Source organism: Actinocrispum sp. NPDC049592 (assembly GCF_040675465.1).
Taxonomy (GTDB): domain Bacteria; phylum Actinomycetota; class Actinomycetes; order Mycobacteriales; family Pseudonocardiaceae; genus Kibdelosporangium.
The window spans coordinates 171,988-229,051 of the sequence record NZ_JBFAPA010000020.1 but is presented as its reverse complement, the minus strand read 5'-3'; the positions used below and the strand labels follow the sequence as shown (position 1 = coordinate 229,051).

The 57,064-nt window shown below is 69.0% G+C and carries 53 protein-coding genes (2 of these 53 running past the window's edge); 23 read left to right on the top strand and 30 right to left on the bottom strand.

The features are described from left to right. Positions 1-274, top strand: partial view of a DUF1304 domain-containing protein gene (locus tag AB0J95_RS39985; protein ID WP_364770117.1) — the 3' portion only. It extends 122 nt beyond the left edge of the window; only the last 274 of its 396 coding nucleotides appear in the window; its start codon lies beyond the left edge, outside the window; it ends in the stop codon at positions 272-274. A gap of 1 nt (position 275) precedes the next feature. Here the strand turns inward: AB0J95_RS39985 and AB0J95_RS39980 are convergent, their stop codons facing one another. From AB0J95_RS39980 to ffh, 4 genes are all read right to left on the bottom strand, one after another. Beyond that, the gene (locus AB0J95_RS39980) at positions 276-1,025 is read right to left on the bottom strand and encodes a 5-oxoprolinase subunit PxpA (protein WP_364770115.1); all 750 of its coding nucleotides are present in this window, start codon (positions 1,023-1,025) and stop codon (positions 276-278) included. Next, complete coding sequence (locus AB0J95_RS39975; RefSeq protein WP_364770212.1) at positions 1,025-1,762, bottom strand: type II CAAX endopeptidase family protein; 738 nt, start codon at positions 1,760-1,762, stop codon at positions 1,025-1,027. Before AB0J95_RS39975 ends, AB0J95_RS39980 begins: the two co-directional genes overlap by 1 nt. 130 nt (positions 1,763-1,892) lie before the next feature. Continuing rightward, positions 1,893-2,966, bottom strand: a complete 1,074-nt coding sequence (locus AB0J95_RS39970) for an amidohydrolase family protein (protein WP_364770113.1) — start codon at positions 2,964-2,966, stop codon at positions 1,893-1,895. Further along, entirely contained in the window at positions 2,963-4,498 is a 1,536-nt protein-coding gene (gene ffh, locus AB0J95_RS39965; RefSeq protein ID WP_364770111.1) for a signal recognition particle protein, read from the bottom strand. Before ffh ends, AB0J95_RS39970 begins: the two co-directional genes overlap by 4 nt. A 134-nt stretch (positions 4,499-4,632) precedes the next feature. Here ffh and AB0J95_RS39960 point away from each other — a divergent pair, with 134 nt between their 5' ends. Continuing rightward, positions 4,633-5,160, top strand: coding sequence for a hypothetical protein (locus tag AB0J95_RS39960; RefSeq protein WP_364770109.1), 528 nt, complete (start codon positions 4,633-4,635; stop codon positions 5,158-5,160). Between the two features lie 419 nt (positions 5,161-5,579). On the opposite strand, the gene AB0J95_RS39955 is transcribed toward AB0J95_RS39960, so the two are convergent. Genes AB0J95_RS39955 through AB0J95_RS39945 form a run of 3 tightly spaced genes read right to left on the bottom strand, consistent with a single transcriptional unit; the run spans position 5,580 to position 9,672 of the window. Continuing rightward, positions 5,580-7,940, bottom strand: a complete 2,361-nt coding sequence (locus AB0J95_RS39955) for a [protein-PII] uridylyltransferase (protein ID WP_364770107.1) — start codon at positions 7,938-7,940, stop codon at positions 5,580-5,582. Then, entirely contained in the window at positions 7,937-8,275 is a 339-nt protein-coding gene (locus AB0J95_RS39950; RefSeq protein WP_364770105.1) for a P-II family nitrogen regulator, read from the bottom strand. The genes AB0J95_RS39955 and AB0J95_RS39950 overlap by 4 nt, the downstream gene beginning before the upstream one ends. Further along, a complete protein-coding gene (locus AB0J95_RS39945; protein WP_364770103.1) occupies positions 8,272-9,672 on the bottom strand; it encodes an ammonium transporter in 1,401 nt (466 codons plus the stop codon). Before AB0J95_RS39945 ends, AB0J95_RS39950 begins: the two co-directional genes overlap by 4 nt. A gap of 173 nt (positions 9,673-9,845) precedes the next feature. On the opposite strand from AB0J95_RS39945, the gene AB0J95_RS39940 reads away from it, so the two are divergent. From AB0J95_RS39940 to AB0J95_RS39925, 4 genes are read left to right on the top strand one after another with little or no spacing between them, the layout of a single operon-like run. Continuing rightward, the gene (locus AB0J95_RS39940; protein WP_364770101.1) at positions 9,846-10,688 is read left to right on the top strand and encodes a putative RNA methyltransferase; all 843 of its coding nucleotides are present in this window, start codon (positions 9,846-9,848) and stop codon (positions 10,686-10,688) included. Next, positions 10,685-11,254, top strand: coding sequence for a (2Fe-2S)-binding protein (locus AB0J95_RS39935; RefSeq protein WP_364770099.1), 570 nt, complete (start codon positions 10,685-10,687; stop codon positions 11,252-11,254). Before AB0J95_RS39940 ends, AB0J95_RS39935 begins: the two co-directional genes overlap by 4 nt. 27 nt (positions 11,255-11,281) lie before the next feature. Beyond that, positions 11,282-12,568 (top strand): O-acetylhomoserine aminocarboxypropyltransferase/cysteine synthase family protein, encoded by a 1,287-nt coding sequence (locus AB0J95_RS39930; RefSeq protein WP_364770097.1) that lies wholly within the window; start codon positions 11,282-11,284, stop codon positions 12,566-12,568. Then, positions 12,565-13,044 carry a CoA-binding protein gene (locus tag AB0J95_RS39925; protein WP_364770095.1) on the top strand — a complete coding sequence of 160 codons (480 nt, stop codon included), beginning with the start codon at positions 12,565-12,567 and terminating at the stop codon, positions 13,042-13,044. The genes AB0J95_RS39930 and AB0J95_RS39925 overlap by 4 nt, the downstream gene beginning before the upstream one ends. A gap of 3 nt (positions 13,045-13,047) precedes the next feature. Here AB0J95_RS39925 and AB0J95_RS39920 read toward each other — a convergent pair whose 3' ends face one another. Beyond that, the gene (locus AB0J95_RS39920) at positions 13,048-13,665 is read right to left on the bottom strand and encodes a hypothetical protein (protein WP_364770093.1); all 618 of its coding nucleotides are present in this window, start codon (positions 13,663-13,665) and stop codon (positions 13,048-13,050) included. Between the two features lie 81 nt (positions 13,666-13,746). On the opposite strand from AB0J95_RS39920, the gene AB0J95_RS39915 reads away from it, so the two are divergent. After that, positions 13,747-16,185: a hypothetical protein gene (locus AB0J95_RS39915; RefSeq protein ID WP_364770091.1), complete on the top strand. Its 2,439-nt coding sequence runs from the start codon at positions 13,747-13,749 to the stop codon at positions 16,183-16,185. Here the strand turns inward: AB0J95_RS39915 and AB0J95_RS39910 are convergent. Genes AB0J95_RS39910 through allB form a run of 3 tightly spaced genes read right to left on the bottom strand, consistent with a single transcriptional unit; the run spans position 16,173 to position 19,274 of the window. Continuing rightward, a complete protein-coding gene (locus AB0J95_RS39910) occupies positions 16,173-16,967 on the bottom strand; it encodes a DUF1206 domain-containing protein (protein WP_364770089.1) in 795 nt (264 codons plus the stop codon). The genes AB0J95_RS39915 and AB0J95_RS39910 overlap by 13 nt on opposite strands. Before the next feature lie 37 nt (positions 16,968-17,004). Next, positions 17,005-17,958 carry an allantoicase gene (gene alc / locus AB0J95_RS39905; protein WP_364770087.1) on the bottom strand — a complete coding sequence of 318 codons (954 nt, stop codon included), beginning with the start codon at positions 17,956-17,958 and terminating at the stop codon, positions 17,005-17,007. Continuing rightward, entirely contained in the window at positions 17,955-19,274 is a 1,320-nt protein-coding gene (gene allB, locus AB0J95_RS39900) for an allantoinase AllB (RefSeq protein ID WP_364770210.1), read from the bottom strand. The genes alc and allB overlap by 4 nt, the downstream gene beginning before the upstream one ends. An 80-nt stretch (positions 19,275-19,354) precedes the next feature. Here allB and uraD point away from each other — a divergent pair, with 80 nt between their 5' ends. The 4 genes from uraD (at position 19,355) to AB0J95_RS39880 (ending at position 22,247) form a co-directional block, all read left to right on the top strand. Beyond that, positions 19,355-19,825, top strand: a complete 471-nt coding sequence (gene uraD / locus AB0J95_RS39895) for a 2-oxo-4-hydroxy-4-carboxy-5-ureidoimidazoline decarboxylase (RefSeq protein WP_364770085.1) — start codon at positions 19,355-19,357, stop codon at positions 19,823-19,825. Continuing rightward, a complete protein-coding gene (gene uraH, locus AB0J95_RS39890; RefSeq protein WP_364770083.1) occupies positions 19,822-20,118 on the top strand; it encodes a hydroxyisourate hydrolase in 297 nt (98 codons plus the stop codon). Before uraD ends, uraH begins: the two co-directional genes overlap by 4 nt. 2 nt (positions 20,119-20,120) lie before the next feature. Beyond that, positions 20,121-21,017: a factor-independent urate hydroxylase gene (gene pucL, locus AB0J95_RS39885; RefSeq protein WP_364770081.1), complete on the top strand. Its 897-nt coding sequence runs from the start codon at positions 20,121-20,123 to the stop codon at positions 21,015-21,017. Positions 21,018-21,179: 162 nt separating this feature from the next. Then, on the top strand, positions 21,180-22,247 hold the full coding sequence (locus AB0J95_RS39880) for a lipase (protein WP_364770079.1): 1,068 nt from the start codon (positions 21,180-21,182) through the stop codon (positions 22,245-22,247). Here AB0J95_RS39880 and AB0J95_RS39875 read toward each other — a convergent pair. From AB0J95_RS39875 to aceB, 4 genes are read right to left on the bottom strand one after another with little or no spacing between them, the layout of a single operon-like run. Further along, positions 22,191-24,416: a molybdopterin cofactor-binding domain-containing protein gene (locus AB0J95_RS39875; RefSeq protein ID WP_364770077.1), complete on the bottom strand. Its 2,226-nt coding sequence runs from the start codon at positions 24,414-24,416 to the stop codon at positions 22,191-22,193. The genes AB0J95_RS39880 and AB0J95_RS39875 overlap by 57 nt on opposite strands. Beyond that, positions 24,413-25,267: an FAD binding domain-containing protein gene (locus tag AB0J95_RS39870; protein ID WP_364770076.1), complete on the bottom strand. Its 855-nt coding sequence runs from the start codon at positions 25,265-25,267 to the stop codon at positions 24,413-24,415. Before AB0J95_RS39870 ends, AB0J95_RS39875 begins: the two co-directional genes overlap by 4 nt. 27 nt (positions 25,268-25,294) lie before the next feature. Next, positions 25,295-26,497 (bottom strand): aldolase, encoded by a 1,203-nt coding sequence (locus AB0J95_RS39865; protein ID WP_364770074.1) that lies wholly within the window; start codon positions 26,495-26,497, stop codon positions 25,295-25,297. Further along, positions 26,497-28,026 carry a malate synthase A gene (gene aceB, locus AB0J95_RS39860; protein WP_364770072.1) on the bottom strand — a complete coding sequence of 510 codons (1,530 nt, stop codon included), beginning with the start codon at positions 28,024-28,026 and terminating at the stop codon, positions 26,497-26,499. The genes AB0J95_RS39865 and aceB overlap by 1 nt, the downstream gene beginning before the upstream one ends. 76 nt (positions 28,027-28,102) lie before the next feature. Here aceB and AB0J95_RS39855 point away from each other — a divergent pair, with 76 nt between their 5' ends. Both AB0J95_RS39855 and AB0J95_RS39850 read left to right on the top strand, forming a co-directional pair. Beyond that, entirely contained in the window at positions 28,103-28,861 is a 759-nt protein-coding gene (locus AB0J95_RS39855) for an IclR family transcriptional regulator (protein WP_364770070.1), read from the top strand. Positions 28,862-28,919: 58 nt separating this feature from the next. Further along, on the top strand, positions 28,920-29,198 hold the full coding sequence (locus tag AB0J95_RS39850; RefSeq protein ID WP_364770068.1) for a hypothetical protein: 279 nt from the start codon (positions 28,920-28,922) through the stop codon (positions 29,196-29,198). A 4-nt stretch (positions 29,199-29,202) separates the two neighbouring features. Here AB0J95_RS39850 and ftsY read toward each other — a convergent pair whose 3' ends face one another. After that, positions 29,203-30,516 carry a signal recognition particle-docking protein FtsY gene (ftsY, locus tag AB0J95_RS39845; RefSeq protein ID WP_364770066.1) on the bottom strand — a complete coding sequence of 438 codons (1,314 nt, stop codon included), beginning with the start codon at positions 30,514-30,516 and terminating at the stop codon, positions 29,203-29,205. Between the two features lie 115 nt (positions 30,517-30,631). Here ftsY and AB0J95_RS39840 point away from each other — a divergent pair, with 115 nt between their 5' ends. Beyond that, positions 30,632-31,783, top strand: a complete 1,152-nt coding sequence (locus AB0J95_RS39840) for an anhydro-N-acetylmuramic acid kinase (protein ID WP_364770064.1) — start codon at positions 30,632-30,634, stop codon at positions 31,781-31,783. Next, on the top strand, positions 31,770-33,323 hold the full coding sequence (locus AB0J95_RS39835) for a sodium:solute symporter (protein WP_364770062.1): 1,554 nt from the start codon (positions 31,770-31,772) through the stop codon (positions 33,321-33,323). The genes AB0J95_RS39840 and AB0J95_RS39835 overlap by 14 nt, the downstream gene beginning before the upstream one ends. A gap of 15 nt (positions 33,324-33,338) precedes the next feature. Here the strand turns inward: AB0J95_RS39835 and AB0J95_RS39830 are convergent, their stop codons facing one another. Next, on the bottom strand, positions 33,339-34,304 hold the full coding sequence (locus AB0J95_RS39830; protein ID WP_364770060.1) for a penicillin-insensitive murein endopeptidase: 966 nt from the start codon (positions 34,302-34,304) through the stop codon (positions 33,339-33,341). Positions 34,305-34,418: 114 nt separating this feature from the next. On the opposite strand from AB0J95_RS39830, the gene AB0J95_RS39825 reads away from it, so the two are divergent. Beyond that, complete coding sequence (locus tag AB0J95_RS39825) at positions 34,419-35,057, top strand: TetR/AcrR family transcriptional regulator (protein ID WP_364770058.1); 639 nt, start codon at positions 34,419-34,421, stop codon at positions 35,055-35,057. Here AB0J95_RS39825 and AB0J95_RS39820 read toward each other — a convergent pair. Further along, positions 35,041-35,730 (bottom strand): YceI family protein, encoded by a 690-nt coding sequence (locus AB0J95_RS39820; RefSeq protein WP_364770056.1) that lies wholly within the window; start codon positions 35,728-35,730, stop codon positions 35,041-35,043. The two genes, AB0J95_RS39825 and AB0J95_RS39820, sit on opposite strands and share 17 nt — an antisense overlap. Before the next feature lie 149 nt (positions 35,731-35,879). Here AB0J95_RS39820 and AB0J95_RS39815 point away from each other — a divergent pair, with 149 nt between their 5' ends. After that, on the top strand, positions 35,880-37,055 hold the full coding sequence (locus AB0J95_RS39815) for a serine/threonine protein kinase (protein WP_364770054.1): 1,176 nt from the start codon (positions 35,880-35,882) through the stop codon (positions 37,053-37,055). Positions 37,056-37,107: 52 nt separating this feature from the next. Beyond that, entirely contained in the window at positions 37,108-38,217 is a 1,110-nt protein-coding gene (locus AB0J95_RS39810; protein ID WP_364770052.1) for a helix-turn-helix domain-containing protein, read from the top strand. Here AB0J95_RS39810 and AB0J95_RS39805 read toward each other — a convergent pair. The 6 genes from AB0J95_RS39805 to AB0J95_RS39780 all read right to left on the bottom strand — a co-directional run bounded on the left by AB0J95_RS39805 (position 38,185) and on the right by AB0J95_RS39780 (position 45,108). Beyond that, positions 38,185-39,096 (bottom strand): GNAT family N-acetyltransferase, encoded by a 912-nt coding sequence (locus AB0J95_RS39805; protein ID WP_364770050.1) that lies wholly within the window; start codon positions 39,094-39,096, stop codon positions 38,185-38,187. The two genes, AB0J95_RS39810 and AB0J95_RS39805, sit on opposite strands and share 33 nt — an antisense overlap. A gap of 194 nt (positions 39,097-39,290) precedes the next feature. Beyond that, positions 39,291-39,584 (bottom strand): hypothetical protein, encoded by a 294-nt coding sequence (locus AB0J95_RS39800; RefSeq protein ID WP_364770048.1) that lies wholly within the window; start codon positions 39,582-39,584, stop codon positions 39,291-39,293. 270 nt (positions 39,585-39,854) lie between these two features. After that, positions 39,855-43,451 carry a chromosome segregation protein SMC gene (gene smc, locus AB0J95_RS39795; RefSeq protein ID WP_364770046.1) on the bottom strand — a complete coding sequence of 1,199 codons (3,597 nt, stop codon included), beginning with the start codon at positions 43,449-43,451 and terminating at the stop codon, positions 39,855-39,857. A gap of 103 nt (positions 43,452-43,554) precedes the next feature. Further along, entirely contained in the window at positions 43,555-44,262 is a 708-nt protein-coding gene (locus tag AB0J95_RS39790; protein WP_364770044.1) for a zf-HC2 domain-containing protein, read from the bottom strand. Further along, on the bottom strand, positions 44,259-44,777 hold the full coding sequence (locus tag AB0J95_RS39785) for a sigma-70 family RNA polymerase sigma factor (RefSeq protein WP_364770042.1): 519 nt from the start codon (positions 44,775-44,777) through the stop codon (positions 44,259-44,261). The genes AB0J95_RS39790 and AB0J95_RS39785 overlap by 4 nt, the downstream gene beginning before the upstream one ends. Before the next feature lie 55 nt (positions 44,778-44,832). Further along, positions 44,833-45,108 (bottom strand): acylphosphatase, encoded by a 276-nt coding sequence (locus AB0J95_RS39780; RefSeq protein WP_364770040.1) that lies wholly within the window; start codon positions 45,106-45,108, stop codon positions 44,833-44,835. A gap of 120 nt (positions 45,109-45,228) precedes the next feature. Between AB0J95_RS39780 and AB0J95_RS39775 the strand changes: the two genes are divergently transcribed. Together AB0J95_RS39775 and AB0J95_RS39770 are read left to right on the top strand one after the other, a co-directional pair. Further along, complete coding sequence (locus tag AB0J95_RS39775; RefSeq protein WP_364770038.1) at positions 45,229-45,789, top strand: hypothetical protein; 561 nt, start codon at positions 45,229-45,231, stop codon at positions 45,787-45,789. A gap of 140 nt (positions 45,790-45,929) precedes the next feature. Further along, a complete protein-coding gene (locus AB0J95_RS39770; RefSeq protein WP_364770036.1) occupies positions 45,930-46,673 on the top strand; it encodes a CAP domain-containing protein in 744 nt (247 codons plus the stop codon). A 5-nt stretch (positions 46,674-46,678) separates the two neighbouring features. Here the strand turns inward: AB0J95_RS39770 and AB0J95_RS39765 are convergent, their stop codons facing one another. Continuing rightward, complete coding sequence (locus AB0J95_RS39765) at positions 46,679-46,933, bottom strand: hypothetical protein (protein ID WP_364770034.1); 255 nt, start codon at positions 46,931-46,933, stop codon at positions 46,679-46,681. 442 nt (positions 46,934-47,375) lie between these two features. Here AB0J95_RS39765 and AB0J95_RS39760 point away from each other — a divergent pair, with 442 nt between their 5' ends. From AB0J95_RS39760 to AB0J95_RS39750, 3 genes are read left to right on the top strand one after another with little or no spacing between them, the layout of a single operon-like run. After that, positions 47,376-48,560, top strand: a complete 1,185-nt coding sequence (locus tag AB0J95_RS39760) for an MFS transporter (protein WP_364770032.1) — start codon at positions 47,376-47,378, stop codon at positions 48,558-48,560. After that, positions 48,557-49,321 (top strand): alpha/beta hydrolase, encoded by a 765-nt coding sequence (locus AB0J95_RS39755; protein WP_364770030.1) that lies wholly within the window; start codon positions 48,557-48,559, stop codon positions 49,319-49,321. The genes AB0J95_RS39760 and AB0J95_RS39755 overlap by 4 nt, the downstream gene beginning before the upstream one ends. A 9-nt stretch (positions 49,322-49,330) precedes the next feature. Continuing rightward, positions 49,331-49,975: a phosphotransferase gene (locus AB0J95_RS39750; RefSeq protein WP_364770028.1), complete on the top strand. Its 645-nt coding sequence runs from the start codon at positions 49,331-49,333 to the stop codon at positions 49,973-49,975. On the opposite strand, the gene AB0J95_RS39745 is transcribed toward AB0J95_RS39750, so the two are convergent. The 5 genes in view from AB0J95_RS39745 to kdpA are tightly spaced (at most 20 nt apart) and all read right to left on the bottom strand, a layout consistent with a single transcriptional unit that may run on beyond the window. Further along, positions 49,931-50,617 (bottom strand): response regulator, encoded by a 687-nt coding sequence (locus tag AB0J95_RS39745; RefSeq protein ID WP_364770026.1) that lies wholly within the window; start codon positions 50,615-50,617, stop codon positions 49,931-49,933. The genes AB0J95_RS39750 and AB0J95_RS39745 overlap by 45 nt on opposite strands. Continuing rightward, positions 50,614-53,238, bottom strand: a complete 2,625-nt coding sequence (locus AB0J95_RS39740) for a DUF4118 domain-containing protein (RefSeq protein WP_364770208.1) — start codon at positions 53,236-53,238, stop codon at positions 50,614-50,616. The genes AB0J95_RS39745 and AB0J95_RS39740 overlap by 4 nt, the downstream gene beginning before the upstream one ends. A 20-nt stretch (positions 53,239-53,258) precedes the next feature. Next, on the bottom strand, positions 53,259-53,837 hold the full coding sequence (locus AB0J95_RS39735; protein WP_364770024.1) for a potassium-transporting ATPase subunit C: 579 nt from the start codon (positions 53,835-53,837) through the stop codon (positions 53,259-53,261). Positions 53,838-53,843: 6 nt separating this feature from the next. Next, a complete protein-coding gene (gene kdpB / locus AB0J95_RS39730) occupies positions 53,844-55,964 on the bottom strand; it encodes a potassium-transporting ATPase subunit KdpB (protein ID WP_364770022.1) in 2,121 nt (706 codons plus the stop codon). Next, positions 55,961-57,064, bottom strand: the 3' portion of a protein-coding gene (gene kdpA, locus AB0J95_RS39725; protein WP_364770020.1) for a potassium-transporting ATPase subunit KdpA. Its footprint extends 555 nt past the window's final position; only the last 1,104 of its 1,659 coding nucleotides appear in the window; the start codon falls outside the window, past its right edge; the stop codon is at positions 55,961-55,963. The genes kdpB and kdpA overlap by 4 nt, the downstream gene beginning before the upstream one ends.

The window sequence follows — 57,064 nt, the reverse complement described above, 5'->3', positions numbered from 1 at the left end:
GAAGGATGTGCCCGGCGTTCTGCTGTGGTCGGTGAACCAGGGGTTCTACAACCTGATGCTGGCCGGGGGCATGGTGTTCGGCGTGATCGCCATGCGGAACGGCGACACCGCAGTCGGCGGCCCGTTCATCACGTACACGTGTGTGTTCATGGCGGTCTGCGGGGTTGTGCTCGGGGTTTCCGACTGGCTGGGTCTCGGGCGTCCCAAGGGATCCAGCTGGGGTGGGGCCATCGGACAGGCGCTGCCGCCCATCCTCGTGCTCCTCACCTTCTAACTCACCAGGGGCTCTCCAGGGTCACACCGGCCTCCTCCAGGGCGGTCCGCACGGCTTGGGCGTGCTGGACCGCACCGGGGGTGTCGCCGTGCAGACAAAGGGAGCCGACTTCGGTCGCGGGGATCACCGTGCCGTCGACAGCGACGATCTCCTGAGCATTGGCGAGGCGCATGGCGCGGTCGACCACATCGTCCGTCGAGGTCAACAACGCCCCAGGCTCACGGCGCGGGACCAACGTGCCCTGCGGCGTGTAGCCGCGGTCGGCGAACGCCTCCCCTACAGTTCGAAGGCCGACGGCCGCGGCGGCCTTGAGGAACTCCGAGCCGGGCAGGCCCAGCACGGGCACGTCGCCGAAGGCCTCGACCCCGGCGACCACCGCGGCGGCCTGCTCGGCGTGGTGGACGATCGCGTTGTAGAGGGCGCCGTGGGGTTTGACGTAGGCGACGCGGGTGCCCGCGGCCTTCGCGAACGCCGACAGTGCCCCGATCTGGTACAGCACGTCGTCGGCCAGCTCGACCGGGTCAACGTCGATGAACCGGCGCCCGAACCCGGCCAGATCCCGGTAGGAGACCTGGGCCCCGATCGCGACGCCCTCGGCGGCCGCCAACGCGCAGACCGTGCGCATCGTCCGGGGATCACCCGCGTGGAACCCGCAGGCCACGTTCGCCGAGGTCACCACCCCCAGCAGGGCCGCGTCGTCGCCGAGCGTCCAGACACCGAACCCCTCACCGAGGTCGCTGTTGAGGTCCATCAGGCCGACATCACTCCCAGGGACACGAGCAGCACCGTCAACGCCGGCGCGAAGTTGTTCACCGAGTGGGCCACCACGCTCGCCCCCAGCCTGCCGGTGACCAGCCGGGCCAGCCCGATCGGGATCCCGATCACGATCAGCAGCGAGGTCCGCAGCGGCTCGAGGTGACTCACCGCGAACACCGCCGTGGAAAGCCCGAACACCGCCCAGCGCCCCCAGCCCAGCCGTTCCAGCGCACCCCACAGCAGCCCGCGGAAGATGATCTCCTCGCACAGCGGGCCGATCAGCCACGCGTACACGAACATGATCACCGCCGCGTAGGCGGGCAGCGGATGCTGGTCCACCAGGGCGCTGAAGTTCGAGGTGGCGTTCTCCGGGCCGACCAGCTTGGTCCACACCATCGCCGCGACCGTGGTCAGCACCAGGCCGATCAGGCCGAACTTCAGGCCGACCCAGAAGTCCTTGCGCTTGTAGCTCCAGCGCAGGTCGATCCGGGGACCGTTGCCCCGCAACCGCGTGATCAGCAACGCCACGCCCGCCGCTATAACGCCCGGCAGGACCGAGCCGAGCACGATCACCGCCGTCAGCGACGAGTTGTCCGAGCCGGTGGGCTGCAGGATCGCGCTGATGAACGCGGCGGACGCCAGCAACACCGCTTCGACGAGCAGGAACGCGCCAATCCCCCAGCGGTGGGACGGGGGCGGCGCGGGCGTTTCGGCTTCCGGCTCCGCGGTCATGATCTCGGGCTCCCGTGGCAGTGGTTTTCTCACGGGCGTCCTCCGGCGATGACAACTGGCCGCGCCGGAGTGCGCGACCTGAACTGGAGACTACGGTGTGTGTCGGCGTGTCACGACATGGTTCAGCGTGTCACGAGATAATTCGCCCGCGCAGCAGAATGCGCGAGGGGGTGCGTAGCACGCTCAGGTCGGTCCGGGGATCCGCCGGGTAGGCGACGATGTCGGCCGCCGCGCCGTCCTCGATACCGGAGTAGCCGAGCCAGCCGCGAGCCGCCCACGAGCCCGAAGCAAGTGCTTGCTCGGGGGTCATGCCGACCCGGTGCAGCGCCTCGATCTCGTCGGCCAGCCGGCCGTGCTCGATCCCGCCACCGGCGTCCGTCCCGGCGTACACCGGTATCCCCGCCTCAATCGCCATACGGACGGTATCGGCCACACCGGCGTGCAACTGGAGCATGTGCGCCGCGTAGATGGGGTACTTGTCGGCACCCGCTGCCAGGCTGGGGAACGTCTCGATGTTGATCAGCGTCGGCACGAGCGCGGTCCCGGCCGCGGCCATCGCCGACACCGAGGACTCCGTCAGCCCCGTGCCGTGCTCGATGCAGTCGATCCCGGCGGCGACCAGACCCGGGATGGCGTCCTCGCCGAACACGTGCGCGGTGACCCGGGCGCCCGCGTCGTGCGCGACCTTGATCGCCTGGGCCAGCACGTCGTCCGGCCACAACGGCGCCAGGTCGCCCACCGACCGGTCGATCCAGTCGCCGACCAGCTTCACCCAGCCGTCGCCGTACGCGGCCTGCTCGGCGACCGCGTCCGGCAGCTGGGCCGGGTCCTCGAGCTCGACGCCGAGGTAGCGGATGTAGCGCTTGGGCCGGGAGATGTGCCGGCCCGCGCGCACGATCCTGGGCAGTTCCAGGCGTTCCTGCAGCGGACGGGTGTCGATCGGCGCGCCGCAGTCGCGCACCAGCAGGGTCCCGGTGTCCCGGTCGACCAGCGCCTGCTGCTCGGCCTCCTCGAGCGACGGGTTGCCCGACGGCGAGATGCCGATGTGGCAGTGGGCGTCGACCAGCCCCGGCACGAGGAAGCCGCCGTCCACGACGGTCTCCGCGTAGGGCACCGGGGTGAACCGGATGCGGCCGTTGACCACCCACAGGTCACGGGTCTCTTCGCCGGGGAGCACCACTCCCCGCAGGTGCAGGGAGGTCACTTGTTCTTCGGGAACTTCAGCTTCGACGGGTCGAACCCGGGCGGCAGCTGGTCGAGGCCGGCCAGACCCGGGGGCAGCTCGTTCAGGCCGGGCGGCAGGTGCGACAGGTCCGGGGCGCCACCGGGGAACCCGGGCAGCGCGGGCAGGTTGCCACGACCCTTGACCTTCTGGCCCTTCTTGCGGGCGTTCTTCTTGGCCTTGCGGCTCATCCCGCCACCGCCGCCGAGACCGAACCGGCCGGCCATCTGCTGCATCATCTTGCGGGCCTCGAAGAACCGGTTGACCAGGTCGTTCACCTCGGCGACCCGGACACCCGAGCCGTTGGCGATGCGGGCCCGGCGGGACGCGTTGATCATCTTGGGGTCGGCCCGCTCGGCCGGGGTCATGCCGCGGATGATCGCCTGCAGCCGGTCCAGGTGCTTGTCGTCGATGTTGGCCGCGGCTTCCTTCATCTGCGCGCCGCCGGGCAGCATGCCCAGCAGGTTGCCGATCGGGCCCATCCTGCGCACCGCGAGCATCTGCTCGAGGAAGTCCTCCAGGGTCAGCTGGCCGGCGGTCAGCTTCTGCGCCGCCTGCTGGGCCTGGTCCTGGTCGAAGACCTCCTGGGCCTGCTCGATCAGGGTGAGCACGTCACCCATGCCGAGGATCCGGCCGGCCATCCGGTCCGGGTGGAAGGCGTCGAAGTCCTCGAGCTTCTCACCGTTGGACGCGAACATGATCGGCTGGCCGGTGACCTGGCGGACCGACAGCGCCGCACCACCTCGGGCGTCACCGTCGAGCTTGGTCAGCACGACACCGGTGAAGCCGACGCCGTCGCGGAACGCCTCGGCCGTGGTGACCGCGTCCTGACCGATCATGGCGTCGACCACGAACAGGATCTCGTCCGGCTGCACGGCGTCGCGGATGTCCGCGGCCTGCTTCATCAGCTCTTCGTCCACACCGAGGCGGCCCGCAGTGTCGACGATGACCAGGTCGTGCTGGGCACGCTTGGCCTCGTCGATCGCACGGCGGGAGACGTCCACCGGGTCGCCGACGCCGTTGCCGGGCTCGGGCGCGAACACCGGCACACCGGCACGCTCGCCGACGACTTGCAGCTGGGTGACCGCGTTGGGCCGCTGCAGGTCACACGCGACCAGGAGCGGGGCATGCCCCTGGTTGCGCAGCCAGCGGGCCAGCTTGCCGGCCAGGGTCGTCTTACCGGAGCCCTGCAGACCGGCCAGCATGATGACGGTCGGCGGCTGCTTGGCGAACCGCAGCCTGCGGGTCTCGCCGCCGAGGATCGCGATGAGCTCCTCGTTGACGATCTTGACGACCTGCTGCGCCGGGTTGAGCGCGCCGTGCACCTCGGCACCCTTGGCGCGCTCCTTGATCTGGGCGATGAACTCGCGCACCACGGGCAGCGCGACGTCCGCCTCGAGCAGCGCGATCCGGATCTCGCGCGCGGTCGTGTCGATGTCCGCGTCGGACAACCGGCCCTTGCCACGCAGATTCTGCAGGACCGATGTCAGCCGGTCGGAAAGCGTATCGAACACGGGTACAGCTCCAGGCATCGTCGTTTCGTCGGGGACCCTCAGGCCTCCAGGGTAGTCGTACCCGCCGGGCGGGCTGTGAACGATCGTCCAACTCGGGGCCCGGAGGGTTGATCGTCCCGCTACTCTGACTCGCCGTGAACACTCGTCGAGCCGCCGTTTTATTTTGTATATCAACGATAATCGCTCTGGGAGGGTGCTCGACAGCCACCGAAGGTGTTCCACAGCAAGCACCTACGGGTACCGACGAGGGGAAAGTCGTTATCCGCAACCCGAAACAGATCAGCGACAAGCTCGACTGCGCGAAGACCGCGCCTGCCGACGCGGTCGGCAAGGCCGTCGGCGCGACGGTCGTTCCGGACACCCAGGGCGTGAACACCGGCAGCTGCGCGTACAAGGTCCCGGCGAGCGGGTCGGTCAAGGTCGACGGCCTGGTGACCGCCTCGGTGATCACCCACCCGGAGGGCGCCAAGACCGCGGAGTTCGAGGGCAACACGGCGTTCGAGTACCGCGAGGGCGACAAGCAGTGCGACACCGCCGTCGCGGTCGCCAAGAACATGTGGCTGCGCTCGCACATGCTGCTCTACTCGGGCGGTGACGTGTGCGCGAAGAGCAAAACCCTGCTCAAGACCATGATGGACGCCCTGCCGAAGGACGCCAGCTAACGCCTTCCCGGCGGGCGTACGGGGGAACTCGGCCTACGCGAACGTGGAACTCGGCCTACGCGAACGTGGAACACGGCCTACGCGAATGTGGGACACGCGGGGGACGAACGGGGGACACGCCCTGGAGCAAAGGGGGACACGGGGCGGAGGAATGGGGGACACACGGGGGAGGAATGGGGGACGTGCGAGAACCGCCCGGGGAGGGCCCCACCCCTCGATGGGCCCCGTCCGGGCGGCTCACGGTCCGGACGGCTCCACCTGGTCACCCGCCCGGCCCCCGCCTGGGCGGACTCCCTCAACGACCCCGTGGTCCCGTCTTTCCCGTGCGTGACCACAATGCCGGTGACCAGGGGCGCCGCAGCAGCGTGAACGCCCCTGGATCGCACCAGGTAGGACTACTCAACCGGGGTGAGTGGTTTCTAGATCATCGACGCGGTGAGCACGGCTTGGGCCAGCTCACGGCGGTTCGCGGCCGGTAACGGGCCGCCGTCGGCCGCGCGGACGCAGAACGAGTCGACCGCCGTCCCGCCCAACGTCACCGCGCGGACCCACTGGATGTCCGCGCCGCCGTGTTCCAGGGCCTCGGCGACCCGGTAGAGCAGGCCGATCCGGTCCGCCGCCCGCAGTTCCAGGACGACCGCCCCCGGGTACTCCTTGCCGGCCTCGTCGTCGAACCAGAGCACCTTGGGCTCGGGCGCGTCGTCGGGACGGCCGCCGTAGTCGCGTTCCTTGGCCGCGAGCCGGTCGCCCAACGGCAGCGCGTCGGACAACGCCAGGCCCAGTTGTTCCTTCAGCAGGGCCGCGTTGGGCAGCGAACCGAACCGGGGCGAGGCGGTGAACGTCTCGACCGCGACGCCCGCGTGCGAGTCACCCGAGGCCGAGTGGACCTCGAGCGAGTGCAGCGCCAGCACGCCCGCCGCCCGTGACAACAGCCCCGGGCGGTCCGGCGCGAACACCGTGATGGTCGCGGTCCGGCCGGACGATTCCACAACAACGTCATGTTTGCCCGACAACGCAACGGATTCCGCCTGGAGGCGATGGGGCGGGTCGAGCGGGTCCGGCCTGGCTATGGGCTCACCAGCCATCGCCTGGCGGCTGTAGCGGACGAGGTCGGCGATCAGGCCGGCCTTCCACTCCGTCCACACGCCCGGCCCGGTGGCCAGCGAGTCGGCCTCGGCCAGCGCGTGCAGCAGCTCCAGCAGGACCGGGTCGCCACCGAGCGTGTCGGCGACACGCACGATGGTGGACTCGTCGGTCACATCCCGCCGAGTGGCGGTGTCCGGCAGCAACAGGTGGTGGCGGACCATCGCGGACAGGGTGTCGACGTCCGGTTTGGACAGTCCGAGCCGCTCGCCGACCTGGGTGGCCAGCGCGGCGCCGACCTCCGAGTGGTCGGCCTTGCGGCCCTTGCCGATGTCGTGCAGCAACGCCCCGAGCAGCAGCAGGTCCGGCCGGGCGACGCGGGTGACGAGCCTGCTCGCGATCGCCGTCGACTGCACGAGGTGCCGGTCGACGGTCCACTTGTGCGCCGCGTCGCGCGGCGGCAGGTCCCGGATGTGCCCCCATTCGGGGAACAGCCGGGCCCACAACCCGCTGCGGTCCAACGACTCGATCACGTCGACGATGCCCTCCCCAGCACCCAGCAACGAGATCAGCTCGTCGCGGGCCTGGACCGGCCAGGGCGCACGGGGTTCGGGCGCGGTCTCGGCCAGCCGGGACAGCGTCGCGGACGCGATCGGGTACCCGCTCCGAGCGGCCGCGGCGGCCACCCGGAGCAGCAACGCGGGGTCGCGATGAGGTTCGGCGTCACGGGCCAAGGTGACCTCGTTGCCGTGCAGCACAACGCCTTCGTCCAACGGCCGCCGTTCCGGCCCTCGGCGCAGACGGCTGAGCACGCGCCGAGGTTCGGACACAACGGACCGCACGGCAACGTCCACGGCATAGGCGATCGTGCGACCGGCGCCGGACAACGCACGTGCGAGGTCGAACCGGTCGCCCTGGTTCAGCGTCAGCGCGACCTCGTCACCGTCCTGCGCATGCAGTACATCGTTGGCACGCCGGACCATCCTGCGCAGCTCGGTGCGAACGTCCAGCAGCAGCCTGTGCGCGTGCTGCAGTTCCTCACCGGGCCGGTCGACCAGCTGAGCCGCGGCCATCGCGCGCAGCAGCCCGTAGTCCCGCAGGCCGCCACGGCCGTGTTTGAGATCGGGTTCGACCCAGTGCGCGACCTCGCCGCTGCGCTGCCAGCGGGCACGGGCGGACTCGGCCAGTTCCGGGATGCGTTTGCGGGCGCCGGTTCGCCACCGGTCCCGGGCGAGCGCACCGAGCCGCTCGGACACGGCGGGGTCGCCCGCGATGTGCCTGAGGTCGAGCAGGCCGACGGCCGTGCGCAGGTCGCTGGCGGCCACGTCGAGCGCCTCACCGACGGTCCGGACCGAGTGGTCCAGGCCGATGCCGGAGTTCCACAGTGGATACCAGAGTTGTTCGGCCAGCCCGGCCACCGCGCCCGACCTGCCCTCGTGCACCAGCAGAAGGTCCAGATCGGCGTACGGGACCAGTTCACGACGGCCCAGGCCGCCCACGGCGACCAGCGCGACCCCCTGGTCCGTGCCGATCCCGGCGGTCGAGGCGTGTGCGGTGAGCCAGAACTCGTGCAGGTCGGCCAAGGCCTCGCGCAGGGCTTCGGGCGCGAGGCGCCGCTGGCCCGTGACCGGCGCGAGCAGCCGGTCACGGGCCTGGACGAGATCAGCGGCGGATGGAGCTCCCCCCGGAGTGGTCACAGCGCGTCTGTGCCTCGTTCTCCAGTCCGCACGCGGACAATGGTGTCGACTGGCGTCACCCACACCTTGCCGTCACCGATCTTGCCGGTGCGCGCCGACTCGACGACGGCGTCCACCACCTTGTCCACGGCCGCGTCGTCGGTGAGCACCTCGATGCGCACCTTCTGCACGAAGTCGACGGCGTACTCGGCGCCGCGGTAGACCTCGGTGTGGCCCTTCTGCCGCCCGTAGCCCCGGACCTCGCTGACGGTCATGCCCAGCACGCCCAGCTGCTCAAGGGCGGCCTTCACGTCGTCCAGCGTGAACGGCTTGATGATCGCGGTAACGAGTTTCATGCCTTGCTCTCCTCAAGAGCCGCGGAGTGTGCACCGGTGGGCTTGACAGTGTTGCCCAGCGAACCGTGGCTGCCGCCCAGCCCGCCGAAGTCGTACGCACCCTCGGCGTGCAGTGCCTCGTCGACGCCGGTGACCTCGTCCTCCTTGCTGACCCGGAACCCGATGGTGACCTTGATCAGGAAGCCGAGGATCAGGGTGATCACGAACGAGTAGCCGAGCACCGCGAAGGCCGCGATGGCCTGCTTGCCGAGCTGGCTGAACCCGCCGCCGTAGAACAGGCCGTCCGCGCCGGCCGAGTTGACCTGGGTGGTGGCGAAGAAGCCGATCAGCAGGGTGCCGGTCAGGCCGCCGACCAGGTGCACGCCGACCACGTCGAGCGAGTCGTCCAGGCCGAACTTGAACTTGAGGCTGACCGCCAGTGCGCACAGGATGCCGGCGATGAGGCCGATGGCCACCGCGCCGATCGGGTTGACGAAGCCCGCGGCCGGGGTGATCGCGACCAGGCCGGCGACCGCGCCGGACGCCGCGCCCAGGGTGGTCGGCTTGCCGAACTTGATCTGCTCGATGAGCAGCCAGCCGAGGATCGCGGCGGCGGTGGCCACGGTGGTCGTGGTGAACGCGACCGAGGCGAGCTGGTTGGCGCCCAGCGCCGAGCCCGCGTTGAAGCCGTACCAGCCGAACCACAGCAGCGAGGCGCCGAGCAGCACGAACGGGACGTTGTGCGGGCGGCCGGTGTCCTTGGGCCAGCCGACCCGCTTGCCCAGCACGATCGCCAGCGCCAGGCCCGCCGCACCGGCGTTGATGTGCACCGCGGTACCACCGGCGAAGTCGAGTGCTTTGAGCTGGTTGGCTATCCACCCGCCGATGACCGAGCCGTCCGAGGAGGAGAACGCGAAGACCCAGTGCGCCACCGGGAAGTACACGATCGTGGACCACAGCACCACGAACAGCGACCAGGCCCAGAACTTGGTGCGGTCGGCGATGGAACCGGAGATCAGCGCGACCGTGATGATCGCGAACATTAGCTGGAACATCACGAACGCCAGCACGGGGTACTGGTGGCCGTCCCATGGGGACTCGGCCGGGGCCGCCGTCCCGGTCGCGGCACCTACCGTGCCGGCCAGGCCCGCGTTGTCGAAGTTGCCCACCAGGCCGCCGAACGCGTCGTTGCCGAACGCGAGCGTGTACCCGTAGAGCACCCAGAGAACCCCGACCACGCCCAGCGCGATGAAGTTCATCATCAGCATGTTCAGCACGCTCTTCGAGCGGACCATGCCGCCGTAGAAGAACGCGAGCCCCGGGGTCATCAGCATGACCAGGGCGGCACTAGCCAGGATCCAGGCTGTGTCTCCTGCGTTCACATCGTCCTCCCGTGCAGTGTTTTGCGAGGGCAGCATCGGGAAGTGGTGTTTCCTGGGATCGCATGCCACGTTTCCCGGCTGTGAACTGTGCGGCACCGGGTGTTACGGCCAGGTTTCGCCGCTGGTCAGCCGATCGAACGCGACGAATGCGACACTTTGCTTTACCGAACTGCCGCCGACCTGGCGTGACCGAGTAGTTTCGCTATGCGATGAACAGCAGTGGAAGCGACCAGAAGGCCCAGACAGCCGTGAACTTCCCACGGGTGGCGCTGGCGGCCCTGCGCTGCCCGCTGTGCGAGACCCCGTTCGCCCTGGCCGACCGCGCCTTGCGGTGCACGTCGGGGCACAGCTATGACGTCGCCAAACAGGGTTACGTGAACCTGGTCGGCACCGCCCCCGGGGACTCCAAGGAGATGGTGGCCGCCCGGGCCGAGTTCCTGGCGTCCGGTCACTTCTCCCCGCTGGCCTCGCTCGTGGCCAGCGAGGCCACCCGTGACCTGCGGCGGGACGGGCTCGTGGTGGACGCGGGCACCGGTACGGGTTACTACCTTTCGGCGGTTCTGTCCCGGGCTCCGGCCGCGACCGGGCTTGGGATGGACACGTCCGTGTTCGCCCTGCGGCGGGCGGCCCGCGCCGGGATCGCCGCCGTGGTGTGGGACCTGTGGAAGCGGTGGCCGCTGGCGACCGCGTCGGCCGACGTGCTGATGACCGTCTTCGCGCCGCGCAACCCCGCCGAGAGCTTCCGGGTGCTGCGGCCGGGCGGGATGTTCATCGTGGTCACGCCGTCCGCGTCGCACCTGTCGGAACTGCGCCAGTACGTCGACCTGCTCGGCATCGAGGAGGACAAGCTCGGCCGGCTCGACTCGTCGCTGCGGGACTTCATCCTGGCCCGGCGGCACGACTGCGAGATCGAGCTGACCCTGTCGCCGGAGGACGCGCACCGGATCATCCACATGGGACCGAACGCGCACCACGCGCGGGCGCTGCACCTGCCCGGGCCGGTCACCGTGACGGCGGCTTTCGTCGTGTCGGTGTACCGAAGGGCGTCATGACCCCGGCGGTGTCCGTGCTTGATCGGGCGTGGCTGTCGGATCAGCTTGTGCTGGCGTCACGGCTGTACCCCAAGGCGACTCGTCAGGTGCTTGGGGTGTTGTGGTGGTACTCGGCGAGCACCGTGTTGCTGGGGCCGGCCGTGTCCGGCGACGACCCCGCGTTGGACGCCATCACGTTGAACCTGCTGCCTGATGGTCGGCTCGTTGACGCCAAGTCTGTGCCGTTCGACGGCGATCCTGGGCCACGGCTACGGGGGATGTTGGTCGCGTCGATCTCTGCTGTGGCTGCTGTGAGTGGGGCGCGGGAACGGCAGTTGTGGGCAATCGCCACAGACTCGTTGAGCAACCGGTGCCTGTGGGTGAACCAGCCGTCGCTAGCGCTCGACTTGGCTGCTGACATCCCGGAGCTGCCCGTGCCGAGGTTCGTCTCGGTGCGTGGGCGGCTGTTCACCCGGCGGGTGTCCTGTTGTCTCATCTACCAGGGCACGGACACCCCCAAGTGTGTTAGCTGCCCCCGTCAGACACCTGAGGCACGTATGGCCCGTCTGATCCAGCAGGTGGGATAGCGGCGCGAGGGTGACTACGGTGGGCGTGTGAGTGAGCGCAGTTGGGGTTTTCGGACGCGGGCGCTGCACGCGGGTGGGGCGCCTGATCCGGCGACCGGGGCCAGGGCGGTGCCGATCTACCAGTCGACCAGCTTCGTCTTCGAGGACACCGCGGACGCGGCGAACCTGTTCGCGCTGCAGAAGTACGGCAACATCTACAGCCGGATCGGCAACCCGACGGTGGCCGCGTTCGAGGAACGCATGGCCAGCCTGGAGGGCGGGATCGGCGGGGTGGCGACCGCGAGCGGGCAGGCGGCCGAGTTCCTGACGTTCGCGGCGCTGGCCGAGGCAGGTGAGCACATCGTGTCCGCCAGCGGCCTCTACGGCGGCACGGTCACCCAGCTCGACGGGACCCTGCGACGGCTCGGGGTGTCGACGTCGTTCGTGGATGGGGATGTCGACGCGTACGCGGCCGCGATCACGCCCGAGACGAAGCTGATCTTCACCGAGGTGATCGGGAACCCGTCCGGCGCCATCGCCGACCTCGCCGGGCTGGCGGATCTGGCGCGCTCGCACGGGATTCCGCTCGTGGTCGACGGGACCCTGGCGACGCCGTACCTGTGCCGGCCGTTGGAGCATGGCGCGGACATCGTCGTGCACTCGGCCACGAAGTTCCTGGGCGGCCACGGCACGACCTTGGGTGGTGTGATCGTCGAGTCCGGCCGGTTCGACTGGGGCAACGGGAAGTTCCCGCGGATGACAGAGCAGGTCGCCAGCTACGGCGGCCTGAAGTACTGGGAGAACTTCGGCGAGTACGCGTTCTGCACGCGGCTGCGGGCCGAGCAGCTCCGGGACATCGGCGCGGTCCTCCCCCCGCACTCGGCTTTCCTGCTGCTGCAAGGGATCGAGACGCTCCCCCAGCGGATGGACGAGCACGTCGAGAACGCACACCAGGTCGCGTCCTGGCTGGCCGCCGACCCACGCGTGGCCTGGGTCGCCTACGCGGGCCTGCCTGACCATCCGGATCACGAACGCGCGAAGAAGTACCTGCCCGCCGGGCCGGGCGCGGTGTTCTCGTTCGGCGTGAAGGGCGGCCGTGCGGCCGGGCAGAAGTTCGTCGAGTCGGTGAACCTGTTGAGCCACTTGGCGAACGTCGGCGACGCCCGCAGCCTGGTGATCCACCCCGGGTCCACGACACACCAGCAGCTGTCCGAGTCCCAGCTGGCGGCGGCGGGCGTCAGCGCCGACCTGATCCGGCTTTCCATTGGCCTGGAAGACATCGACGACATCCTCTGGGACATCGACCAGGCACTGGCCGAGGCGGTGAAAGCATGACCTGGACCAGCCCGAGCGCGGCTCAGCGGCGAGAGATCCTGTTGGACACCAAGCGGGTCGCCCTCGTCGGCGCCTCCGCGAACACCGCCCGGCCCAGTTATTTCGTTGCCACGTACCTGTTGTCCTCGACGCCGTACGAGATCTACTTCGTCAACCCCCGCCTGGACTCCCTGCTGGGCTCGCCCGTCTACCCGTCGCTCAAGGACCTGCCCAAACCGCCGGACCTCGTATCCGTGTTCCGAAAGCACGACGATCTGCCTGGTGTCGCCGAGGAAGTCATCGACGCGGGCGCCAAAACCCTGTGGCTGCAACTGGGTCTGTGGCACGAACCGGTCGCCGAGCGCGGAGTCGAAGCGGGACTCAACGTCGTGATGAACCGCTGCGTGAAGATCGAGCACGCCCGGTTCGCGGGCGGACTGCACCTCGCCGGGTTCGACACCGGCGTGATTTCCTCACGCCGCAACAAGTTCCGCTGAGGCTTATTGGTTGCGGGGCGCCCACCGCCGGATCGGCGGGGTCGTGGGCGTGGTGTTGGGCACCTGCACCCATCCCCGGTACGGGGTCGCCTTCACGGCCACGTTGACCAGCGGTTCGAAGGTGCGGTCGTCGATCCCGTCGTAACCATGCCGGATCACCGACCGGTAGATCTCATCCGAGACGACCAAAGCCAGCGGCTGCGCGCTGTCGCGGAGCCTTCGCTTGATCTCGGGCGCGTCCAGGAGACGGAACGTGATGTCGATGTCCTCGCCGTAGGCGCCACGCTTGTCGTAGTGCACTTCCCCGGCGTGCAGCGCGATCCGGAGCCGGATCCCCTCCTGCTTGCCCAGCAGGTCGCTCAGGGCCGGGACGAACGTGCTGAGCAGGGCCGTCTTCGGCAGGTCGTCGGCGGGCTGGACCAGGATGAGGAGCCCTTCGACGCGGTCGTACACATCGCGATATTGCTCAGTGATCCCAGCCTTGCCCAGCGCTTCCTCGAACATGTCGTACATCGCCCGGCGCACGATGGCCCGCTGGGCGTTGGTGCGGGTGGTCGAGGCCTCGATGTCGACGGCCAGGATGGTCCGGTGGCGTGGAAGCCCCGGGTCTGATCCGGTCATCGCGGCCTCCTGTTCCCGCCGTACCGCCCCGAGGTTACGGTACCTGCGGGATCGCACCGACAAGGGGACGTGCTGAGCAGGATGAGCGCACCGCAGTTCGACCCGGCGCCGGGTGCGCTCCGGGTCCGTGACTGGAACCCGTTCCATCTGGGGGTGCACAAGCCGGTCCCGGTGGACGGCGCGCAGGACCTGCCCCGGTACTTCCGCCGCGACCACGACGCCGAATTGTCCGGCGAACTGCGGAAGATGGCTGCCAGCGGTGGTTTCGTGCTGATGGTCGGGCAGGCGGCCACCGGGAAGTCACGCAGTGCCTACCAGGCTGTACTGGCCGAGCTGCCGGACTGGCAGCTGGTGCCGCCCAAGGCCGGTGCCGTGCCCAACCGCGTACCCGCCCGAACGGTCCTGTGGCTGGATGAGCTGCGGCTCTACCTGGAGGCGACCGAGCCGCTGACCGTGGACGTGCTGCGGGACCTGTTGTCCGCGCCCGACCCGGTGGTCGTGATCAGCACCGTGTGGTCGTCGTACCACAGCCTGGTCGACGACAGCTGGGGTCAGGCGTACGAGATCATCAAGCTCGCCAAGATCATCCCGGTGCTGGACTTCCTCAGCGACCGCGAACAGGAGGCCGCGCAAGCCGCCGCACGGGAGGACGCGAGCATCGCGGCAGCCCTCGAAGTCACCGACTACGGCCTGATCCAGATCCTCGCCGGGGCCCGGGGGCTGCTGGAACGCTGGCACGGAGCCAAACCGTTGGCCCGGGCGCTGATCTCGGCCGCGGTCGACGCGTACATGCTGGGCGTGCGGTCCCCGGTCCCGCGCGAGTTCCTGATCGCGGCCGCGCCCGGCTACCTGACCGGGAAGGCGAAGCTCGCCACCGACATTGCCGCGGCCTTCGCCGAGGCGACGAAACCGTTGCGGGACACGGACATGGCACCGCTGACCCAGGTCGGCACCCCGATGGACGGCGAGCACTACCTCGTGGCCGAATGCCTGACGCTGGAGTCGATGACCAGGCAGCGCCCCATGCGTGCCATCCCCGCGGCGACCTGGTCGGCGATCGCCGACCACGTCACGAACGCCGAGGAGCTTCTGGTGACCGGGAAAGCAGCCGAGAGCCGGATGCTTTACCGGGTGGCGGAACGGCTTTACGAGCGCAGCAGGACTCTGGAGGGCAGGCTGCGCACCGCCGATCTGCTGGCCAACCGCGGTCTGCACACGAAAGCCACCGAGTCCCTGCGGGATCTGGTCGAAAAGGACAATGTCGAGGCCATCCGCTGGACGGTCCAGCACTCCGAGATGGTCTGGCCCGAGGCCACCGTGGTGCGGACGAAGTTGTTGAAGCGCCTGGTCGGCATCACGAACGACGATGACGACCGCCTGCACCTGGCTCGTGTACTTCACCAGTCCCGCGATCCCGATGCGCTGAACCACTGGCTCCTCCTGGCGGAACGCAACGCCGTCGCCGCCCGGCGAGCCGCGGGCGTATTGGCGCACGAACCGGAGCGGGCGGTGGCTTTGCTGCGTCCGTGGGCCGATCGCGGCGACATCCGGGCCCGGGACGACCTCCGCCAGATCCTCATCGCCAGGGGCGACATCGAGGCGATCGATGCGATGAGCCTGAGCTGGGATGCCGATGAGTTCGCGGAGACTCTGGCCCGGCGAGACGCCCGCATCGAACTGCTGCGCCTCGCGGACCGCGGCAACCAGCGCGCCCGCCAGCTGATCCGCGACCAGCCAGACGCCATCGAGGCGTCCGCACGCTGGGCTCGTGGCGGAGACGTCCGGGAGCGGCTGGCCCACGCGAACCTGCTGGCGTGGTCGAACCGGCCGGACGAGGCCATCGACGTGCTGAAAGCAATGGTGGCCGACGTGCCGGACAACGACGACGCCGAGACCTTGCTGACGGACCTGCTCACCGACGCGGGACGGGTCGACGACCTCTGTGCCCTCGCCGACGCCGGGAGTGACCTCGCTGGAATGGCCGCGGCCCAACTGCTGCGCACCCGTGGCGAGATCGACGTCCTGGCCCGACGGGCCGAGGCGGGTGATTTCGCGGCCCTCCAGATCTGGAGCGACTGGTTGCGGGACGAGGGCCGGCCGGCCGAGGCGTTTCCGTTGTGGGAGGCCGCGGTCGAGGCCGATCCGGACCGGACCCGGGCTCGTTACGGCGAGTTCCTCGAGCTCTGCGGCCGGGTCGAGGAGGCACTGGAGATCGCGCTGCAGCTGAGCAAGACCGGCGACCGAGACGCGCGGTCGGCCGCCGCGACCCAGATGGCCATGCTCGAACGGTGGGACGACCTCTGTGACCTCGCCGAGAAAGGCGACCGGTACGCGGACATCGAGTACGTCCGGCACCTGCTCGCCAACGGCGACTACCCGGCGGTCCGGAAACGGGCCACCGCGGGAAGTCCCGAGGCCATCCGCCGGCTGCAAGCCGCGGATGAGGAGAACATCCCCGCGGTGCGAGGGATCTCTGTTCGCGGGCTGGAACCGGACGGAACCCTGGGTCAGCCCTTGTGAGCGCGGGCGGCGGCGAAGCAGTACACGCCGAACGCCGCGAACCCAATGGCCACGATGAACAGCAACACATCGCCGAAGGTCTGCTGCTGCAGGGTCTTCAGGGCCGCGTCGAGACCGCCGGCCTCGTTGGGGTTGGCGTCGATCGCGGCGATGCCCACGAGGATGCCGATGATCGCGTAGGAGACACCTTTGGCGCAGTACCCCGCGGTGCCCATCGGTTTGGCGATCTTGGGCAGTTTCGCCTCGTTCAGATCCTCCACAAAGGACTGCTTGACGCCCTTGCGGACCGCCGCGATGGCGACACCGATGATGACGAGAGCCGCGATGCCGACGAGGACGACACCGGCCGGGGCGGACATCAGCGCGGCGGTCGCTTCACGGGACTTGTCATTGCTGGAACCACCACTACTGCCACTGCCCGTGGCCAGCTGAACGGCGTAGACGCCGATCGCCACGCCCACGACACCCCGGGCGCCCGCGCCGATCTTGCGGGTGATGCGCTTGCGCTTCTTGATGATCCAGCCGTAGCCGGAGATCACCATCAGCAACTGCCACAACCCGTACGCGAACAGCCCGATCGCCAGCGCCCATAACAGCACCGGGCCGATGGGCGTCTCGGCGAGTGCGGCCACCGCGCCCTTCTGGTCGGTCTGCTCGGAGTCGCCGAACACGACCTGGATCGCGAGCCAGGCGACCAGGATGTGCACGACCCCGTAGCAGGCCATTCCTATCCGGCCGAGAACCTCCACGGGCTTGCTGTGCCGGACCTGCTGAGTCACCATCGCGACCACTCCTTCCCACAAAGGGATACGCAGTGATCTAGCTCGGCAAACGCGTGGCCTTCCCGTAGACCCGCATCCGGGCCATCCCGCCGTCCGGGTACACGTCCAGCCGGACCTGGGTAACGGGCTTTTCAGCGGTGACAAGGAAACGGTGTTTCTGGTCGGGTTGCAGCCGCGTCAGCGGCAGGATGTCCGCCCATTCGCCGTCTTCGTGGGCGCCCTGGACCCTGGCCTCGCGCGGCGCGTTGCCCTTGAAGTGCGTGGTGTCCAGCTCGATCAACGCCGGGATGCCCTCGGCGGCCAGCCGGACGTGCACCCAGTCGTTGCCGTCGTCCCGCCGCCGCGCGGTCTCCCAGCCCTCGCCCATCACCGCCGCCGGGCCGGGTGCGATCAGGTTGTTCGGCGAGGAATAGAACTTGTTGCTGCAGTCGACGATTTCCGCACCGTTCTCCAGCGCGGCCAGATCCATCCGGTCGGCGAACAGGTACCGGCGGTCCGGAATGGGTTTTCCGTGCACCCGCAGTCGCGCCACCCCACCGTCCGGATAGATGTTCAACCGGACGTGGGTGAACCGCCGGGTGTCGCCGATCTCGAACTCGTTGCGGGTATCCCCGGCGAGCGGGGATTTCGGCAGGATGGTGTGCCACCCGGTCAGTTCCCCGGGTGACGGGTAATCGCTGAAATTGACCGCGTCGACAGACGCGAAAGGCGGGTAGTTGCCCGTGAAGAACGCGGTGTCGATCACTATCCCGGCGATCCTGCCGGGCATGCCCAGCCGGACGATCGCCTGGTCGAAGCCCTCGGACCGGCGCCGGCGGGTCTCCCAGCCGTCGTAGACCTGGCCCTTGTGGCCGAACGTGTAGGTCTGGAAGGCCGGGTCGCCGTCCTTGACCAGATTCTCCCGCTCGGCGAAGAACTCGTCGTTCGCCCAGACCACCGAGCCACCGAACCGCCGGTTCGCCAGATCGGGCAGCTCACGCCATTCGGTCACGCATCCTCCCGGCCGAGCAGGTCGCCGTGCAGTTCGTCACCGGTCACCTTGATACCGCGCAACCAGGTGGTCACCACCCGGCCCGCCAGCGGCATGCCGTGATACGCGCTCACCGCGTTGCGGTGATGCAGTTGCTCGGCCTGGACGACAAAGGCCTCATCGGGCGCGAAAACACAGAAATCGGCGTCATAACCGGGCGCGATCTGCCCCTTGTGCCGCATTCCCGCGGTCGCGGCGGGCCGGTGCGCCATCCAGTTGACGACGTCGAACATGGTGTGCCCGCGCCGGCGCGCCTGTGTCCAGACCGCGGGCAGACCCACCTGCAGCCCCGAGATCCCGCCCCACGCGTCGCCGAAGTCCCCAGTGTCAAAACGTTTGAGCTCACGCGTGGACGGCGAGTGGTCACTGACCACGTAGTCGATGGTCCCGTCGGCCAGGCCCTGCCAGAGCGCCTCGCGGTTGACCGCCTCGCGAATCGGCGGGCAGCACTTGAACTGGGTGGCGCCGTCCGGGATCTCCTCGGCGACGAACGTCAGGTAGTGCGGGCAGGTCTCCGCGGTGATCCGGACGCCGTCCGCCTTGGCCTGCGCGACGATCGGCAGCGCGTCCGCGGAGGACAAGTGGAGGATGTGCGCGCGGGCGCCGGTCTTCTTGGCCAGGTCCACCACGCGGGTGATCGCCGCGTTCTCGGCGGCCCGTGGCCGGGAGGCCAGGAAGTCCCGGTAGCGGCGGCCGCGGGCGGGCTTGACCGCGTGCCCGTCCTCGGCGTGCACGATCATCAGACCGTCGAACTTGCGGATCTGGATGAGCGCGGCCTCGAACTCGGCGAACGACAGGTGCCCGAACTCGTCCACGCCCGAGTGCAGCAGGAAGCTCTTGAACCCGAACACCCCGGCCTCGTGCAGCTCGCGCAGGTCCTTCAGGTTGCCGGGCACGGCTCCGCCCCAGAACCCGACGTCCACGTGTAACCGGCCTTCGGCGGCCTTGCGCTTGACCTCCAGCGCGTCGGCGTCGACGGTCGGCGGCAGGCTGTTGAGGGGCATGTCCACCAGCGTCGTGATGCCGCCGGCGGCGGCCGCGCGGCTGGCGGTCCGGAAGGTCTCCCACTCGGTCCGGCCGGGGTCGTTGACGTGGACGTGCGTGTCGACCAGGCCGGGCAGCAGCACCTCGCCGCGGCCGAGCTCGATCACCCGTTCCGCGTCGAGGTCGCTGTTCAACGGCTCGACAGCGACGATGCGCCCCTCCCGCACGCCGACGGTCCCCTCGACCTCCCCGGCCGTGGTGATCATCCTGCGGGCCCGGAACACCAGGTCCAGCACCTGCCACCCTCTTTCCACTTTATGGAATCACTATTCCGCACTGCGCAAGCTAATGTTGGCACGTGCACGCCGTCAACATGAACCGATTCAACACAGCCCCGGCCGACGACCTGCGTCCATTGCTCACAGATTGTCTCGCGGTGCCACGCTGGGCCGACATGGTGCTCGCCGAGCGACCGTACGCCTCCAGGGCGGATCTGCTCGCGTCGGCCGAATCCTTCGCCGCTGAACTGACACCTGACGAGCTCCACGCCGCCATGGCCGGCCATCCCCGGATCGGTGAGCGGCGCGACGGGGACGCGTTCTCCAGGACCGAGCAGTCCGGCGTCGACGCCTCCCTCGCCGAGCAGCTGCGGGCCGCCAACCAGCGCTACGAGGAGCGGTTCGGGCACATCTACCTGGTGTTCGCCTCCGGCCGCAGCGGCGAGGAACTGCTGTCGATCCTGGAGTCCAGGCTCGCCAACGACCCCGCGGACGAGCTGCGGGTGGTCAACGCCGAGCTCGCCAAGATCACCGTCCTGAGGCTGGGAAAGGTCGTGACCGAATGATCAGCACACATGTCCTGGATGCCGCCCTGGGTAAGCCCGCGGCCGGCGTTCCTGTCCGGCTGGAGGGCCCGCTGACGGTTTCGGGGGTCACCGACGCGGACGGACGGCTGCGGTTCGAGGACGCGGCCGAGGCGGGTGTCTACCGGTTGATCTTCGACACCGGCGCGTACCACGGGCCGGACGCGTTCTACCCGGAAGTGTCGATCACCTTCCGGATCCCGGTCGCCGGGGTGCATCATCACGTGCCGATCCTGCTCAGCCCGTTCGCCTACTCCACCTACCGAGGGAGCTGAAAGTGTCCTACCACCTGGGCGACAACCAGTACGGCAAGGCCGAGGTCCGGCTGGTCACGGTCACCAGGGAAGGCGAGACGCACCACCTGCGGGACCTGACCGTGAGCACCTCGCTGCGCGGCGACCTGGCGGACACCCACCTCACCGGCGACAACAGCGCCGTGGTGGCCACGGACACACAGAAGAACACCGTGTACGCGTTCGCCAAGCAGGCCCCGGTCGGCGAGATCGAGGACTTCGCACTGCGCCTGGGCCGGCACTTCGTGTCCTCGTTCGAGCAGATCACCGGCGCCCGGATCCTGATCGACGAACACGGCTGGGAGCGGATCTACGTCAACCGCCATCCCCACCACCACTCGTTCGCCAAGGCCTCCGGCGAGCGCCGTACGACGGCCGTGACCATCGACGGCTCACGCCACTGGGTGGTCTCGGGCCTCGCGGACCTCGTGGTGCTGAAGACCACCGGTTCGGAGTTCCACGGGTTCCCGCGCGACCAGTACACGACGCTGGCCGAGACCGACGACCGGATCCTGGCCACCGCCGTGACCGCCCGCTGGCGCTACCACCAGGACACCACCGACATCGAGTGGTCCAGGACCTTCCTGGAGATCCGCCGGATCATGCTCGAGACGTTCGCCGAGACCCACAGCCTGTCGCTGCAGCAGACCCTCTACGCGATGGGCGGGGCGGTACTCGAGGCCCACCCGGAAGTCGCCGAGATCCGCCTGTCCATGCCGAACAAGCACCACTTCCTGGTCGACCTGTCGCCGTTCGGGCTGGAGAACCACAACGAGGTGTTCTACGCGGCCGACCGGCCCTACGGGCTGATCGAGGGCAGCGTGGTCCGCGACGGCGCCGAGGACCCCGGCCTCGCCTGGCACACCCTCCCCGCGTTCTAGAACCGCCAGCCCCATCCCAGCCAGCTCAGTCAGAGCGCCACTGATCTGAACGTGGCCACTGGGTCATCTTGCCGTACGCCTCCCGGGTCAGTCTCAGGTGGGATTCGGGATGACGCCGGGCAACGGCAGGGTGGCGGTGATCAGCTGAGGGAGGGATTGGGTTTGTCTGTACTGACATCGCTTGTGGTCGCGGGTGCGATGGTGGTGGGCGCGCCGGGGTCGGTGACGTTCACGCTGCCGAAGCCGGGTGGGTGGGCAGAGGTGGGCACGACGACGGTGCATCTCGGTGACCCGGCGCGGAAAGACCCGTGGAAGCCGGACCGGCAGCGCGAGCTGATGGTGACGTTGTGGTATCCGGCGCGGGACACCAAGGACTACCCCAAGGCGAAGTGGACCACCGCGGGGGTAACGCCGTTCCTGGACGGGCTCGGGGCCAGTTTGGGGATTCCGAAGCTGGACTGGGCCGGCGCCGACACGGATGGGCACGAAGGCGCGCCGGCGAGCGGGAAACGGCCGGTTGTCCTTTACTCACCGGGGTCTTCGGCGCCGAGGTTCACCGGGACCGTGCTCGCCGAGGAACTGGCGTCGCAGGGGTACATCGTCGTCACGATGGACCACACCTATGAGACCGCGGTCGAGTTTCCGGGTGGACGCGTGGAATGGCCGGTCCGGTTCGACGCCACAACCGCGCTGCAGGCCCGGGTCGCGGACACGAGGTTCGTGCTGGACAGGCTCGCGGACATTGCCAGGGGCCGAAACCCTGACGCCGAAGGGAAAGCGTTGCCGCGCGGACTCGACATGGACCTCACCCGGGTCGGGATGTTCGGTCACTCGATGGGTGGATTCACCGCGGGCGAGGCGATGGTGGTGGACCGGCGGATCGACGTCGGGGCCAACCTGGACGGCGGCATGCCGGGCGGCGAGATCACCAAAAGCGGCGTTGACGGCCCGTTTCTGCTGGTCGGCGGCTCGTACACGGAGGATGGCACCCCGCAGGACCACACTCATGCCACCGACCCGTCCTGGGCGGACTTCTGGGCCCACCAGCAGCGTTGGAAGCGCGACATCCTCGTCAAAGGCGCCGGGCACTACAGTTTCACGGACCTGCAAGCGATTCTGCCGCAGCTGCAAGGCACCTGGACCCCGCTGATCGGCACCATCGACCCGAACCGCTCACTGGCCACCCAGAAGGCCATCCTGCGCCACTTCTTCGAGTGCTTCCTGCACTAGATGCTCCGGCCGGACCGGGATCCGCGGCAGGGCGAGGCCTGTCGCGGCCCGGATCGCGGCCACGATCGCGGGCGTCGCCGACACGGTGGCCGGTTCACCCGCCCCGCGAAGACCGTATGGGGCATGGGGATCCGGGTTCTCGAGGACGTCGACGACCATCGGCGGCATGTCCAGCATGGTCGGGATCAGGTAGTCCGTGAACGACGGGTTGCGGATCTTCCCGTCGGACACCAGGATCTCCTCCATCACGGCCAGCCCCAGGCTCTGCGCGGTGGCGCCCTGGATCTGCCCGACGACGCCGTCCGGGTTGATCGCCCTGCCGACGTCCTGCGCGCACACCAGCTCGACCACCTTGACCAGGCCGAGCTCGACGTCCACGTCCACCACCGCGCGATGCGCCGAGAACGCGTGCTGGACGTGCGCCATCCCCTGCCCGGTCTCGGGATCGAGCGGGAAGGTCGGCCGGTGCCGCCACTCGACCAGCTCGTCGAGCTCCTGCCCGGCCAGGACATCGGCCAACGGACGGCCATCCAGCCGGGCCAGGATCCGGCGGCACGCCTCCTGCACGGCCCCGCCGGTCACGTAGGTCTGCCGGGAAGCGGAGCTGGAACCGCCGTCACCAATGGAAGTGTCCATCGGCGCAACGGTCACAGTGGACACATCCAGCTCAGTCCGCACGATCTGTTGCAGCACAGTGACAAGGCCCTGGCCGACCTCCGCGGCGGCGGTGTGCACCCACGCCACCGGCTCCCCGTTGACCAGCGACACCTTGACCCGGGCGGTCGAGTAGTCGTCGAACCCCGCGGAGAAGCCAACATTCTTGATGCCCAGGCCATAACCGACACCACGAACGACACCCTCGCCATGCGTGGTGTTCGAGACACCACCGGGCATGTCCGTCAGCGAGTCGGAAGCCTTACCGGGCAAAGGCTTCACGCTGACCAGACGCAGCAGCTCAGCCACCGGAGCAGGAGCGTCGATCACCTGACCGGTCGGCATCAAGCTGCCCTGGCTCATCGCGTTGAGGGTCCGCAACTCCACCGGATCCATCGCCAGTGCGGCCGCGAGTTTGTCCATTTGCGACTCGTAAGCGAAACCCGCTTGCACAGCGCCAAACCCACGCATAGCACCGCAAGGCGGGTTGTTCGTGTACACACCCCAGGTGTCCAGAGTCACGCTGGGCACGTCATACGGGCCAACCCCCAGTGTCGACGCGTTGATGACCACAGCACCTGTGCTCGACGCGTATGCCCCGCCGTCCAAGTACAAGCGCGCCTTCACGTAGACAAGGCGACCGTCCAAGGTGGCGCCGTGCTCGTAGTACATCCGCGCCGGGTGGCGGTGGACGTGCCCGTAGAACGACTCCTCGCGGTTGTAGACCATCTTGATCGGGCGGCCGGTGCGCAGTGCCAGCATGCACGCGTGGATCTGCATCGACAGGTCCTCGCGCCCGCCGAAGGCCCCGCCGACCCCGGACAACGTCAGCCGGACCTGGGCCAACGGAAGACCAAGGGCGACAGCGACTTGACGACGGTCGTCGTGCAGCGACTGGGTCGCGATGAACAGGTCGATCGAGCCATCGTCGGCGGGCACGGCCAACCCGGACTCGGGCCCGAGAAAGGCCTGGTCCTGCATGCCGACCTCGTAGACACCCGAGACCACGACATCCGCGGAGACGTCCTGCGGGCCGCGCCGGATCTTCAGGTGCCGGACGACATTCCCGTTGGGGTGCAACGGCTCCGCGCGACCGTGAGCGGCGTCCTCGACGTCCACCACCGGCGTCAGCACCTCATAGCCGACCTTGATCAGCGCAACGGCCCGCCGCGCGGTCTCCGGGTGGTCGGCGGCCACCAGAGCCACCGGTTCGCCCTCGTAACGGACCACAGTGGACGCCAGGACCGGCTGGTCCGGGTGCTCCAGCCCGTACTGGTTCTCCCCCGGCACATCGGAGTGCGTCAACACGGCATACACACCAGGCAGAGCCAGCGCCGAGGCGATGTCAATGGAAGTGATCCGGGCATGCGGATGTGGGCTGCGTAAAGTCGCGCCCCACAACATGTTCTCGTGCCACAGGTCCGACGAGTAGGCGAACTCACCCCGGACCTTGAGCGTGCCATCGGGCCGCACCACGTTGGTGCCGATCCCGCCTTGGGTGAGGGTCGACGTCATGACGCGCTGTACTCCTGCCACGCCCAGGTCAACGTCCGCCGGGCCAGCACGGACAACGCATGCACCCGGTACGCCGCGGTCCCTCGCACGTCGTCGATCGGCGAGGCGGCCGAAGCCACCAGCTCCCCGAACCGCGAAGTCACCGAGTCGGTCAACGGCCGCGGCGAGTCCCAATCCAGTTCTCCGGCGAGGAAGTCCTCGGCCGCCGAGACCCGTCGCGGAGTCGGCGCGGCAGACCCGATCGCCGCGCCCACCCGGCGTTCAGCCGGATGCAGGGCCAACCCGAAGGCGCACACCGCGATCACCATGGCATTACGCGTGCCCACCTTGGAGAACTGCTGCGGCCCGGTCGCGGACGGGATGTGCACGGCCACGATCAGCTCGTCCGCGGCCAGCGAACTCCGTTTCACCCCAACGTAGAACTCAGCGGCGGGGATCATCCGGCGGCCCCGCACCGAGGCCACCTCCACGACCGCGTCACACGCCAGCAGCACGGGATGCGTGTCCCCGGCGGGAGATGCCGTGCCGAGGTTGCCGCCTACCGTGCCACGGTTGCGAATCTGTGGGGAACCAACCGTCCGGGACGCCATGGCCAGCCCGGGCAGCACCGGGCCGAGCTCGTCGATCAGCCGGGTGTACGGCAGGCCCGCGCCGAACGTGATCCGGCCGTCGGCCGACGACCACCCGGTCAGCTCCTCGATCCGGGTCAGGTCGAGCAGCGCCTCCGGCCGCCGGTGGTCGAAGTTCAGCTCCACCATCACGTCCGTGCCACCGGCGATCGGCACCGCCGCCGGGTCGGCGGCCTTCATCTCGAGCGCTTCGGCCAGGCTCGTCGGGCGCAGAAAGTCCACCGCACACCTCCAAACCACCAGCATGCCTCAAACAACGGCCCGGCGGTGATACCCCCGCAGGTCGTCCAATTGAAGTCCAGTCGCCTGGGTGACCTCCTCGGCCGTCGCGGCCCCGCAGTCCACGGCCCGCAACAGCGAGGCGGAAAGCGCTTGCGCGGTCGCGGGTTCGTCGAGGATGCCACCTTCGGCACGGGTCGCGTAGGCGGCGAGTCGCTGTGCGTCACCGGCCAGGCTCTCCCGGTAGTACGCGTACACAGCGGCATACCGGGTGACCAGCTGGGCGGGATGCATGTCCCAGCCCTGGAAGAAACCGTGCTCCAAGGACCGCCGGACCAGTCCGTAGTGGACCTGCCAGGCCCGCAGCACCGAGGACGTGTCGCCGACCGGCAGGACGTTGCTCGACCCGTCGGACAGCCGCACGCCGGTCCCGGCCGCCGACACCTGCATCACGTGCCGCGCGAAGTCGCACGCGTGGTGGTCCAGACGTTGTTGCCCGGCGCCGAGACCACAGGCCGCGGTGTAGTCGTACGTGCCGAAGTGCAGGCCGGTGACCCGGGACCCGCCCGCGGCGATGAACCGCGGGATCGCCAGCCGCCCGTCGACGTCCACAATGGACTGTGTGGTCTCCACCTGGATCTCGAACTTCAGCGACCCCGAGGGCCAGCCCAGCCGCTCCTCCAGCACGTCGAGCAGCTCCGCGAACACCGAGACCTGCTCGGCCGCGGTGACCTTGGGGAACGTGATCACGAAACCCGGCGGGAGATCGCCGAGCGTGGCCAGGAAGATGTCCAACGTCCGCAGGCCGCGTTCGAGCAGCGCCGGGGTGTCGAACGACTTGATCCGCAGCCCGGACGAGAACGGCGCGATCCCCTCGGCGTGCCAGCGCGCGAGGTGGCCGGCGGCGCGCGCGGCGTCGGCGTCCTCGGTCGAGGGCGCGCCGTAGCCGTCCTCGAAGTCGATCCGCAGGTCCTCGACCGGTTCGGTGCGCAGCTTGGCCTTGACCCGTTCCTTCAGGTCGTGGCCGAGGTCGAACCCGTGTTCCGCCAACGCCGCCAAGGCCTGCTCGCCCCAGTCCGACGGGGTGTGCGGGCCGACCTTGTCCGCTGGCACGTAACAGGTGTGCACCGGCTGCCGGCCGCCGCGCCCGCCCGGGAACCGGGCCGCCCGCTGGCGGTCCACTTCGGACAGCCGGGCGGTGATGGACGCGACGGTCGAACCATCCAGGATCATCAATCGATCTTCTCGTACGCGGGCACGGTGAGGAAGTCGGCGAAGTCGTCGGCCAGCGCGACCTGGTCGAACAACTCGGCGGCCTCGTCGAGATGGGGCAGGCCGGCCAGCTCGGCGCGGGTGTCCGCCAGCACCGACCGGACCAGTTCGGCCGTCACGGTCTGGCCGTCGTCGAGGACGACCGCGTTGCGCACCCACTGCCAGACCTGGGCCCGCGAGATCTCGGCGGTGGCCGCGTCCTCCATCAGGTTGTGAATGGCCGCCGCACCGTTGCCGCCCAGCCAGGACGCGATGTACCGGACGCCCACGTCGACCGCCGCGCGCAGGCCGTCGAAGGTCGCGTCGCCCGGCGTCGCGGCCACGTTGAGCAGGTCGTCCGCGGTGACCTTGGCCTCCGGGACCTTGCTCAGCTGGTTGGGTTCGCTGCCCAGCACGCCGTCGAAGATCTCCTGGCAGACCGGCACCAGGTCGGGGTGCGCGACCCACGAGCCATCGAACCCGTCCCCGGCCTCCCGGCTCTTGTCGTCGCGGACCTTGGTCAGCGCCTTCGCGGTGACCTCGGGGTCGCGCCGGTTCGGGATGAACGCGGCCATCCCGCCCATCGCGAACGCACCCCGCTTGTGACAGGTGTGCACCAGCAACTCGGTGTACGCGCGCATGAACGGCGCTGTCATGGTGACGGCGTTGCGGTCGGGCAGCACGAACTGCTGGCCCGCGTCACGGAAGTACTTGATCACGCTGAACAGGTAGTCCCAGCGGCCCGCGTTCAGGCCCGACGCGTGATCGCGCAGTTCGTAGAGGATCTCCTCCATCTCGAACGCGGCCGGGATGGTCTCGATCAGCACGGTCGCGCGGATCGTGCCGTGCGGAACCCCCAGTTCGGCCTGCGCGTGCGTGAACACGTCGTTCCAGAGCCGCGCCTCCAGGTGCGACTCCATCTTCGGCAGGTAGAAGTACGGCCCGCTGCCCCGTTCCAGCAACGCCTTGGCGTTGTGGAAGAAGTACAGGCCGAAGTCCACCAGCGCGCCGACCGCGGGGCGGCCCTCGAAGGTCAGGTGGCGCTCGTCCAGGTGCCAGCCGCGCGGGCGCATCACGATCACCGCGGGCGTGCCCGAGAGCTTGTACTCCTTGTCCGGTGTGGACAGTGAGATCGTGCCGCGTACGGCGTCGTACAGGTTGACCTGGCCGCCGATCACGTTGGCCCAGTGCGGGGTGTTGGCGTCCTCCAGGTCGGCCAGCCAGACGCGGGCGCCCGAGTTCAGCGCGTTGATCGCCATCTTGCGCTCGGTCGGCCCGGTGATCTCCACCCGGCGGTCGCGCAGGTCCGCGGGTGCCTCGGCCACCCGCCAGTCGCCTTCCCGGATGTGCTGGGTGTCCGGCAGGAAGTCCAGCCGCCCGGTGCGCGCGGCCTCCGCGCGCCGGTTCGCCCGCGCCGCGAGCAGCTCATCCCGCCGGGCACCGAACGCACGGTGCAGGCCGCCGAGGAACGCCACGGCCTCCGGCGTCAGGATCCGATCGACATCTGACAAGGGTGACTCCTCTCTTCTACGTTCCGGACTATAATTTTTGAATAGCGGAACTTCAACGCAGGAACAGGAGCTGACCTTGGCGCCATCGACAAGCGGCGGTGTGCAGTCCCTGCAGCGCGCTTTCGACCTGCTGGAAGGCCTCGCGGACGCCGGGGGCGAGGCCAGCCTCTCCGAGCTGGCGGGTACCTCCGGCCTGCCCATGCCAACCATCCACCGGCTGATCCGCACCCTGGTCACGCTCGGGTACGTCCGCCAGCACCCGAACCGGCGATACGCGCTGGGCTCGCGGCTGATCCGGCTGGGCGAGAACGCCGGCCGCCAGTTCGGCACCTGGGCGCGGCCGCTGCTGGCCGAGCTGGTCGACGAGGTCGGCGAGACGGCCAACCTCGCGGTGCTGGAGAACGACGAGGTCGTCTACGTCGCACAGGCGCCGTCCAAGCACTCGATGCGGATGTTCACCGAGGTCGGCCGCCGGTTGTTGCCGCACGGCACCGGTGTGGGCAAGGCCATGCTGTCAACGATGCCCCCTAACGATGTTAGAGAGCTGTTGCGGCGGACCGGCATGCCCGCGTACACGCCGAACACCTTCCAGGACGCCGACAAACTCCTGCACCACCTGGGCGAGATCGCCCAACGGGGGTACGCGCTGGACGAGAGCGAGCAGGAGATCGGCGTGCGCTGCATCGCCGTGCCGGTGCGCGGGACCGCCGGACCGGCCGCCATCTCGGTCTCCGGCCCGGAGGGACGGCTGACCGACGCGGTGGTCGACCGCGTGGCGCCGATCGTCCAACGCATCGCCGAATCAATCAGCGAGACCCTTCAGTCGCACAAATAATGGCATTTGTTCGCCATTCTGGGTGCGGCTCAAGGCCCACCGCGACCCCAACCGCCCGATGCCGACCAGAACGTTCGACGACAAGTACACGCTGACCGTCGGCGACCACCACCTGCAGCTGTCCTACCCCGGCAACAACCACGAGGCGGGCAACATCCTCATCGAGGTCCCCCGCCAGCGGGCCGCGGTGATGGTCGACGTGGTCCTGCCCGGCTGGGCACCGTTCCGCTCATGGGGAACCGGCGACAGCATTCCGGGCGTCGACGTGTTCACCAGGGAGAACGTCACCACTGTGGCGCTCTCCCAGATGCTCGACGCCCCCAAGGCCCTCAAATAACCGGTCAGGCGAGCAGGGCGTCGACGAAGGCTCCGGGTTCGAACGGGGCCAGGTCGTCGGCGCCCTCACCAAGGCCGACGAGCTTCACGGGAACGCCCAGTTCACGCTGAACCTGGAAGACAATGCCGCCCTTCGCGGTCCCATCCAGCTTCGTCAGCACAACGCCGGTGACGTCCACGACCTCCCGGAACACCCGTGCCTGAGTCAGACCGTTCTGCCCAGTAGTCGCGTCCAGCACAAGCAGCACCTCATCCACGGCGACCTGCTTCTCGACGACCCGCTTGACCTTTCCCAGCTCGTCCATCAGCCCGGTCTTGGTGTGCAGGCGCCCAGCGGTGTCCACCAGGACGGCATCCACGTCGGTCTCGATCCCCCGCTTCACCGAGTCGAACGCGACCGCGGCGGGATCCGCACCTTCCTTACCGCGCACGACCTCAGCGCCCACGCGTCCGGCCCAGGTGGCCAGCTGGTCGGCGGCCGCGGCCCGGAACGTGTCCGCGGCTCCCAGCAGCACCTTGCGCCCATCGGCCACCAGCACCCGTGCCAGCTTGCCGGTCGTCGTGGTCTTGCCCGTCCCGTTCACCCCGGCGACCAGCACCACCGCGGGGCGCCCCGGCCCATGCGGCAACGCCCGCACCGCGCGGTCCATGTCCGGGTGCAGCGCCTCCACCAGCACACTCCGCAGCACCGCCCGTGCGTCGTCGGTCGAGCGCACACCGCGGGTGGTGATCTCGGTGCGGAGCTTGTCCACGATCTCGGTCGTCGTGGCCGCACCGAGGTCGGCCATCAGCAGGGTGTCCTCGACCTCGGTCCACGAGTCCTCGTCCAGGTCACCGGCGCCGAGCAGGCCCAGCAGGCCCTGGCCGAACGCCGAGCGGGACCGCGACAGCCGCCCGCGCAGCCGTTCCAGCCGTCCCGAGGCCGGCTCGATCTCCTCGACCTCCGGCGCGGGCTCCTCGGGAGCCTCCTGCACTTCGGGTGTGGTCGGCGCCTCGGGCAGCTGGATGTCGACGATGTCGCGTTTCTCGGAGTCGCGGGGCACCGCGGCGTCGTCGCCGACGCCCGGCTGACCGTCGACCTCGGTCCGGTCCTCGACCGGGTGCACCGGCGGCGCGGGTGGGGCCTTCCCGCCGGAGGCCAGGCTGATGCCGCCGCCGGCCTGGTAGCCGCCGCCGGTCTTGGGTTTCTCCTCTACCGTCTTCGTGGGATCGGTCAGGCTGACGCGCCGCCGCCGGGCCAGCACGAGGCCGGTGACCAGCGCCACCACGAGCAGGATGACGATGACCGCGACGATGACGATCACAGTGGTAGACGACACCGCGTCATCCTCGCATCCGTAGCGTTGCCAAGCTTCAACCGCATTCAACTCAGTTTGGTCAAGAACTAACCCCAGAGCTTGCGCGCGGCCCAAGTGTGCAATAGACCACACTTTCATGGGCTCTTTACGGGTCATCGGCCTGATCTCGGGTACGTCGGTGGACGCGATCGACGTGGCCGTGGCTGACCTGCGGCTTTCCGGTGAAACGGTCGAGCTGGCACCCGTCGCCCACACCGAGGCGCCGTACCCGGACGAGCTGCGCGAGGCGTTCCTCAAGGCCTTGCCGCCCAACGACTGCACCGCCGAGACGCTGTGCCGCCTGGACACCGGGATCGGCCAGGCGTTCGCCGAGGCGGCGGCACAGGCCGGACCCGCCGATCTGGTCGCGTCGCTGGGCCAGACGATCTATCACTGGGTCGACGGCGGCCGCTGTCTCGGCACGCTCCAGCTCGGCCAACCGGCCTGGATCGCCGAACGCACCGGCCTGCCCGTGCTCTCCGACCTGCGCAGCAGGGATGTCGCCGCTGGTGGGCACGGCGCTCCCCTGGCCGGGCTTTTCGACCAGCTCTGGCTGACCGATGACATCGCGTTGAACATCGGCGGAATAGCCAACGTCTCCGTCGTCACGGAAAGAATCGCTTACGACACCGGACCCGGGAACGCGCTGATCGATCTGGCCGCGGAAATGGTCACCGGCGACCCCATGGACCGCGACGGCGAGCTCGCGCTGGCCGGGAGCGTCCGGCACGACCTGTTGACCATCCTGCGCGCCGACCCGTACTACGGCCTGCGTCCGCCGAAATCCACCGGCAAGGAGCATTTCCACGCCGCGTACCTGCGCGACGCCCTCGCACAAGTCCCCGAAGTGGACGGCAAGGACCTGCTCGCCACCTTGGTCGAGCTGACCGCGACCACGATCGCCGACGCCTGCAACTCCCACCGGGCGGCCCGGGTCGTCGCCTCGGGCGGCGGAATCCGCAACCCGGCGCTGCGCAAAGCCCTGGACCGGCAGCTCACCGCCGAACTGACCACCAGCGACGAGCTCGGCATCCCCGGTGACGCCAAGGAGGCGTACCTGACCGCCCTGCTCGGGTTCCTGACCTGGCACGGCATCCCGGCGAACCCGCCGACCGGCGCGGCCGGCCCGCGGCTGCTGGGCAGCATCACCCCGGGGCGTGAACCGCTGCGGCTGCCCGTGCCCGCGACCACGAACGTGACCAGACTGCAAGTCGTGACAACACTGGGAGGGGCCCGTGCGCGCGCTTGATATCGCAATCATCATCGTCTACCTGGCGGCGATGCCGCTGATCGGAGTGCTGGTCGGCCGGAAGCAGCGCTCGTCGTCGGACTACTTCGTCGGCGAGCGCAGCCTGCCCTGGTTCGCCGTCACGCTCTCGGTCGTCGCGACCGAGACCTCGACGCTGACCGTGATCAGCACGCCGGGCCTGGTGTTCGGCAACGGGTTCACCTTCCTGTCGCTCGCGTTCGGCTACATCGTCGGCCGGGTCATCGCCGCGTTCGTGCTGTTGCCGCAGTACTTCAAGGGCAACATGGTCAGCGCGTACGCGTTCCTGGGCGAACGGTTCGGCAAAGGCCTGCAGGGCACGGCTTCGGTGACGTTCGTCATCACCCGGCTGCTGGCCGAGGGCGTGCGGCTGTTCGCGGGCGCGATCCCGATCAAGATCATCCTCGATCACTTCGGCGTGAGCATGGAGTACTGGCACATCGTGGTGATCCTGACCGCGCTCACGGTTCTCTACGCGTACGTCGGCGGGATCAAGGCCGTGGTCTGGGTCGACGTGATCCAGCTGTCGCTGTACCTCGGCGGCGCGATCGCGGCGATCATCGTGCTGGCCAACAAGCTTCCCGACGGCTGGGCGTCGATGGCCGCCGCGGACGGCAAGTTCACCCTCGTCGACTTCGGCCTGCACATCTGGACCTCGCCGTACATGCTGATCACCGGCATCGTCGGCGGCGCGGTGTTCTCCATGGCGTCACACGGTTCCGACCAGCTCATCGCCCAGCGCCTGCTCGCCACGAAGAGCCTGCGCGACGGGCAGAAGGCGTTGATCGGCAGCGGGATCGTGGTGTTCGTGCAGTTCACGCTGTTCCTGTTGGTGGGCGCGATGCTGTGGGTGTTCTACGGCCGCAAGCCCGTGGCACAGCTGGGAATGCAAAGCCCGGACGACGTGTTCTCCCGGTTCATCATCGACGACCTGCCGGTGGGCATCTCGGGTCTGCTGATCGCGGGGGTGCTCGCGTCCACAATGGGCGCCTTGGCTTCCGCGCTGAACGCGTTGTCCACGTCGACGGTCGCCGACCTGTACCAGAAGTTCACCAACCGGGATGCCAGTGACTCCAAGCTGTTGCGGCACGGTCGCGTGTGGACACTCGTCTGGGCGGTGGTGTTCGCGGTGTTCGCGTCGATGTTCTCGACCACCAAGAACTCGGTGATCGAGCTCGGTCTGAGCATCGTCGGCTACACGTACGGCGCCCTGCTCGGCGCGTTCGTCCTCGGCCTGGTGATCCGCCGCGCCCGTCAGGTGGACGCGATCGTCGCGTTCGTGGTCACCGTGGCAGGTATGGCGTTCATCATCCTGGGGCTGAAGTTCTCCAAGGCCACCGGCGATTTCATCGGCGTGGACTTCTCCAAGGCCGCCGGGGACAAGGTGGCGCTTGCCTTCCCGTGGTACCCGCTGCTCGGCGTGGCGATCACGCTGATCGTCGGTGGCCTGTTGTCGTTGCGGCACTCCACTCCCGCACCGCCGGACACCGAGGAACCAGTCGCCACAGCCAAAGCAGCGTAGCCCGGGACTGTTCTCTCAGCAGTCGTAGAGGGAGTTGGGGTGCACGGCCTCGCAGTAGCGGACGTGCAGGTGGTTGTCGTGGCCGTCCCAGTGGACCGTGCGCCCCTCCTGGATGAGCACCGGGTCGTTGAAGAAGACCAGCTTCACGTGACCCGGTGCCGCCGCCCGGATCGCGTTCACCAGCGCGCGGGTCTGCGCACGGTCGTATGTGGACGATTGCCAGGTGATCCGGCCCGCGGTGCACTGCGCGCCGTCGGTGCGGATCGGCCAGATGTCCACGTCCATCCCGACATCGTGGCTGGCGTGCCCCGGAATGTCGCCGCCGTGCTCGAAACCGGCGTCGCCGAGCGGGACCTTGCCGTGCCCGGTCGCCGCGAACGCCCGCGCGGCCGCTTCCAGCTGACCCACCAGCGCGGCCGTGCCCCAGTTCGCATTGCCGTTGCCATCGGGGTTCTGGTCGCACAGGCCGGGCTCGAACGTCGGGTAGTCGTAGTGCCACACCAGGTTGCGCCACGTGACCGGCCCGGCGATGCCGTCGGAGCCGATCCCGGCGTGCGTCTGGAACGCCTTCACCGCGGCCGTCACCTCCGCGTCGAAGACCCCGTCCACCGCGAGGTTCAAGCGGCGCTTGGCGTTCAGCTCCACCTGCAGCGCCCGCACCGCGGGCCCGCTGGCGCCCTGCTGGATCTGCGGGGTGAGCGCGGCCCACGTCTGCGGGCCCACGATCCCGTCCACGCCAAGGCCTTTGGCGGTCTGGAACGCTTTCACGGCGGTCACTGTGGCGGCGCCGAAAACACCGTCGGCGGGCGTGCTCTGCCCGTTCGCGGTGAGCAGGTGCTGGATCGCCAGCACGTCCGTGCCGCGGTTGCCGCTGCTCTGGGTGTGGAAGAAGGCATTGCTGTAGGCGTACGCCGGGACGGCGCTGAGCAAGATCCCGGCCAAGGCGATGACCACTAGGCGTAACACAAGTCGTGCGGACATGGCGGCCAGTATCGTGAGAAGTCGACCGCAGACGTATCGGCCGCGTGAAAAGTTCACCTGAATGCCGGGTGAGGATTCCACGTGCGTGAAAGGGCTTGCGCCTATTGTGGAGCGATGACTGGCACGCGGGCGCCCAGACGGCACTACGGCGGCAGGTCGGACGCGCAGCGCCGGGCGGAGCGGCACGAGCGGCTGATGGAGGCCGGGCTGGACCTGTTCGGCACGGAGGGCTACGCGGCCACGTCGATCGAGCGGCTCTGCGCCACCGCCAGTGTGTCCACACGCAACTTCTACGAGGAGTTCCCCGGCCGCGAGGCGCTGCTGATCGCGTTGCACGAGCGGATCACCCAGCAGGCGCTGAAGAACGCGACCGACGCGCTGGCCGGGTTCGAGGACCGGCCGATCCGCGAGCGCATCGAGCGGATGATGCGCGCCTACATCACCACCACCTCCAGCGATCCAAAGTGGACACGACTGGCCTATGTGGAGGTGGTCGGGGTCTCGACGGCGGTCGAGCAGCACCGGCTGATGTGGCGGGAGCGGATCATCGAGTTCCTCGTCGCCGAGGGCGACCGGGCGGTGCGCCGCGGCGAGGCCGAGCCCAGGGACTTCCACCTCACCGCGGTCGCGTTCATCGGCGCGGTGAACGAGCTCGTCTACTACTGGTCGGTGCACAACCGCGAGACGCCGCTGGACGACCTGTGCGCCGAGCTGACCCGGCTGGCGATCGCCGCGATCACCGCGCCGGCTTGAGGGTCAGCAGCACCTCGATCGTGCCGTGGTCGTCGGTGGTGATGCCCGGGACGCTCGGCTTGGGGATGCCGTAGTCGGCGAACGCCACCGGGATCGACGTCTGCACCTGGATCGTGCCCGCGTTGCGCAGCGCGGACAGCTCGACGGTCACCTGCTTGGTCTGCCCGCGCAGGGTCAGGTTCCCGGTCGCCTTGACGGTCACCTTCTGCCCCACCGGCGGCACGGCCCCCAGGTCGGCCGGCCCGGTCAGGGCGAAGGCCGCGTTCGGGAACTGGGACACCGACATGAGGTCGTCGCGGAACGTGGCGTCCCGGCCGCTCTTGTCGGTCGCCACGGACCCCATGTCCACCGTGACCGTGCCGCTGGTGAGCTTCGTGCCCGCGATCTCGACCATGCCGGTGACCTTCTCGGTGCGGCCGACCGCGGTGGTGTCCTGGCCGAACAGGATCTCCTTGACCCGGTAGCCGGCCTGGGACCCGTCGGAGACCGTCCAGCGCCCGTCCACCGGGACCGCGTCTCCCTGCTGCTGCGCCGTGTTGTTCAGCGCGAGCTCCTGGGCGGGCGGGTCGCTGAAGACGTGGATGTAGAGCCAGGGACCGCCGGCGAACGCCGCCACGAGGAACGCGATCCCGCCGATCAGCCAGGCCTTCCAGTGCCTTTTGAATCTGCCCACGACGCTTCTACGCCGCTGACGGTGATTCGGTTCATTGTCCACCGGCCACAGCGCCGCACCGACACGTTGTCGACAGGAACCTTGGCTAGCCGACAACGGGAAAAACAGACTTGGAGGCCCTGGTTACCCACAAGTAGGGGAGTTCGGACATGCGGGGTAAACGGCTGTTGTGCGCCCTCGCTGGCGCCCTCGCCGCCGTCAACCTGGTCGTCCCGGCGAGCGCCGCGGCCGACCCACTCAGAGACGTCCTCCTGGTCGGCAACGCGCAGGCCGGCACGGTCAGCTTCATCGACGGCCACACCTTCCAGGTGCTCGGCACCCTGGACGCCATCCCGGACCTGGAACAGCGGCTGGCCGCGATGAACCCGATCGAGCGGATCGGGTACGACATCGTCAACCAGCAGCAGGGCTACAAGAAGTTCGTCGACGACATCGCCCTGTCGCCGGATGGCAGGACGCTGTACGTCTCCCGCGGCAACCTGGCCGACGCGGTCGCGTACGACGTGGCCAGCGGCCGCCAGCTGTGGCGGTTCAAAGTGGACGGTTTCAAGGCCGACCACGCGGCGATCTCGCCCGACGGCAGCAAGTTCATCGTCTCCGCGCTGACCGTGGACAAGGCACAGGTGATCAACACCGCGAACGGGACGCTGGTGACCAGCTTCCCGACCGGCACGTATCCGCACGCCAACGACTACTCGCCGGACAACACGCGGTTCTACAACTCCAGCATCGGCAACGTCGGCCTGGCCAAGATCTTCAACGGCCTGAAGGGCAAGCGCCAGCTGACCGTGGTCAACCCGCAGAACTGGCAGGTCACCCGGACCTACCAGTTCGAGTACGGCATCCGCCCGGCGTTGTTCATGCCGGACAACAAGACCATGTACGTGCAGTTGTCGTACCTCAACGGCATCGCGGAGTACGACCTGAACGCGGGCCGGATCGTGCGCACGGTGAACCTGCCCTACAGCGCCAAGGCCGCGGCGATGAGCCCGGACGACTACCCGCAGAACTCCGCGCACCACGGCATGGCGTACGCCGGGGACCGGATCTGCGCGGCAGGCACGATCGACGACTACACCGTGCTGCTCGGCCGCCCGGGCCTGGACGTCAAGTCCTACGTCAACTACCCGGCCGACAGCCTGCCGTACTGGGCGACCACGAGCGTGGACGACAAGTACTGCTTCGTGTCGCTGAGCAAGCGCAACACCATCTCGGTGATCGACTACGCGGCCGGCAAGGAGGTCGCCAGCATCCCGGTGGGCAACTTCCCGCAACGCGAACGGCTCGGCAAGCTGGCCTCCTCGGCGATCGCGGGTCTTGGATAGATCGCCCGCCCGCAATACCGTCAGGCTCGGACGGGATTGCGAGGAGGCAAGGATGCCTGGTCTGCGCAAGGTGCTGGAGCAGATGCGGGCCGATCCGGACACGCTCATCGGTGTGACCGCGGCGGCCAGGGCGAGTTCGGCCTTGGTCGCCGCGTTGCCCCTGCAGGACGTCCAGCAGCACGTCGGCGGCCTGCTCCTGGCGGTGTCGTCGGCGTACATCGACCGGGTCGACCTCGGTGAGAGCGCGACCGCGGCCGACCGGCTGGCCGAGGACCGTGCCGTGCAAGGGATCCCGCTGGCCGCGTTGCTGGAGGGGTTCCAGGCCGGCCGCCAGTTCGTGATGACGCAGATCTTCGAGCGCACCGACGGGCTTGAGCCCAAGGAGGTGTTCGAGGGGCTGATGGAGCTGGACGCACTGGCCAACGAGATCCAGAACCGGCTGATCCACGTCTACCAGGAGACCCAGCTGAGCCTGGCCCGGACCACCCATGCCGTACGGCTGCAGGCGCTGCGGGCGCTGCTGCAGGGCGGCCCGGTGTCCGGCGAGGTCGGCCTGGACCTGCGCAAGAAGTACCACTGCACGCTGGTGGACGTCAGCGCGCCGAAGGACGCCCGGCGGTTCGAGTCGGCGCTGACGACCACGGACGGCCTGTGCGGCATGGTGGACGGCTACCTCTGCGCGGTCACCACCCGCATCCCGGAGGGCCCGTTCGAGGTGCTGCTGGTCGCCGCGCCCGCGGTGCCGGTGGGTGAGCTGGCCGGGTCGTACCGGTTGTGCCAGACGGCTTTGGTGTCCGCGCGGCGGCGCGGGCTGACCGGCCTGAAGCACCTGACCGGGCTGGCGCTGGCGCTCAGTGTGGACACCCACCCGGCTCTCGGCCGGATGCTGGCCGCGGAGAACCTGGCCGGGCTGGACCCGGCCGACGAGTTCCACCAGCTGCTTGCGCAGACCGCGTTGGCGTACCTGGAACATGGCGGCCGGACCGACCTCGTCGCCAGTGCCCTGCACGTTCACCCGAACACGGTCAAACACCGCCTCCGCAGGATGGCCGAGCTGACGTCGTTCAACCCGGTGCCCACGGGAAGGAACTCGTTGGCGCACGCGATGCGCTGGTGGTGGGCCCTGCAGTCATGGCTGACGCCGGTAACTCACGAGCTCTAGCTCGACACCGAAGCCGAGCTTGGTGAACATCCGCGCGGACGCGTCGTTCTCATGCGCGACCACCGCGGCCGCCTGCCTTCGCGCGCCGTTGCGGGCGTCCAGTTCCCTGAGCAGGCCCCGGACGACCTTGCCGCCCACGCCCACACATCGCATCTCCGGTTCCACCGCCACGTAGTCGACCAGATACTCGTCGAGCTGGGTGTAGCCCGCCGCGAACCCGGCCAGGGAACCGTTGGCCTGTTTGAGGATCACCACCGTGTGCTCCTCGCCGCTGAGCAGCTGCTCGGTCGACCTGGTGCGGTTGGGGAACGCTCTCTCGAGCAGGACCGCGACCTCCTCGCGGATGCGGGGGTCGTCGGCGGGCAACGGTTCCACGCAGTCGATGTCCTGCGCTATCAGCGATCGCAGGTCCGCGCCCGCCAGGGTGAGGATCCTGGTCTCCCGTTTGGTGGAGAACCCGTGGCGGACGGCGAACTCGGCGAGCTGGCGGTGCGCGATGTGGCCGTACAGGTCGAGATCGTCGATGCCTTGGAGGGCGGGCCGGGCACGCACCTCCCGGTAGAGGGCGTCCGCGTTGGTGTCCCAGGACTGTGGCGCCGCGGGATGCCCACTGGGCACGTCCACGAACGGCCCGTAGAGCCAGCCGCGGCGCAGCTCACGGTTGATGTCCGTGATGAGCACGCCGCGCAGCGCCCCGGAGGACCCGATGGCGACCGCGGCGCCTTCGGGCCACCCGGGCAGCCCGGTTATCTCTTCGGTGACCTCCTCGACCGTGACGCCGAGAAAGCCGATGTGGTGCGCTGGGTCAGCCTGCAAACGCGCGACCAGCTCAGCGATGGCCGGCAAGTCGGCCTGCGTAGCCGGACGGATCTCTGTCATGTCCGAATCCTGAACTCCCGCCCGGCCGAAAGCGACTGGTTTACCGGGGGTAGGTCGAACAGGTGTGCGCTGGTTCACGTTCATGTTAATGAACACCAGTTCGGAAACCTGATCGGTGACCTTCGATCACCGAGCAGGCGGTTTCACTTACCCCCGGTGGCGGTTATCGCCGATGGGGGACATCGACTGTTTACTTAGGACTGTTCTTTCCCCGGTGCGGCGAGCCGGGTGATGTCGAGTCGTTCCACGGAGTGGATGCGGCCCCTCGTCCGCACACGCCGGGTCTGCTCGAAGATCATCCAGTCACGGTCGTCCCCGGCGCTGGACAGTCCATTGAGGACTCCGGTGGTGCGACGGGTTCTGTTGCGCGCCAGGCACATACCGATCTCGTGACTTCGGGTGCCGGGGCCATGCGCGGCTCTTCGGGCCTGCGCGAGAGTGACATACGTGGTCGCGTGGGCTGCTTCCCGCAGCGCCTGCGCGGTCATAGGCTGGGGCGGAAGCCGCCCTTCAGGTTGATCACGCCCCAAATGATGCCGCATACCAGGCAGTACGCGCAAGGTACGGTATTCGCATGACTTTTCTCGGCGGAGGAGAGCGCTGCGACGCTCCACAAAGGACCGTTGACCGGGGCGCAGCTGGCTGAGGTCGAGAGTCTGTTGGTGTAACGCGGTTGAGGCGCTGCCGCAGCTCGGCTCCAGCCACACCACCCGGCCGCAGCTGGCGCACGTGTCGAACGCGGCTCGCTGGGGTGGGTGTCAGTCTTGGGTGCGGAGGCGTTGCGAGATGACTTGGGTGATGCCGTCGCCGCGCATGCTGACGCCGTACAGGGCGTCGGCGATCTCCATGGTCGGCTTCTGGTGCGTGATGATGATGAGCTGGGAGGTGGCTCGCAGCTCTTCGAGCAGGCCGATGAGGCGGCGCATGTTGGTGTCGTCCAGCGCGGCCTCGACCTCGTCCATCACGTAGAAGGGCGAAGGGCGCGCGCGGAAGATGGCGACCAGCATGGCCACCGCGACCAGGGACTTCTCGCCACCGGACAGCAGCGAGAGGCGCTTGATCTTCTTGCCCGGCGGTCTGGCCTCGACGTCGACGCCGGTGGTCAGCATGTCGTCCGGCTCGGTCAGGATCATCCGGCCCTCGCCGCCCGGGAACAGGGTGTTGAACACGATCTCGAACTCGCGCGCGACGTCCTCGTAGGCGGACGTGAAGACCTCCAGGATCTTGTCGTCCACCTCCTTGACGACCGTGAGCAGGTCGCGGCGGGTGTCCTTGAGGTCCTCGAGCTGGGTGGACAGGAACTTGTAGCGCTCCTCCAGCGCGGCGAACTCCTCCAGCGCCAACGGGTTCACCTTGCCCAGCAGGGCTAGGTCCTTCTCCGCCTTCTTGGCGCGGCGCAGCTGGGTGTCCCGGTCGAACGGTGACGACGGCGGCCGGGTGACGTCCTCGCCGCGCTCCTTGGCCGCCTCGTACTCGGCGATCTCGTTCGGCGGCGCGGGGATCGGCCGGTCCGGGCCGTACTCGGCGACGAGGTCGTCCAGCCCCATGCCGAAGTCCTCGGCGATCTTCGTTTCCAGCTGCTCGATCCGCAGCCGCTGCTCGGCCCGCAGCACTTCGTCGCGGTGCACGGCGTCGGTCAGCTTCTCCAGCTCGGTGGACAGCTCCCGGACCCGCCCGCGCACCTCCTGCAGCGCCGACTCCCGCTGCGTGCGCCGCGAGGCGACCTCATCCCGTTGCGCCGCGGCGCGATGCAGCGAGACCTCGATCCGCTCGATCGCGTACTCACCGCCGCGCACGACCGCGTCGGCGACGAGCTTGCCGCGCTGACGAGCCTCCCGCGCGCGCTCGAACCGTTCGCGCGCCTCACGTTCCTGCCGGGCCGCGCGCCGGAGCCCTTCCGCCTTACCGGCAACGGCCCGAGCGCGCTCCTCGGCGGTCCGCAACGCCAGCCGCGAGTCCATTTCCTGCTGCCGCGCGGTGTTCAGCTGCGCGACGGCCTCGTCGCGCACCCGGGAGTCGGGCTCGTCCTGCAGCGGCTGCTCCTGCGCGCCGAGCAGACGCTCCTCCAGATCGGCGAGCTTGGCCAGCTGGTCCTCGCGGGTCTGCTCCACTTTGGACCGCTGCGACCGGATCCGCTCCACCTCGGCCTGGGCAGTGCGCGCGGCCTGCTTCATCCGCGCGATCCGCTCACCCGACCGCGCCTTGCGAACCTTGGCCTCGCTCAACGCCTCCTTGGCCGCGTTCACCTCGTCGCGCCGGGCCTCCTGCTCGGCCCGGGCACCCGCCAAGGCACCGGAGGACTCCGCCAGCGCACGCTCAACGGTCGCGAGCTGCTCGTTGGCCTCATCGACCGCGGCCTGAACCTCGATCACGCTCTCGCTGCGGCCCGACCCGCCAACGGCCCAGTCGGCCCCGAGCAGGTCGCCCTCGGTGGTGACCGCGCGCAAAGACGGATACGCACCAACAATCTGCCGTGCGGCAGGCAGACCATCAACAACGACAACACGATCCAGCGCACGTTCCAACGCGGGCCGCAAGGCTTCCGGGCAGCGAACCTGGTCCACCGCCCACGACGCACCAGGCGGCAGCATCGGCCAGGACGAACGGTCCACAGTGGAGCGGTCTGCACTGGATGCCCCGCCGCCGATGACGATCCCGGCCCGGCCGGCGTCGTTGTCCCGCAACAGGTTCAGCGCGGTCACGGCGTCCTCGCCACCGGCCACCGCGACAGCGTCGGCGATCGGGCCCAACGCCGCCGCCAAAGCGACCTCGGCACCCGGCGAGACGGTCAGCAGAGCCGCGACCGAACCCAGCAACCCAGGAAGCCTGTGCCCGGCGGCAAGCAGCGCGCCCGCGCCGTCCTTCCGGCTGAGCCCCAGCGAAAGCGCGTCGACACGGGCCCGCCACGAAGCGATCTCCCGCTCCGCTTTGCGTTCCGCGGCAACGAGTTCGTTCACGCGGGCCTTGGCCTGCTCCTCGGCGGCGACGGCTTGGTGGTGCCGCTCGTTCAGGCCCTCGTCGTCGGAGTCCTCGACGCCGGTCTCTTCCTCGGTCTCGGCCAGCTCCATCGCCGCGGCCTCGGCGCGCTCCTCGGCCTCGGCCAGCGTGGTGGACAGCCGCTCGATCTCCTCGGCGGTCGCACCGTTCTTGCTGCGCAACGCCTCCACCTGGCCGGCGAGCCGGGCCAGGCCCTCGCGGCGGTCGGCGATCGCCCGCACCGCGGCCAGATGCGCCTTCTCCGCGGCCGCGACCGCGTTCTCCAGCTCGGTCCGGCGGCCCAGCGCCTCGCTCAGCGCCTCGCGCGCCACCTCGACGCCCTCGGCCAGCTCGATCTCCAGCTCGGCGGCCTCCTCGGCCTCCGCGTCCAGCTGCTCCGGGTCCTTGCCCTGGCTCTGGCGTTCGCCCTGGTCGGACAGGTGCCGGGCACGTTCGGCGGCCAGCCGGACCGTGCCGCGCAACCGCTCGGCCAGCGCGGACAGCCGGTACCAGGCGTCCTGCGCGGCGGTCAGCGCCGGCGCGTCCTCGGCCAGCGACGCCTCGAGCTCGTTCTGCTCGGCCTGAGCGAACTGCAGCGCCCGCTCGGTCTCGCCGCGCTTGTTCCGCGCGGCGGCCTCGTCCTGCTCGTCCTTGGCCAGCTCATATCGTTGCGTGACCAGCTCGTCCGCGATCAGCCGCAGCCGCGCGTCGCGCAGCTCCATCTGCACGACCTGGGCGCGCCGGGCGATCTCGGCCTGCTTGCCCAGCGGCTTGAGCTGGCGCCGCAGCTCGGCGGTCAGGTCGGTCAGCCGGGTCAGGTTGGCCTGCATCGCGTCCAGCTTGCGCAGCGCCTTTTCCTTGCGCTTGCGGTGCTTCAGGACGCCGGCGGCCTCCTCGATGAACGCGCGGCGGCCCTCCGGCTTGGACTCCAGGATCGCGCCCAGCTGGCCCTGCCCGACGATGACGTGCATCTCGCGGCCGATACCGGAGTCCGACAACAGTTCCTGCACGTCCATCAGGCGGCAGGAGGACCCGTTGATCTCGTACTCGCTGGCCCCGTCCCGGAAGATCCGCCGGGTGATCGAGACCTCGGTGTAGTCGATGTTCAGCGCGCCGTCGGAGTTGTCGATGGTCAGCGTGACCTCGGCCCGGCCCAGCGGCTGGCGGCCGCCCGCGCCCGCGAAGATGACGTCCTCCATCTTGCCGCCGCGCAGCGACTTCGCGCCCTGCTCGCCCATGACCCAGCTCAGCGCGTCCAGCACGTTCGACTTGCCGGACCCGTTCGGGCCGACGACACAGGTGATCCCTGGTTCGAAGCGCAGCGTGGTCGCCGAGGCGAAGGACTTGAAGCCCTTCAGCGTCAGGCTTTTCAGGTGCACGAAACGGGAGGCCTCTCCGGTACAGGCACGGGTAGTATCCCGCCGAGGGTACCCGGGCACGGCGCGGATCTATCGGAGGCAGGCCTCCCCGAGTCGGGGGACGTCAGGACGCGCGTATCCCGACCAGCACTCCTCCGCCCGCTGTGATCTCTATGCGGTCGATGTCGGATATCGGGATCGACGTGCTCCCGGGCGCGGACCGCAGGTTCTTGTACGTGCCCGCGGTCCACTGCCCGGCGATCTCGCTCGTGCCGTCCCGGCGGTACACGCGCATGTCGCACAGCTTGCGGCCCTCGGGCACGCTCTCCATGGAAAGGTGCAGCTCAGTGCCCCAGCCACGGCGGATCAGGTCGATCTTGCCGGTGACGCCGGTGGCCGGATCGGTGGCGGTCCATGTGACCGGGGCCACAGCTTGGACGTTCGAGTCCGGCGAGGGTGGCGCGAACATGACGAACCCGCCCAGCGCGAGCAGCACGATGGCGGCCGCGGCGGCCAGCGCCCGGCCGTTGCGGCTCAGCCAGCCGGGCCGACGGGGTTGCGGCGGGACGAGGTCCTCCGGCAGATCCAGGTCGACCAGTTCGAGCTCGACGGGGAAGTCGGCCGGCCAGTCCGGCACCTCGTCGCCCGCCTCGATGGCCTCGTAGTCGGCCGGTGTGAGCCGTTGCAGCAGGCCCGGCAAGGGGGCGAGCCGGAGCAGCTCGGCCTTGCAAGTCGCGCAGGTGGTCAGGTGATCTTCGAACCCGGCCCGTTCGCCCGGGTCGAGAGCGCCAAGCAAGTAGGCGCCGAGCGAGACGGTGCGGCGGCAGGTCATGGCTCGGTCACCCCCCGTTCCTCCAAAGCGTCGCGCAACGCACGCAGTGCGTAGAACGAACGCGATTTGACCGTGCCCGGCGGGATGCCGAGCACCGACGCGGCCTCGGCCACGGTCCGCCTGCGGAAGAACAGCTCGCCGATGACAGCACGGTGTTCCTTGCTCAGCGCGCGCATCGCCTCGGCGATCTGCCAGCTCTGCAGGACGCGGTCGAAGTCGTCGTCCGCGCGGGGCATGTCCTGGCTGGGCATGGGCACCTCCGTGACCCGTGCACCCTGCCGGCGGTAACCGGAGACGATCAGGTTCCGGGTCACCGTGTAGAGCCACGGCCCGGCCTGTTCCACACTCAACGTGTGGGCGTTGCGCCATGCCCGCAACAACGTCTCCTGCACCACGTCTTCCGCCCGCTGGTGGTCACCACCGACTGACCGAAGGGCGAATGCCAGCAACGGCCGACGGTATTTGTCGTAGAGCTCGCGAACCAGGGCTTCGCGCTGCTCGGGGGTGCTCCCCACGCGGTCTATTACGCCTCTCCGTTAGGGGCGGTTCAACACCTTCAGGTGAATTTCGCTAGCGCTCGAAGAACCCGGTCAACCCACCGCGTGCGTCCGACCATCTTTCGATGACTTTGTCCACTCTTCCAGGGGACTCGCCATGACGGAGCGCGGTCAAAAGCGATCGCAGAGCGTCCTCGGGTCCCTCGGCGATGATCTCCACCCGGCCGTCCGGCATGTTCCTGGCGCTGCCCACGAGCTTGAGCGCAAGCGCTTGCGACCGTGTCCACCAGCGAAAACCCACTCCCTGAACCTGCCCGTGCACCCAGGCGGTCAGCCTTATCGCTCGCATAGGACGATCACTCCAGCGCCGATTCCGTCGGCAAAAAGTACCAATGGTAGGTTGCCAGTCCGTGACTGCCTGCCCGGCCGGTTCGAGCCGGGCGGACGCCGGCGAGGAGGAGCCCCGCGCATGGCCGAAGATCACGACCGCATCGACTTGTCCGAGCTCGGCGGCGAGCCGGCGGACGAGCCCGCGGCCGGACCCCGGCGAGCCCCCTACGCATTACTCGCGGCGGCTGGTGTCGGCGTCGCGACCGCGTGCGCGGCCCTGGCCAGTTTCGCCGTGACCACCAACACGGGCGCCGAGCCGCGCCCCCGGATCGTCACCGAGGTCGGCAGCGACGGCCGGACGACGACCTCCACCCAGACCGTGGACGCGTCCGTGCTCAGCGGCACCGACCCGTCGCAGCAGCCGTCCGCGCCGACGACCACCTCGGGCAGCCCCGTCGCCCCGACGGACAAGCCGCGGCCGCCGCAGTCGGGCAACAACCAGCCCCAGCAGCCGCCGGCGCCCCCTCCCGGCGGAAACGGCGGAAACCCGCCACCCCCGCCCGGCGGCACGTCCTCGAGCCAGACCACCACCAGCTCGACGACGACCGAGGCGACCTCGACGCCGACTTCCACGCCGACATCGCCCACGACCCCGACGTCGCCGACCACGCCGACATCGCCTCCCGGCGGCGGCAAGTAAGCGCCTTCCGCACATCATCGGATGTCCCGATGGGTGGGAGCCTGCGGCCGAAGGGTGGTACGCGGGATGAGCTGGGATTACCAAAGAAGATCCGTCTGTAGGGGTACGAAGATCACCCGTTGGTGGTACGTTGCCCGACCGTGAGTGAAACGCGACCCCGACGCGCCACGATCATGGCAAGCCTGACCGCGGTGGCAGCCGGTGCCGCCATCGCCGGTGCCGCAACGTTTTTCAACGACCGCGACGAGGCGAAGGCCCTCGAAGTGCCCCTGGTGACCGGTTACAACGGCGCCAACAACCAAGCGAGACAGGCGCCAGAGACCACTGCCACCGCCACCGCGTTGTCCGGCCCGGCGGCGAACGGCAAGACCAGCACCACCACGAGCACCACCAGCACGACGACGTCGACCACCTCGACGTCCACCAGCACCTCCACGCAGGCGCCGCCGCCGTCACCGGCGAAGTCCGAGCAGCCGCCGCCCCCGCAGACCAAGCAGGACGCCCCCAGCAGCCCGAACCCCGCGTTCGCCGCCAAGGTCATCGAGCTGACCAACCAGTTCCGAGCGTCGCGGTGCGGGCCGTTGAAGGCGAATGCCCAGCTCACCAAAGCCGCGCAGGATCACGCGTCGGACATGTCGAACCTCGACTACTTTTCGCACACCGGCAAAGACGGGCGAACTTTCGACAAGCGAATCAAGGAAGCCGGCTATGCCAGCCCTGGCGCCGAGAACATCGCACAGGGACAGAGCACCCCGGAACTGGTCATGCAGTCGTGGATGGCGTCCGAGGGACACCGCGCCAACATCATGAACTGCGATTTGAACACGATCGGCGTAGCGGTCGACATGAGAGGGATGTACTGGGTGCAGGACTTCGGTTTCTGACCGCCTCAGTCGTCCTGAAATCCCCAGGCCCGCAGCGCGCGGCCGACGAATTCACCACCCAAGGTGTTCGCCTCGTCCGCGCGCCCGCGCCGCCGCTCCGGCAGCTCGTCCTGGTCGGCCGCGGCGATGACCTTGTCCTGCTGGGCCGCGGGCAGCTTCCAGCTGGTGCCGCAGCCGTTGGGACAGGGGTGCTCCATCTCGCGGAGCACCCCGTCCGGGCAGGGCTGCCGCCACCGCAGCACGCCCTCGCCCCCGCACATCGGGCACTCACTTAGGGACCTGGCCGACACCGCCACAGGCTCGACAATAGTCCTTCCGATTGGGTGCCATTCCCGACCCGAGGCACACTGGACACTCATTCACTGGGCACACCCTCTTCGTCGCCGCTGGCGAACGACTCCTCCGACACATGAAAGAATCTCGGAATGGTCTGGTCCATCGCAACAAAAACCGCCCGATAGAGTGAACGTCCGTCATCGCGTCGTTATCTACACTGCGGCTACCGTCCGTCGTGATCCGATGACCACATCCCCGGAATGTGCGCAGTTCACCAGCAAAACCCGCATTTTCGCGCCTCTCTGCGTAATCGCGATCACGAAACACCCATTCGGCCTGCTTGTCCGGCGACAGGACAAAAACCTCGATCGGGTGATGACACTGGCGGGCTACCCCTCAGCCTGCTACTGCCTAGCATCAGTGACCATGGAACTGGGGACCGCTCGCCGGCGCGCCATGGGTGCGCTGTTCACCACTGTCGCGCTCACCAACACCGCCACGGTGCTGACCACCACGGCGGGCACGTTGATCGCCGTCGAGACCGGAACGGCCGCGTGGAGCGGTTTACCGAGCGCGGCCGGCGTGTTCGGCACCGCGTGCGGCGCCCTGCTCGCCGGTCGCCTCACCGCTCGCAAGGGCCGCCGGTTCGCTCTGCTCACCGGATACTCGGCCGCCACCGTGGGCGCGATCATCGCGGCGCTCGGCGGGATCTTCGGCCAGCTCGTGGTCCTGCTGATCGGCCAGGCCATGCTCGGCCTCGGCAACGGCGCCGCGCAGCTGTCCCGCTACCTCGCCGCCGACCTCTACCCGGACAGCCGCAAGGGTTTCGCGCTCTCGTCGGTGATCTGGGCGGGCACGATCGGCGCGCTGACCGGCCCGTTGCTGATCGCCCCGACCGCGCACGTCGCCGCGGTGCTCGGGTTACCCGAGTTGAGCGGCCCCATCCTGTTCGCCACCCTCGCCGCCGGCTGCGCGGCGCTGGCGTCGTTCCTGCTCCCCGCCGACGACCTCAACGTGTCCACAGCCGAACGAAAAGCGTTGCCGTGGCGGGCGATCCGGCTGCCGGTGACGGCGATGGTCGCCGCGCAGGTCACGATGGTCGCGGTGATGACCATGACCCCGCCGCAACTGCATCACCTCGGGCATGGCCTCGACGTGGTCGGCTGGATCCTCAGCGCGCACATCATCGGCATGTTCGCGCTGGCCCCGCTGTCCGGGCGGTTCGCGGACCGGTTCGGCGGCCGGGTGACCATCGCTTGCGGCATCGCCGTGCTCGCGATCTCCACCGCCTTGTCCGTCGCCCTGCCCGAATCGCACACCATCGGCCTGCCGATCTCGTTATTCCTGCTCGGCTACGGCTGGAACCTGATGTTCGTCGGCGGCAGCAGCCTGCTCAGCCGGGTGCTGCCGGCCGGGTCGCAGGGGTCGATCGACGCGGTCGTCTGGGGCAGTTCGGTGCTGGGCAGCATCGGGGGCGGTCAGCTGTTCGGGTGGGGCGGCTACTCGCTCGTGGCGGCCGCCGCGGGGGCGCTGGTGATCCTGCCGGTGTTAGGGGGGTGTTTCGCCCGGCGCGATGAGTTCCGGGCGGCCAAGCCGTCTAACCCGGCATGACATCAACGACTGTTTCCGCCGACGGCACCACGATCGCCTACACCCGCCAGGGCCAGGGGCCCGCGCTGATCTTCGTCGACGGCGCGCTGTGCTCCCGCACCTTCGGCCCGCATCCAACATTGGCGCAGGTCATGGCCAGTGACTTCACCGTGTTCACCTACGACCGCCGGGGCCGGGGCGAGAGCACGGACACCTTGCCGTACGCGGTCGAGCGCGAGGTCGAGGACCTGGCTGCGGTGATCGAGGCCGCGGGTGGGGAGGCGTTCGTGTCCGGGCACTCCTCGGGTGCGCTGCTGGCGTTGCACGCGGCCGAGCTGAACGTGCCCAAGCTCGTGCTGTTCGAGCCGCCGGTGGGCGACGACGAGTGCCGGTCCATCGAATCCGACTACACGGCGAAACTGCGGGGCCTGGTCGAGAGCGGCAAACGCCGGGAGGCGGTCGTCGACTTCCAGACCTCCATCGGCATCCCCGAAGACGTCCTGGCCCAGATGGAACCGGTCATGCCGGCGTTCGAGGCGATGGCTCACACGATCGTGTACGACTGCACGATCGTCGAACAGACCGACTACGCCTTCGCCCGCGGCGTGCCGACCGAGACCCTCGTCCTCAGCAGCGACGTCACCGGCGAGAACCTCACCCACTGGGCCAAGACCATCGCGGACAACCTGCCCAACGGCACCCACCGCGAGCTGGCCGGCAACTGGCACGGCGTGCCCGACGAAGATCTCAAACCGGTTCTGGTGGAGTTCTTCAAGAGCTAGATTCATGGGGTGCTGGAGCTCGTGGCGGCGGGGCGCGACGCGGATGTGTTCGCGTGGGCGCCGGGGCGGGTTTTACGGCGGTACCGGGACGGCGGGGATGCGACCCGGGAGGCCGGGGTGATGACCTACCTCGCCGACCAGGGCTACCCGGTGCCGGAGGTGTTCGAGGCGGACGGCCCGGACCTGGTGCTGGCCCGGGTCGACGGGCCGAGCCTGCTGGACGCCCTGATCCGTGGCGACGTCGAGCTCGGCGCGGGTATGCGGCTGCTCGCCGACCTGGTGAACTGGCTGCACGGATTGCCCGGGTACGTCCTGCACATGGACCTGCACCCGGGCAACGTGCTGCTGGGGCCGGACGGCCCGGTGGTGATCGACTGGCGCAACGCGCGGGACGGCGACGCGGACCTCGACACGGCGATGTCCGCGTTGCTGCTCGCCCAGCTCGCGGTGCACCCCGACTACCGCCTGGTCCCGGATCTGCGCACATTCCTGCGGCACGTCACCGGAAACCCGCGCGAACAATTGACCCTGGCCACCGAACTGCGCCGCGACGACCCGAACCTCACCCTGGCCGAACGCGAACAGCTCACCGAAGCGAAACGGTTCCTGCTAAGCGGTTTCGAAGCGGTAGCCCATTCCGGGTTCGGTCAGTAGGTGCCGCGGGTGGGACGGCTGCGGTTCGAGTTTCCGCCGCAGCTGAGCCAGGTACACGCGCAAATAGTGCGTTTCGGCGGCGTAGGCGGGACCCCACACCTCCTGCAGCAACTGTTTCTGCGCCACCAACCGCCCTTTGTTGCGGACCAGAACCTCGAGCACACCCCACTCGGTCGGCGTCAGGTGCACTTCGGCGCCTTCTTTCAGCACCTTCTTCGCCGCGAGATCGACCGTGAAGGACCCCGTCTCGATCACGGCCTCCTCCTCGCCGGGACCGGCCGACGTCGAACGCCGGACAGCGGCCCGCAGCCGGGCCAGCAGCTCGTCCATCCCGAACGGCTTGGTGACGTAGTCGTCGGCGCCCGCGTCGAGAGCCTCGACCTTGTCCCCCGAGTCGGTGCGCGCGGACAGCACGATGATCGGCACGGTGGTCCAGCCGCGCAGGCCGGCGATGACGTCCGTGCCGTCCATGTCCGGCAAGCCCAGGTCCAGCACGACCACGTCCGGCTTGCTCTCCGCGGCGGCCCGCAACGCGGCGGCGCCGTCGTGCGCGGTGACCACCTGGTAGCCGCGGGCGGAGAGGTTGATGCGCAACGCGCGGACGATCTGCGGCTCGTCATCCACCACCAGAACTTTTGTCATAGCTTGGCCTCCGGGAGTGAGATCACGATGGTCAGGCCGCCGCCGGGGGTGTCCTCGGCCCGGATCGTGCCGCCCATCGCCTCGGTGAACCCCTTCGCGACCGACAGCCCCAACCCGACCCCGGGAGTGGCGTCCCGGTCGCCAAGCCGTTGGAACGGCGCGAAAACAGCCGCCGAAGCACCCTTGGGCAACCCGCGCCCGTGGTCGACGACCCACAGTTCCACCTGGTCGGCGTAAGCGCTCGCCCGAACGGCCACCGCCGGCTCGACTGTGCTTATGCTCGATCCTGCAAGCAGATCTTCGGAACTGATGCTCGACCCTGCAAGCAGATCTTCGGGCCTCACCCGACCATCCCCGTCCACGTCCACATGCCGTCGCGGCACGAGAGTTCCGTGCCGCACCGCGTTGTCCACCACATTGGCCACAACCCGCTCCAGCAGCCCGACATCGGCGCGCACCAGCGGCAACCGTTCGTCCACGTCCACGGCGACCTGCTGACGGCCGTCCAAACCGGACAGAGCCCGCGCCACGACCTCGTAGTAGCCGACCGGTTTCAGGTTCGGCTCGACCGCGCCGGTGGCCAGCCGGGACGAGTCCAGCAGGTTGTCGATGAGACCCGCCAGCCGGTCCGCGGACTCCTCCACGGTCGCCAGCAGCTCCGAAGTGTCCTCTTCGGACAGCTTCAGGTCGGGCGCGCGGAGGCTGCCGACCGCGGCCTTGATCGAGGTCAACGGCGTCCGCAGGTCGTGCCCGACGGCCGACAACAACGCCGTCCGCAGCTCGGTGGTCTCCGCCCGGCGCTGCGCCTTCGCTGCCTGCGCGGCCATTCGCTGTTGCCGCAACGCGAGCAGCGCCTGACCCGCCGCGGCCTCCAGCACACGCCGGTCGGCGGCTGGCAAAGCCTTACCGCGCAACGCCAAATGCACGTCGGCGGTCACCGGCACGTCGACGTCGGCCTCATCCGGCTCGTCACACGGCGAGTCGCCGATGCACGCGACCCGGTGCCACTCCCCGTCCTCCTTCTCCAGCAGAGCCACCGAGGTGAGCCCGAAGTTCTCCTTCACCTTGGCCAGCAGGCGGTCCAACGGCTCGACGTGGGTCAGCACGGTCCGCGAGTAGGACGCCAGCAAGGCCGCCTCGGTCCGGGCGCGGGCGGCCAGCTCGGCGCGCCGGGCGGCCCGGTCCACCACGACCGCGACCATGATCGCCACCACCATCATCCCGATCAGGGTGACGACGTTCTGCTGCGCGTCCACGGTCAGCGTGAAGAACGGCTCGGTGAAGAAGAAGTTCAGCAGCGCACCCGCGAGCACCGACGCGAACAGCGCCGGCCCCAGCCCGCCGACCAGGGCGACGATGATCACCGCGAGGAAGTAGTCGATGACGTTGGTGGACAGGATCAGGTCGTCACGCAGCACCGTCCCGAGCATGGTCGCCAAGGCGGGCAACACGAACGCCAGGGTCCAGCCGATGATCCGCCGCCGGCGGGACAACGGGCTGCGCGCGAGCTTGGCCCGCAACCGCCCCCCGGACTGGCCGTGCGTGACCATGTGCACGTCGATCGGCCCGGACCGCTGCACCACCGTCGCGCCGATGCCCTCGTCGAACAGGCGCGCCAGCCGTGAGCGGCGCGAGGTGCCCAGCACGAGCTGGGTCGCGTTGGCGCCGCGCGCGAAGTCCAGCATCGCGGTCGGCACGTCGTCGCCGACCACCGTGTGGAAGGTCGCGCCCACGTCGTCGGTGAGTTTGCGCAGCTTGCCGAACGCGCCCGGGCTCACGCCACGCAGGCCGTCGCCCTTCAGCACGTGCAACACCATCAGGTCGGCACCGGCACGGGTGGCGATCCGGCTGGCCCGGCGGATGAGCGTCTCGCTCTCCTTGCCGCCGGTCACGGCCACGACCACGCGTTCCCGCGTCTCCCAGGTGTCGGTGATCTCCTTCTCGGCCTTGTAGCGCCGCAGCGCCACGTCGACCTGGTCGGCCACCCACAGCAAGGCCAGCTCCCGCAGTGCGGTCAGGTTGCCGGGCCGGAAGTAGTTGCCCAGCGCGGCATCGATCTTGTGCGCCGGGTAGACGTTGCCGTGCGCGAGCCGCCGGCGCAGCGCCTCGGGCGTGATGTCGATCAGCTCGATCTGCTCGGCCTTGCGGACCACCTCGTCCGGCACGGTCTCCAGCTGCCGGGCGCCGGTGATCCGCTCGACCACGTCGTTGAGCGACTCCAGGTGCTGCACGTTGACCGTGGACAGCACGTCGATCCCGGCATCGAGCAGCTCCTCCACGTCCTGCCAGCGCTTCTCGTTGCGCGAGCCGGGGACGTTGGTGTGCGCCAGCTCGTCGATCACCGCGACCTCGGGCTTGCGGGCCAGCAGCGCGTCGATGTCCAGCTCGTCGAGCTGCTGCCCGCGGTAGTCCATCCGCTTGCGCGGCAGGGTCTCCAGCCCGGCCATCAGCTCCGCGGTCTTGGCCCGGCCGTGCGTCTCGACCAGGCCGATGACCACGTCGGTGCCGCGCTCCAGGCGCCGGCGGGCCTCGCCGAGCATGGCGAAGGTCTTGCCGACACCCGGCGCGGCACCGAGGTAGATCCGCAGCTCACCGCGACGACGCTTGTAGTCCACGTCCACAGTGTGCGCCAGAGGGGCACTCACCCGCGCTTCGCCGCCTGCACGGCCAGGTTGAGCTTGAGCACATTCACTGACTCGGGTCCGATACCTGACGTCGTGTTGTCGGAGATCAGCTGACGGACGCGGTCAACTGTCAGCCCGTTCTCCTTCGCGACCCGCGCGGCCTGGAGGGTGGCGTAGGCCGGGCTGATCTGGGGATCCACGCCACTCGCCGAGGCCGTGACCGCGTCCGGTGGCACCAGCGAGGGATCAACGCCTTCGCGCTGGGCGATCATGTCCTTCCGCTGTTTGATGACTGACAGATAGTCCTGGTTGTCAGCGCTCTTGTTCGATCCGCCGGATGTCGACGGGTCAGCCGGGCCCAACGGGTCCTTGGCACTCGCGGATGGACGGGTGTGGAACCACGGGTCGTGGTTCGGGTCCTGGGCGACCGGGTCGACCCCGATCAGGCTCGACCCGCCCGGGCCCACCGACCCTTCGGCGTTGGCCTCCAGACCGGGGACCCGCGAGACCAGCCAGACACCCAACGGGTAAAGAACACCGAGCAGCACCGTCATCACCAGCAGGATGCGGAGCCCGGCCCATGCTTGCTTGACCATGTCAGTTCACATTCCCGGAATCAGCCGGACGAGCAGGTCGATCAGCCAGATCCCGATGAAGGGCGTGATGATCCCGCCGACGCCGTATACCAACAAGTTCCTGCGCAGCAGCGACCGCGCGCTCGACGGCCGGTACCGCACACCCCGCAGGGCCAGCGGGATCAGGGCCACGATGATCAACGCGTTGAAGATCACCGCGGACAGGATCGCGCTCGACGGCGAGTGCAGCGCCATGATGTTGAGCCTGCCCAGCTGCGGGTAGATGCCCGCGAACATGGCCGGCAGGATCGCGAAGTACTTCGCCAGGTCGTTGGCGATGCTGAACGTGGTCAGCGCGCCCCGGGTGATCAGCAGCTGCTTGCCGATCTCGACGATCTCGATCAGCTTGGTGGGGTTGGAGTCCAGGTCGACCATGTTGCCGGCCTCCTTGGCCGCCATGGTCCCCGTGTTCATCGCCACACCGACATCGGCCTGTGCCAGGGCGGGCGCGTCGTTCGTGCCGTCGCCGGTCATCGCGACCAGCCGCCCGCCCTCCTGCTCCTGGCGGATCAGGGCCATCTTGTCCTCGGGCTTGGCCTCGGCCAGGAAGTCGTCCACCCCGGCCTCGTCCGCGATCGCCTTGGCGGTCAACGGGTTGTCGCCGGTGATCATCACCGTCCTGATGCCCATCGTGCGCAGCTCGTCGAACCGCTCACGCATCCCCGGTTTGACCACATCGGACAGCCGGATCACGCCCCGCACGACGCCCTGTTCGGCCACCACCAGCGGCGTTCCACCCTGCTGGCTGATCATGTCGACCAGCGTGTGCACCTCGCCGGGCACCTGGCCACCGGCCTCGGTGACCCAGTCCCGCACCGCGCTCGCCGCGCCCTTGCGCACGCTGCGGCCGTCCAGGTCGATGCCGCTCATCCGGGTCTGCGCGGTGAACGGGACGAACTCGCCGGTCTTCTCGTGCTCGGTCGGGTGCTCGGCCAGCCCGTACTCCTTGGCGCACAGCTCGACGATGCTGCGGCCTTCCGGGGTGCCGTCGGCCAGGCTCGACAGCCGGGCGGCCTGCGCCAGATCGTCCACTGTGGAGGTTCCGACCGGGAGCAGCTCGGTGGCCCGCCGGTTGCCGAAGGTGATCGTGCCGGTCTTGTCCAGCAGGAGCGTGCTCACGTCACCGGCCGCCTCGACAGCTCGGCCCGAGGTGGCCAGGACGTTGCGCTGGACCAGGCGGTCCATCCCCGCGATGCCGATAGCGGACAGCAGCGCACCGATCGTGGTCGGGATCAAACAGACGAGCAAAGCTGTCAGCACGATGACCGACTGCAGACTGCCCGAGTACCCGGCCATCGGCTGCAGCGCCACGACCGCGAGCAGGAAGATGATCGTCAACGTGGCCAGCAAAATGGTCAGCGCGATTTCGTTGGGTGTCTTCTGCCGTTGCGCGCCTTCGACCAACGCGATCATCCGGTCCACGAAGGACTCACCGGGCTTGGTCGAGATCCGCACCACGATCCGGTCGGACAGCACGGTGGTGCCACCCGTGACGGCGGAACGGTCACCACCCGACTCCCGGATCACCGGCGCGGACTCACCCGTGATCGCCGACTCGTCGACGGTCGCGATGCCCTCGATGACGTCACCGTCCCCCGGGATCACCTCGCCCGCCTCGACGACCACCAGGTCACCAATGGTCAGCTCGACACCGGGGACGCGCTCCACTGTGTCGATGCTCGATCCTGCAAGCAGATCTTCGGTCACATCCTTGAGAAGTCGGCGAGCGACGGTCTCCTTCTTGGTGCGGCGGAGGGTTTCCGCCTGCGCCTTGCCCCGCCCTTCGGCGACCGCCTCGGCGAGGTTGGCGAACAACACCGTGAACCACAACCACAGCGCGGTGCCGATGCTGAACACGGTCGGATCACCGATGGCGAACACCGTGGACAACGCCGACCCCACCCACACCACGAACATGACCGGGTTGCGGGCCTGATGGCGCGGGTTGAGCTTCTTCAACGCGTCCGGCAGCGAGATCCACAGCTGTCGGGGGGTGAAGACCCCGGCGCTGATCCGGCCCGCGTTCTCCACGTGGTGCCGGATCTCCTCCTCCGGTGTGCGCAAGGGGGTTTTGACACTGCTGGTCATGCGAGAGCCTCCGCGATCGGCCCGAGAGCCAGGGCCGGGACGAATGTGAGCGCAGCGACGAGCACGACCGTGCCGCCGAGCATGGTGGCGAACAGCGGGCTCGTGGTCGGCAGGGTGCCCGCGGTCTCCGGCACTTTGCGTTGCGCGGCAAGGGAACCGGCCAGGCACAGCACGGCGATGATGGCGATGAACCGGCCCAGCAGCATGCACACGGCGAGCGTCGACTGGAACCAGTCGTTGGTGACCGTGATCCCGGCGAACGCGCTGCCGTTGTTGTTGCTGGCGGACGTGTACGCGTACAGGATCTCGGAGAACCCGTGCGCCCCAGGGTTGTTCAGCGCGTCCAGGTTGCCCGGGACGAGCAGCGCGGCGCCCGAACCGAGCAGCACGACCGCCGGCATCGCCAGGATCGCGATCGCCGCGCACGTGACCTCACGTTTGCCGAGCTTCTTGCCCAGGTACTCCGGTGTCCGGCCGACCATCAGGCCCGCCAGGAACATCGCGATCACCGCGACCACCAGGATGCTGTAGAGGCCCGTCCCCACACCGCCCGGCGACAGCTCGCCGAACATCATGTTGAGGATCGTCCCGCCACCGCCGAGACCGCTGAGGCTGTCGTGCATCGCGTTCACCGCGCCGGTCGACGTACTCGTTGTGGCGTCGGCGAACAACGAGGACGCGCCGATCCCGAACCGGGTCTCCTTGCCCTCCATGCCACCGCCCGCGAGCAGCGCCACCGCGCCGTTCGGGTGCGCCTCGGCGTACCAGATCACCGCGAGCATGCCGGTCCACAGGAACGCCATCACGCTCAGCAGGATCGTGCCCTGCCGCTTGTTGCCCACCAGCACGCCGAACGTCCTGGTCAGGCAGACCGGGATGACCATGATCAGGAAGAGCTCGATCAGGTTGGTCCAGGAGCTGGGGTTCTCGAAGGGGTGCGCGGAGTTGGCGTTGAAGATGCCGCCGCCGTTGGTGCCCAGCTCCTTGATGGCCTCCTGGGAGGCCGCCGGCGCCAGCGCGATGTGGCTCGCCGAACCGTCCACATTGGTCACATCGACGCCCGACCTCAGGCTCTGCACCACGCCCAGCGCGACCAGCAC

Bases quoted from the DNA above. Each gene is read 5' to 3' on its own strand.
- AB0J95_RS39980 (WP_364770115.1), bottom strand. From the start codon at position 1,025: ATGGACCTCAACAGCGACCTCGGTGAGGGGTTCGGTGTCTGGACGCTC.
- AB0J95_RS39975 (WP_364770212.1), bottom strand. From the start codon at position 1,762: ATGACCGCGGAGCCGGAAGCCGAAACGCCCGCGCCGCCCCCGTCCCAC.
- AB0J95_RS39950 (WP_364770105.1), bottom strand. From the start codon at position 8,275: ATGAAACTCGTTACCGCGATCATCAAGCCGTTCACGCTGGACGACGTG.
- AB0J95_RS39945 (WP_364770103.1), bottom strand. From the start codon at position 9,672: ATGCTGCCCTCGCAAAACACTGCACGGGAGGACGATGTGAACGCAGGA.
- AB0J95_RS39940 (WP_364770101.1), top strand. From the start codon at position 9,846: ATGAACAGCAGTGGAAGCGACCAGAAGGCCCAGACAGCCGTGAACTTC.
- AB0J95_RS39935 (WP_364770099.1), top strand. From the start codon at position 10,685: ATGACCCCGGCGGTGTCCGTGCTTGATCGGGCGTGGCTGTCGGATCAG.
- AB0J95_RS39925 (WP_364770095.1), top strand. From the start codon at position 12,565: ATGACCTGGACCAGCCCGAGCGCGGCTCAGCGGCGAGAGATCCTGTTG.
- AB0J95_RS39920 (WP_364770093.1), bottom strand. From the start codon at position 13,665: ATGACCGGATCAGACCCGGGGCTTCCACGCCACCGGACCATCCTGGCC.
- AB0J95_RS39915 (WP_364770091.1), top strand. From the start codon at position 13,747: ATGAGCGCACCGCAGTTCGACCCGGCGCCGGGTGCGCTCCGGGTCCGT.
- AB0J95_RS39910 (WP_364770089.1), bottom strand. From the start codon at position 16,967: ATGGTGACTCAGCAGGTCCGGCACAGCAAGCCCGTGGAGGTTCTCGGC.
- uraD (WP_364770085.1), top strand. From the start codon at position 19,355: ATGAACCGATTCAACACAGCCCCGGCCGACGACCTGCGTCCATTGCTC.
- uraH (WP_364770083.1), top strand. From the start codon at position 19,822: ATGATCAGCACACATGTCCTGGATGCCGCCCTGGGTAAGCCCGCGGCC.
- AB0J95_RS39875 (WP_364770077.1), bottom strand. From the start codon at position 24,416: ATGACGTCGACCCTCACCCAAGGCGGGATCGGCACCAACGTGGTGCGG.
- AB0J95_RS39865 (WP_364770074.1), bottom strand. From the start codon at position 26,497: ATGATCCTGGATGGTTCGACCGTCGCGTCCATCACCGCCCGGCTGTCC.
- AB0J95_RS39850 (WP_364770068.1), top strand. From the start codon at position 28,920: ATGCCGACCAGAACGTTCGACGACAAGTACACGCTGACCGTCGGCGAC.
- AB0J95_RS39840 (WP_364770064.1), top strand. From the start codon at position 30,632: ATGGGCTCTTTACGGGTCATCGGCCTGATCTCGGGTACGTCGGTGGAC.
- AB0J95_RS39830 (WP_364770060.1), bottom strand. From the start codon at position 34,304: ATGTCCGCACGACTTGTGTTACGCCTAGTGGTCATCGCCTTGGCCGGG.
- AB0J95_RS39825 (WP_364770058.1), top strand. From the start codon at position 34,419: ATGACTGGCACGCGGGCGCCCAGACGGCACTACGGCGGCAGGTCGGAC.
- AB0J95_RS39815 (WP_364770054.1), top strand. From the start codon at position 35,880: ATGCGGGGTAAACGGCTGTTGTGCGCCCTCGCTGGCGCCCTCGCCGCC.
- AB0J95_RS39810 (WP_364770052.1), top strand. From the start codon at position 37,108: ATGCCTGGTCTGCGCAAGGTGCTGGAGCAGATGCGGGCCGATCCGGAC.
- AB0J95_RS39805 (WP_364770050.1), bottom strand. From the start codon at position 39,096: ATGACAGAGATCCGTCCGGCTACGCAGGCCGACTTGCCGGCCATCGCT.
- AB0J95_RS39800 (WP_364770048.1), bottom strand. From the start codon at position 39,584: ATGACCGCGCAGGCGCTGCGGGAAGCAGCCCACGCGACCACGTATGTC.
- AB0J95_RS39790 (WP_364770044.1), bottom strand. From the start codon at position 44,262: ATGACCTGCCGCCGCACCGTCTCGCTCGGCGCCTACTTGCTTGGCGCT.
- AB0J95_RS39780 (WP_364770040.1), bottom strand. From the start codon at position 45,108: ATGCGAGCGATAAGGCTGACCGCCTGGGTGCACGGGCAGGTTCAGGGA.
- AB0J95_RS39775 (WP_364770038.1), top strand. From the start codon at position 45,229: ATGGCCGAAGATCACGACCGCATCGACTTGTCCGAGCTCGGCGGCGAG.
- AB0J95_RS39765 (WP_364770034.1), bottom strand. From the start codon at position 46,933: ATGTGCGGGGGCGAGGGCGTGCTGCGGTGGCGGCAGCCCTGCCCGGAC.
- AB0J95_RS39760 (WP_364770032.1), top strand. From the start codon at position 47,376: ATGGAACTGGGGACCGCTCGCCGGCGCGCCATGGGTGCGCTGTTCACC.
- AB0J95_RS39755 (WP_364770030.1), top strand. From the start codon at position 48,557: ATGACATCAACGACTGTTTCCGCCGACGGCACCACGATCGCCTACACC.
- AB0J95_RS39745 (WP_364770026.1), bottom strand. From the start codon at position 50,617: ATGACAAAAGTTCTGGTGGTGGATGACGAGCCGCAGATCGTCCGCGCG.
- AB0J95_RS39735 (WP_364770024.1), bottom strand. From the start codon at position 53,837: ATGGTCAAGCAAGCATGGGCCGGGCTCCGCATCCTGCTGGTGATGACG.
- kdpB (WP_364770022.1), bottom strand. From the start codon at position 55,964: ATGACCAGCAGTGTCAAAACCCCCTTGCGCACACCGGAGGAGGAGATC.